Here is a 56525-nt window from a genome sequence, read left to right as displayed (position 1 = left end):
GACCGCGACCATTGCAACAAGACGCAACAGGAAGCTTGAAGAGAGAAGCGGGGATTCCTCAACGCCGTGGGGATCATGCGCAAGATGGCTCATGGCTGCTTTCGGATGTCGGACCGCCGCAGGAAAAACAGGAGCCGTCGGTGCCTATGATAATTATCGGGGATAATCTGTCCGGCAGGGTTAATGAAGACTTAAGACGATAGGCGAGAGCCAATAAATGAACCGCCCCCGGGGACAGCGGGAGCGGATCTGAGACACCGGTCAGGACGGGGATGCGGTGGACTGACCGGAGCCTGTCGATTGTCGCCAGTCTGCCCGCCGACGCAATGCCTACTTGACGCTGCCGACAGCCATTGCGCGTCCGTCCTGCAGTTTCACCCAGCGGGTCGGGTCTTCAGCCGACTGACGCTTGAGGAACGTGTATTCTGTATCGGCCCACAACATTACCTTGTTACGCATATTATCGAGAACGAAGTCGCCACGATCCGTGCGGACGGTCAGAACGGCATGACCTTCGCCGCTGGGCTGAAGGACAACGGTCATCAGGAGGTCCGAGGGCGAGATACCTGCGTCAATGAGCATCTTGCGCTTCAGGAGCGCGTAGTCTTCGCAGTCACCGACGGTGCGCGGATAGGCCCAGCGCTCTTCGACTCCATAGATTTCCTTGTCGGTCATCGGGGTTATTGACGAGTTGACCTGATAGTTGACCTTGAGGATCGTCTTCCAGCGTTCTTCCGTTAGAAGAAGTTCGCCCTCATCACCAGCGGCGTTCACACAATCGCCGGGTAGTTCCTTGCAGAACTGGTAGGCACCGATCGGCGGACTCGCGTTTCCAACGACGGTCATGTTGAGGGACGATGCCTGTCCCAAGCCCATCATCGCCATCAGCATCGCGCCAGCTGCCAGACTGCCTTTGATAAAAGTTGTTATCGTCATCGTCATGTCCCCGTTGTGAGGAGAACGTGACACAGACGTTTTTATCCGACGCAAAATTACGTAGTCAAATTAACGGCTTAGTTGATTCAAAGACGCGTAGAATTCGGCTAAAAACAAAATCGAATGCGCATAAAATTTGAAGTACCTTCGCGCTAAATTCGATTAAAATTGTTGCTTTCCGGGAAAGACGTGAGCGCCTTGAATGACGCGTTTTGGCGCAGAAAGTTAAACGTCGCGCCGTATGGGGGTGATTTGTTATTGCTTCCCTAACCATGTGGGACGTTGCAATCCGAGCCGATCGACATGCAGCGGCGCGAAATACGGGTCTAAGCAGGGCCAGTTGCTGCTGGCATCGGGATACGTCGCCGAAAATTATTTCTTGAGAACATCTCGAAAGCGGTCGGTTGCATCAATGATGGCCCGTGCCATTCCAGTACTGCTGGGGGAGTGTGCCGCATTTTCAACGATGACCAATTCGCTGTCTGGCCACGCGACAGACAGTTCCCAAGCAGTCTTGAGCGGCGCTTCGAGGTCCAATCGCCCCTGAACGAGTATGCCGGGGATGCCCTTCAGCCTGGCGGCATTCCGTAAGAGTGCACCATCTTCTAGCCATGCCTGGTGGCGGAAGTAGTGAACGACGATCCGGGCGCGGGCAAGGAGATATCGAGGTTCCCGCCATCGTCGCGGCAGGCCGTCCCGATTTGCGAGGAGAATGGAGGCGGCCTCCCAGTCATGCCAATCGCGAGCGGCACGCAGAGTTACTTCCACATGGGGACCGCTGAGCCGGCGATGGTAGCCCTCGAGGATACCGGCACCACGAAGACCGGGAGGAAGGGCGTTATTCAGACGGTCCCACTCTTCGGGGAAAAGCTGCGCCATTCCGCTGGTCAACCAGTCGATTTCCGATGGACGGCTAGTGGTCACACCAGCAGCACGATGGCGGCGACGTACTCAGGATGAGTTTGGGCGTAGGCAAGGGCGAGCGTCGATCCCCAAGACACCCCAAAAACCACCCATTGCGTCACCCGCAGGTGACGTCGGAGGGCCTCCATGTCGTCCACAAGATGCCAAGTTGTGTTGGTGGCGAGATCGGTCCACGCAGCTGCGGCATGCGGCAGGCTCCGGCCGCAGTTTCGCTGATCGAAAACAATGATCCGGTAGACTGAGGGGTCGAAATAGCGACGCGCCGATGTCGATGAGCCGGAACCCGGGCCACCGTGAAGATAGACTACCGGAAGCCCAGTCGGATTGCCGCAGACCTCCCAATAGAGCCGGTGGCCATCACCGACGTCGAGAAGGCCGTGCTCCTGGGGTTCGATTTCAGGATAAAGCGACATTCTGGACCACCCATTTCAGGCGGCCTCATGCAATAGCTCCGTGAGGGAGGCATGACAACGATCAGAGAAATTCGCGGAGTGTTTCGCGCGACTGCAGGGAGAGGAACTCGATCGCAACACCTTCGACGAAATGCCGTACAACACGACCGCGCATATTGCCGAGGCGAAGCGGTGTGCCTATCGGCGGGCGTACTTCGACATCGACCGCAGCGCCTGAAAGCGACAGGTCCATGATTCGGCAGGTGTAGCGCGCGCCATCTTCGAGCGTGATCTCGGTCTTGATCTCGCGTGGCGTCAGCCGATCGTGGCGACGGTCCTCCGGCAGTCCAAGTTCGTGCTTGTTCGCAAGCCACGTCAATTGGGCGGCCAGTTTCTCGCGCTTGCGCTCGGTGGCGTGGATGGACATTGTGAAGCCACGCCCGTCGATGGCCTGGACATAGCCTTCGACGCGCCCCAGGTGATCGATATAGGCCACGACACGCTCATTGGCGCGTGGGCGCCCCTGGCAAGCCACGTACATATCACCCGGCGACATGTCGATGACGAGGCATTCAAATTCCTCGTAGTTGGCCAGCATTAGCCGGCCCTGCATATTGATGGGGACGCGTTGGAAGGCACCTTGTTCGAGGCGAGGCGCAGTCCGTTGCGTCTGAGCTTGCTGGAACGCGTGCATCAAATGGCTTCTTCATAAAATACTACCTAGTGATGTTTAACCGCAATCCATTAACAGAAGGTTGTTCCGCCTTGCGATCCATGCAACCGATCAACCGTGCCGGAACGGAACATTGGTACCAGCCACATCTTCTAACGCGTGGGACATCATGCGCCGCATAGTGTCGGAGATAGAGGGCGAGCGCTCTGCGGCGAAGTGACTGTCATCGATTTCGCCGTCCGTGGCGTCCGGCTGCCTGCCGAGTTGCTCGTGCAACAGGCGGCTGCGGTCGAGTGCGAGAAACTCAAGCGGAACCACTTCGAGCCAACTCGCCGCCGCCACCGGTGCGATGGCACCAAGGAGCTTGTCGCAACCTACCCCCTCGGACCGGAGCGGCAGGAGGATGATTTCGAAGGATGCACGATGGCCAGCCGTGCTGTAGCCGGTGACATTGAGCAGCGCCGGGATTGCGTGCTCCATTACCCCGGCCGCGGTCTTCTCGATATCGTCATCGCCGTGCGCCCACAGCTCACGCAGAGACGCAGAGCCCAGGTCTCGGCCAAAAAGATCGCAAATCCGAGTACCGGCAAGACGGAACGCGATGCGGCCACTTTCATTCATTTCGAGCAGGAAAAGGCTCGACAGGATATGTCGAACATCGCTCGGCACGATCTGCGATCTCGACGGCGCAAAGTCCTGACCGCGGATTCGGTTCCAGTATTCGAATAGCGCTATTGTAGTTTTGAGACGCATGCGGCACCGATTTGCTTCATTTCGGATCAAGACGTGGCCTTCATGACCACCTTCACCTTCTCCCTGCGTATTTCATGCCAGATCAGCGCAGTTAAGGTTAACAAAGGGTTCCGGTTGAGCGGCCGGATGTGCCATGCCAGTATCCCGTCATCGCTTCCACTTCGGAAGTCAGCACAAATTGCTCGGGCACGGGGTTTCCTCGGGAGCGCTCGGGAAGCCGTCCGGTTCCGATCGGACGGCTTTTTTTTTGGTTCCTCGTCCTGTATGGCTGTGGCCCAAATCACTCGAGGACGAAGATGGAAGACCATCCGGTCGCACCGCATACAGCCGAGGCTCCCCCGGCACGGCCACCGCGGTCGCCGGTTTTCAACCTTCCGAGACCGGTGCTGGCCGCCCTTGCACTGCTCGGGCTGATCTATGCTGTTCAAGCTCTATTGCTGTCGAGCGACGCGCTCGACTGGCTGTTCTTCAACTTCGGCTTCATCCCGCTGCGCTACGTGACGCCACTTTCACAGCAGGGACCGCAGCTCTTTTGGACGCCGGTGAGCTATTCGCTGCTTCATGGCAGCATCGAGCATATCGTGTTCAACGGGCTTTGGCTGATGGCTTTCGGCACGCCGGTCGCCCGCCGGATTGGAACGGCGCGCTTCGTAGTCTTCTGGGTGCTGTCGGCTGTGGCGTCCGCTGCACTCCACGCGGTCTTGAACTGGAGCAACGCCACGCTCCTGATCGGTGCTTCCGGCGTAGTATCGGGGCTCATGGGCGCAGCGTGCCGCTTCGCGTTTCCGCCGGAACGGCAACCTCTTCGACCCGCGCATCTCAATGCTCGGCTGTCAATTCCGGAGGCGTTCCGCAGCCGGACCGTCGTCATGTTCATGCTCTTCTGGTTCGTCGGCAATCTTCTGATTGCCTTCGGCATTCCGATGATCGGCGACAGCTCGCAGGCGGTCGCCTGGGACGCCCATATCGGCGGCTTCGTCTTCGGATTCATCCTATTCGCCTTCTTCGACCGGCAACCGAAGCCTGTGGCTCCAGAAACATCAGACATGTTGCAATCTTGAGCGTTGGAGTGCACCATTCGAACTGATCCGTGATGGGAGGAGAGACCGCCACGGATGCCTGTGATCAGACGGATCTTTCGCTTTCGACATAGGAGGTTCAAATGTCCAACTCAGTCAAAGCCATACTTGATGCCAAGGGCAGGGATGTGGTGACCGCCGGGCCGAATACGACCGTTTCCGAAGCCGCCGCGATTCTCAGCAAGAAAAAGATCGGCGCGATTGTCATTGTCGGGATGGAAAACAAGATTTCCGGGATTTTCACTGAGCGCGATGTCGTCAATGCCATCGCCAAGTCGGGTGCGGCCTGCCTCGATCAGCCGGTCGCTTCACTGATGACGGCGAAAGTCTATCGCTGCCACGAGGATTCCACCGTCAACGAGTTGATGGGGCTGATGACCAGCCGGCGGTTCCGACATGTTCCTGTTGAAACCAGCGGCAAACTTGTTGGCATCATCTCGATCGGTGACGTCGTCAAGACGCGTATCGCGGAAGTCGAATTGGAAGCTGAACAGATCAAGGCATATATCGCGGGCTGATATCGTCGCCGGCAACAGTCAGTACGAGCCGGCGAAAAGTTCCTGCATCCGTTTAAGTTCGGGAAGTCGGGCCCTGGCTTCCTCATAGCCGCGTTCGATTGCTTCGCCGGCGCGGTGAAACTCCGAGAGACCGATATCGCCGAGCCGGGGCTGCAACGAAATATCCGGCGGATCGCCAGCCAGACGCGCACGCGCGATCCTGTCCTGGATAATGTTGAACGCCTGCACCATCACACCGGTCATGCCCATCTTGGCATATGGCACTTCCTCGCGTTTTTGAACCTCGGAGGGTGTGAGGCTCGCATTATGTCTTACAACGGCGGACCGGCCGTAGAGATCGTAGTTCAGGTTTACAGCGACGACGAGCGGCTGCTCGTAGGCACGGCAAACGGAGACGGGAACCGGATTGACCAATGCGCCATCGACGAGCGTGCGCTGATTGCTGCGAATTGGTTCGAAAATGCCGGGGAGCGCGTAGGAAGCGCGTAACGCTGTGATCAGCGAGCCGCTTGCGATCCAGACCTCGTGGCCGGTATTGACCTCGGCCGAGACCGCCACGAACGGCCGGTCGAGATCCTCGACGTTCAGGCCCTCCAGATGCTCCTGCATCCGTTTCGTCAATCGCATGCCGCCAAACAGGCCGCTTCCACCGATGGTGAGGTCCAGCAGGCTTGCAATGCGCCGCATCGTCAGCGAGCGGGCAAAGCTCTCGAGTTCATCGAGTTTGCCTGCGAGATAGCATCCGCCGACAAGTGCGCCGATAGACGTCCCGGCAATCATGCCGATCTCGATGCCGCCTTCGTCGAGCGCGCGCAACACACCGATGTGCGCCCAGCCACGCGCAGCACCACCGCCCAGCGCAAGCGCGAGCTTGGTTTTCTTCGGAGTAGGCGTGGGGACGGGAGGAGCGATCATGTCCGGCGATTTCGTGGTGCCCGCGTCGGAGTTGCCGGCCTCGGAGTTTTGGCGATTCAGGCCCCAGTTCAACATGGCTCGCCTCCCTCCTGGAAGATACTCGGATGACTATATTAGTGTCCCAGCTTTCTTTCCAACTGGTATATAGACGTAGTGTTTGTCTCAATAAGTGGCAGTTGCCCGACTTTAGCGCTCTTTTCCGTAGATTTCATCCGGATCGAACTGCCGTTCGTCGTCGACGATATCAAGCATGGGCTTTCCGTCGACGAGGTCGATGGTTCGGTAGAAGCAGGAGCGGCGACCGGTGTGGCAGGTCGCGTCGTGACCCGCCACTTCAACTTTCAGCCAGATGGCATCCTGGTCGCAGTCCGTACGGATTTCCTTGACCATCTGCGTGTTGCCTGACGTTTCACCCTTGATCCAGAGTTTGCCCCGAGAGCGGCTGAAATAGTGCGCCTTCCGGGTCTGAATGGTCAGCGCCAGAGCCTGCGCGTTCATGTGGGCGACCATCAGCAACTCGCCGTCGTTTGCGTCCGTCACGATGGCGGTAATCAGGCCGCGGTCGTCAAACCGCGGCGTAAAATCACCTGCATCCTCAAGCTCAGATTTATCGTCGGACGGCGCATTGAAGGCAATTGTCATTGGCGCGGCTTTCTCAAGCGAAGCCGAGGTCAGCGGCTCCGAACCATGGTCATAAAGCGGGCTTGATCAGCCGGCTCAGTTTTAAATGTGCCGGTGAAGGTTGTCGTCAATGTGGTCGAACCTTGCTTCTGAACACCGCGCATCGCCATGCACATATGTTCGGCCTCAATCATGACCGCCACGCCACGCGGACCGAGCGTATCGCCGATAGCCTTGGCTATTTGGGCGGTCATGGATTCCTGCGTCTGCAGTCGGCGGCCGTAGATTTCGACAACCCGGGCAATCTTCGAAAGACCGAGCACCTTGCCGTCGGGCATGTACGCGACATGCGCCTTGCCGATGATCGGCACCATGTGATGTTCGCAATGCGAAAAGAACGGAATATCCCTGACAAGCACCATGTCATCATAGCCGGCGACCTCTTCAAAGGTTCGGCCAAGTACATCTTCGGGATCCATATCGTAGCCGGCGAAGAGCTCGCGGTAGGATTTGGCCACGCGCGCCGGCGTATCGAGCAGGCCTTCGCGGGACGGATCGTCACCGGCCCAGCGAAGCAGTGTGCGCACGGCATCCTCAGCCTCTTTCTGGCTAGGGCGACCAGAATCGGGATCGAGAGCGGTCTGCGGAAAATTCTTTACGATGGCGTCCATATGCAACTGTCTCCTGATCCGCACTGCGGACCGTCTGTCGGACTAGCCACTGGCAATCCCATTTCAGGGAATTCATGCACCTTTGGCAGGCTCCGGGGCTTTCGGGGCTTTCTTTTGAGGGCCCTTCCGGCACGGTTTCCCAATCAAACTTACACGAGGCCATTGCATTTCGATGGCCCTCGAACGACATACATATAGGAAAGCGGCATCTTTATGTAAGTCTCCTGGCGCGACACGCTGTGTTTTTGTTTATGCTACAGTGACGCCGGAACAGCCGATCCGCATGGAATTATGGAGCGGAATCCACGATGGACGACATCTACAACACCAAAATCTTAGAGTTTGCAGGCAATATTCCGCTGATCGGCAGTTTGTCGGACGCCGATGCGAGCGCTCAGGCGCACTCGAAACTCTGCGGCTCCAAGGTGAGAATCTGGTTGAGCATGGATGATAACACGGTCAGGGCTTTCGCTCATGACGTCAAGGCGTGTGCCCTTGGCCAGGCATCTTCCTCCATCATGGCGCGTCATATCATCGGCGCAACCTCGGAAGAGTTGCGTCAAGCTCGCGAAGATATGCTCTCGATGCTGAAAGCGGACGGCGAGGGGCCACAAGGCCGCTTCGAAGACATGCGCTATTTGCGCCCCGTCAAGGACTACAAGGCACGGCACGCGTCAACGATGCTCACGTTCGACGCGGTGGTCGATGCGATTGGCCAGATCGAAGCCAAGCGCATCGAGACCGTTGGGGCTTGAGCGGCGCGGGCGATGTGTCAATTCTGCACCGTACGCCAGGGCGATGACGAGGAGGAGGGCGGTGCCGCCGCAGCTCCTCGAAAGCCGCCATATCCAAGTTCGCGCAACTACGCGGGACCATTCCGCAAGACGCCCGATCGGCTGTTCGGCATGGGTTTCATCCGGCTCTATCAGCTGACGCTGTCCGGCTTCATAGGCAATTCCTGCCGGCACATTCCGACCTGCTCGGAATACGGCTACGAGGCCATCGCCCGCCATGGCCTGTGGGCGGGCGGCTGGATGACTGTTTTTCGGGTCGGTCGCTGCGGTCCGGGTGGCACGAGCGGTCTCGATCCGGTGCCTGAACGGCTGAATGACCGGCTTCGCTGGTGGACGCCGTGGCGCTATTTCGCGCTCGGGCGCAAGGCCAACTGACGGCATGGCGGCCTATGTAGCACTTCTGCACAGCATCGTCCTTGCGCCCGGCCGGCGCGTCGTGATGTCCGACCTTCGGGACATGGCCGAGAAGGTCGGCTATCGCAACCCGCGAACGTTGGTGTCGACCGGAAATATTGTTTTCGACACAGCCGACGCGCCTCTAGGCGAGATCGAAGCGAAACTCGAATCGGCGTTCAGGTCAACGTTTGGAAAGCCGGTGGACATAATCGTTCGCAGGGGCACGGATTGGCTGAACCTTGCCGCGGCAAACCCTTTTCGGGATGGCGAAGGTAGCCAGGTGATCCTGCGCGTCATGCGCCGGCCACTAGATCCTTCGGCCCTCGATACGCTCAAGACCTACGCCGCGCCCAACCAGCGTCTTGCCATCACTCACGGTGATCTGTGGATCGATTTTGCCGGCAAACCGAGCGAGTGGAAGCTGCTCTCGGCGCTGACGACGAAACGCATGGGCGTCGGCACGTTGCGCAACTGGAACACCGTGCGCGGCCTTGCCGAAATGATCGGCTGACGCGGCTTTTTCTTTACTAGAAGGCCAAATCTGGCTATCAGGCCACGGCGTATTCGTGCGGACGAAACGCATCATTGCAACCACCCGCATTCGTTGGCGGGACTGGACAAGGAGAATATCGATGTCCCAATCCGTTTCCCTGACATTTCCCGATGGTTCCGTGCGCAGCTACGATGCTGGCGCAACCGGCAAGGATGTCGCCGAATCCATTTCCAAGTCGCTTGCCAAGAAGGCCGTTGCCATTGCGATCGACGGCACCGTGCGCGACCTTTCCGATCCGGTGACGGACGGCAAAATCGAGATCATTACCCGCAACGACGGCCGCGCGCTGGAGCTTATCCGGCACGATGCGGCACACGTCATGGCGGAAGCCGTGCAGGAATTGTGGCCTGGCACACAGGTGACCATCGGCCCGGTCATCGAGAACGGCTTCTACTACGACTTCGCCAAGAACGAGCCGTTCACGCCCGAAGACCTGCCGAAGATCGAGAAGCGGATGAAGGAAATCATCCAACGCAATGCGCCCTTCACCAAGCAGGTCTGGTCGCGCGAGAAGGCCAAGGAGGTGTTCGCCGCAAAGGGCGAGCAGTACAAGGTCGAGCTCGTCGATGCTATTCCTGCCGGCCAGGACCTGAAGATCTATTATCAGGGCGACTGGTTCGACCTCTGCCGCGGGCCGCACATGGCCTCCACCGGCCAGATCGGCAGCGCTTTCAAGCTGATGAAGGTGGCGGGCGCTTACTGGCGCGGCGACAGCAACAATCCGATGCTGACACGCATCTACGGCACGGCCTTTGCCGAGCAGTCGGAACTCGATAACTACCTGCATATTCTCGCCGAAGCCGAAAAGCGGGACCACCGCCGCCTTGGGCGCGAAATGGACCTGTTCCACTTCCAGGAAGAGGGGCCGGGTGTCGTCTTCTGGCATGGCAAGGGTTGGCGGATGTTCCAGACGCTGACTGCCTACATGCGTCGCCGCCTCGATGGCGACTACCAGGAAGTGAACGCGCCGCAGGTGCTCGACAAGTCGCTCTGGGAGACCTCCGGCCACTGGGGCTGGTACCGCGACAACATGTTCAAGGTGACGGTTGCCGGCGACGACACCGACGACGACCGCGTCTTCGCACTGAAGCCGATGAACTGCCCGGGTCACATCCAGATCTTCAAGCACGGCCTGAAGTCCTACCGCGAACTGCCGATCCGGCTTGCCGAATTCGGCAACGTGCACCGCTACGAACCGTCGGGCGCGCTGCACGGGCTGATGCGCGTGCGTGGCTTCACGCAGGACGATGCGCATATCTTCTGCACCGACGAGCAGATGGCTGCCGAATGCCTGAAGATCAACGACCTGATCCTGTCGGTCTACGAAGACTTCGGCTTCGAGGAAATCGTCGTCAAGCTCTCGACCCGCCCTGACAAGCGCGTCGGTTCGGATGCCCTCTGGGATCGCGCAGAAAGCGTGATGATGGATGTGCTGAAAACGATCGAAGAGCAGTCTGGCGGACGCATCAAGACCGGCATCCTGCCGGGCGAGGGCGCGTTCTACGGACCCAAGTTCGAGTATACGCTGAAGGACGCCATCGGCCGCGAATGGCAGTGCGGCACGACGCAGGTCGACTTCAACCTGCCCGAGCGATTCGGAGCCTTCTACATCGACAGCAATTCGGAAAAGACGCAGCCGGTGATGATTCACCGCGCCATCTGCGGCTCGATGGAACGCTTCCTCGGCATCCTGATCGAGAACTTCTCGGGCCATATGCCGCTGTGGGTCTCGCCGCAACAGATTGTGGTCGCGACGATCACCTCGGAGGCGGATGGCTACGGCGCCGAAGTTGCCGAGGCGCTGCGCGATGCTGGCCTCAATGTCGAGACCGACTTCCGTAACGAGAAGATCAACTACAAGGTCCGCGAACATTCCGTTACGAAAGTTCCCGTCATCATCGTCTGCGGCAAGAAGGAAGCTGAGGAACGCACGGTGAATATCCGTCGTCTCGGCAGCCAGGAGCAGACGTCGATGTCGCTTGATGAGGCAATCGCGAGCCTGTCGCTGGAGGCAACGCCGCCGGATATCCGCCGCAAGGCCGAAGCCAGGAAGGCGAGGGCTGCTTAATTCGACGTGCACGACGACCTGACGGTGTCGTTTTGGATGCCGTCAGGAGCCTTTGCTTCAGTGACCGCTATCGGTGACTGAAGCGCTGGCCTGATCCCAGAAACTCGATTCCGGCGCTTGCTGTCCACGATCGCACAGACACTCAAGTGTCCGCTGTCCCGGCTCGGCAGGCAATACTTTCGACGATACCGGCAGAGCGGCAAGGAAGGCTTGAGACGGACGATCAGTCCGAATCCTCACCGCTGTTCGCGGCACCCTCAAGCTGGTCGTAGGACGGCAAGGCGCCAGACCCAGACACGGGCTGATCCGGCGATGCGGAGCCGGAGGGAAGCTGGACGGTCGTGGCCGCAGCCACCGGCTCGGCGGGCTGCACGTCCTTCATGAGCACCTCAATGTCGACATTCTTGCCGGCCGCGACTTTGAAATCTCGCTGATAAATCTTGTCCTTGTTACGGGCCACAGCCGAATATTCCCCTTCGGCAAGAACCATCGTCGGGAATGCACTGACGCTTTCGCCTACGCTGTCGCCGGCAGCGGTCAGAATGGACCAAGCCGTGTCGGCAATTGCCTCGCCACCTGTGTCGGATACCAGCTTGAAGGTGATCTGTGCGGCCTTGTGCTGGATGGTGGCTTCCGTCAGTTTGCCTGCTTCGACCTGGATGTCGGCCCGGATCGAGGCGTTCACCTCTCCATATTCAGAGACGATGTGATAGGTGCCTGCATTGAGCCGAACGACGGTATTCGGCGGAACGTCGGCCATGACGAGGCCACGCTCACCGTCCTCGCGCACATCAGCGGAATAGATCGAGAAGCTGAGTTGATCCGGGCGAATGCGAACATCGGTACCGGACACCGCATTGAGCAAAAGGCCTCCAGCCTCAAGCACCAGGGTCTGCCTGTCGACCAGACCTTCTTCGGGAACTGTCAATTTTCTTGTGATGCCGGCACGGCCAAAGGAGACGTTGACAAAATAATCACCAGCCGCGAGTTGGAAGTCTGCGGAGCCGCCTTGCGACGACGCGACCAGAGGCAGCTTTCCGTCGGCGCCGGCAACGGGGTTGAAAACGTACCAGGAGAGACCCTCCTCAACCGGATCGCCGTTGCCCGTCAGTTTCGCCTCAAGTGCAACATCGTGAAGCTTGGAGCCTACAGGCGCAGTACCTGGCGCAATGAAGGCATTGAGCTTGGGCATCTTCGTCGTTGTGTCGAGCTGTTTGAATTCCTTGAAGGCGTCTTGCGCCTGGGCGCCCAGAGGCGACAAGGCAACGAGGACGACGGCAAGGCTCATGCGTACATAAGGCAAAATGCCAACCATGTGCTTAGCGAACCAATTGACATCTGAAATCACAGAGGCCACTTCAAGACCAATGCCATGGCAAATTCAAGACCCATCGCCTGCGCCATCATGAAAATGGAAGTCTCTCCCGCATGAAATCCGATATCAAGCTCATCGACTATTTAAGCGTTCGCCGTTCAATTCCCGCATTCCAAATGTGCGAGCCAGGACCGGACAAGTCCGAGATCGAAGAAATACTACGACTGGCCTCGCGTGTTCCGGACCACGGAAAGCTCGCGCCATGGCGCTTCATCGTCTACCGCGGAGAGGAGCGCATCCGGATCGGCGAGGGGCTTTTGAAGCTGGCGCTGGAGCTAAAGCCGGAACTCTCCGATGAAATGATCCAAGTCGAGCGCGCGCGCTTCACCCGTGCGCCAACCGTTGTCGCGGTCGTCAGCAAAGCCGGACCGCACATCAAGATTCCCGAATGGGAGCAGCTGATGTCTGCCGGTGCAGTTTGCCTCAACATCATTTTCGCCGCGAATGCCCACGGCTGGGTCGCCAACTGGCTGACCGAATGGTTCGCCTACGACGAGCGTGCCTATCCGTTGCTCGGTGTCCAGAAGGGCGAGAAGGTGGCAGGCTTCATACATATGGGCTCGACGACAGTCCCGCCGATCGAACGACCGCGTCCGGAACTCACCGAGACCGTTACATGGGTCGGAGGCGACAACTGATGTTCTATACGACCGACACGAACCGGCACGGGCTCGCCCATGATCCTTTCAAGGCTATCGTGTCGCCGCGTCCGATCGGCTGGATCGGCAGCAGGGGAAGCGACGGCTCGATCAATCTGGCGCCATACTCCTTCTTTAACGCTGTCTCCGATCGACCGAAGCTGGTCATGTTCTCCTCGGCCGGCCGTAAGCACAGCCAGCGCAACGCTTACGAAACCGGCGAATTCACCTGCAATTTCGTCAGCCGCCACCTTGTCGACAAGATGAACACGTCGTCGGCCATGGTACCGTACGGAGTGGACGAATTTGCGCTCTCTGGGTTGACGGCGAAGAAGGGGGAACTGGTGGATGCGCCTTACGTCTCAGAAGCCTTCGCCGTCCTCGAATGCAAGGTAACCGAAATCCTCGAACCCAGGTCACTGACCGGTGAAGCTTCCGAGAACATCGTTGTCTTCGGGCAAGTGGTCGGGATCCACATAGATGAGTCCGTCGTCCGCGACGGGCGCCTGGATATGGGCATGGCGCGGCCTGTCGCGCGTATGGGCTACATGGACTACAGCGAGGGAAGCGAAGTCTTCGAGATGTTGCGCCCTCGGCTATGAGGCCCGCCATAGCCGGACCATAAGCATTAATAAACGTAGTGAACCAATCTTAAACTTTTCCCACTTACCGTGATTGCAACGATTTGAATGCGAGCGAGTCGCGTTCGGGCATGGGGCACACGGGTGATCGTAGAAGCATTTCTTCGTTGGGCGGAGACCGCCAAGGCCGGAGACCGGGCACGTGCGGCCAACGCTCTGGGCAGAGCCTATTTGCAGTCCGCCATGACGGCTGATGAGCGCACCGCTGCCGGGAAGGCCATGACTTACCTGCTCGATGACCCGTCACCGAAGGTACGGCTGGCGTTAGCCGAGGCGGTAGCTTGGTCGCCGGATGCGCCCCGCGCACTGGTTCTTTCGTTGGCTTCGGATCAGCCGGAGATTGCCTGTCACGCGGTAACCTGCTCGCCGCTGCTGTCTGATGCCGACCTGGTAGACCTGGCTGCCCGGGGGGGTGTCACCCGCATTTTGATTGCGGCGCGTCCATCGGTTTCTCGATCCGTCGCAGCAGCAATTGCCGAGATCGGCGATGAAGATGACATCCTCTGCCTTTTGGAGAACGAGGCAGCCGCGATTGCTCCGGCTTCCCTCAAAAGAATCGCCGAGCGGCTGGGCGACAGCAGCGATATCCGCAACTTGCTGCTCAATCGCTCCGATCTCCCTGCCGACGCTCGGCAATTGCTGGCAGAACATGTCAGCAACGTTCTCCTCGCACTGCCACTGGCCCGCGCAGCGATTGGTGCGGCTCGCCTTCAGCGTATCTGCAGAGAGGCAAACGAGTCGGCAATTGTTTCGATCGCGGGCGATATTGCTCCGTGCGAAGTTCCCGATCTGGTCGAACACCTACGGGTGAGTGGGCGCCTGACGGCGTCTTTTCTCATGCACGCACTCTGCTCCGGCAAAGTGGAATTCTTCGCAGGCGCCATTGTTAATCTGACGGGTTGCCACGAACAGCGAGTCCGTTCCATCCTCGCAACAGGACGCATGCATGCGGTGCGCGCGCTCTATGAGTCGGCCGGCCTCGCACGGGAAATCAGCACAGTCTTCGTCGAGGCGACGCTTCTGTGGCGAGAGGTTTCGAAGAAGACCTCAGGCACGATGCTCGGCGATGTCTGCAGCAGGCTCCTGGACAAATTTCATCGCGACGGCACGGCGCGCGGCGCTGCGCAGGAGCTTCTGGATATGGTTGAAAAGTTGCAGATTGCGGAACTGAGGCAGTCCGCCCGCAGCTATGCGCATTCGGCTTCGCTCGCTGCAGCGTAGCGGTTATTTGCTTCTGGCACAGCAGCGCCACCAAGCAAAAGACTGTTCCGCAAATATCGGGACGCGGAGATCGAACCGTTCCGCAAACCCGCTCAGCCTTCGGCCACCCGCGGAGCGGGCGGGACCTGTTCGTCAATCATCACCTGTGGACCGGTTTCGCCTTGATCGGCGGTGCGGACCTCGTGCATCCATTCGCGCCAGATGGCAACGATGAGTGCCATCAGCACCGGACCGATAAACAGTCCAAGGAACCCCATGGTTTTGACGCCACCTATCAGGCCGAAGAAAGTCGGCAGGAATGGTAGTTTGATTGGGCCACCGACGAGTTTGGGGCGCAGGGTCTTGTCGACGATGAACAGTTCGACCGTTCCCCAGACGAACAGAGCGACGCCCGCGAAATGCGAGCCGCTGGCAAGGAGATAGATCGACACCAGCGTGAACGAGAGTGGTGCGCCTCCAGGAATCAGGGCCATGACGCCGGTCAAGACGCCTAGAGTTACCGGCGAAGGGACGCCCGCAACCCAATAGGCGACGCCCAGCACAATGCCTTCGCCCAGCGCGATCAGGGTCATGCCCATGACGGTCGAGCTGATAGTTGCCGGCACGACACGCGAAATCCGTTCCCAGCGGTTGGGTAAAATGCGCTCGCCGAGCATGTCGATCTGCTGCGAGAAGGATGCGCCGTCACGATATACGAAGAACAGCGCAATCAGCATGAACAGCAGCGTCAGCAGCAGGTGGAAGGCGCCGCCTCCTGCGGCAAGCACAGCCCGATATATGTTGCCGAGGTTCGCACCACTCACCGCCTGGATAACTTCCCCCATGGCACCGGGGCTGCCGATATATCTTGTCCAGAGTTCATCGAGATAAGGGCCGGCGAAGGGCAATGCGACGATCCACTGTGGCGTCGGGGCTCCAGCCCGATTGGCGTGGATGAGCCAGGCAACCCACTCGCGTACTTCGCCGGTCGTGTAAGTCACGGCAAATACGATCGGAATGACGAGGAACATAATGATCAGGATAATCGCGATGGTGGCGGCAACGGTAGTATTGCCTCCAACCCGTGAGAGCAGTCGACGGTAAAGCGGCCAGCTGGCGAAACCGATAACAAGCGCGGCAAGTACGGGAACGACGAAGCCATAGAAGAAATAGACGCCGGCTGCGACAACAAGGATCAGAAGCCACCGCGCAGCAGAGATCGACGGGATCAGTGGCGTGCGGGCAGGCGCGGACGGGCCGAGCCACCGCGACTCTCGCTGGACACTGTTGTTGTTTGGAAGGCTCACGTCGTCTTTTTCCCCTTATTCTGTGCCTATGGATATGGGCTATGCGGCACTCCGGCGCAAGCACCGAGGCGGATTTATGCCGGATGGCTTGATGGCTGCCGCCTATCGTTTTCCACAGGATGCTCCATAGCTGCAGTTTCCTCAAACAGTGTGACAAAAAACTCTCGGCAATCTTCCCTGACGCCGCGTTGAAACCATACTGTGGATCCACGGCTTATGCGCGATCACGGCGATGCTTCGGCGTGAGCTTGGGGGAGAAACAGACGATGACGATATTTTCCGCTGAAGTGTCCTGGCAGCGCGGGAACAGCGGCTTTGCCGATGGACGCTATAGTCGCGCGCATAATTGGACCTTTGATGGCGGCGCGGTCGTTCCCGCATCCGCATCGCCACACAACGTCCCGCTGCCTTGTGCCGTCGAGGAAAACGTGGACCCGGAAGAGGCTTATGTCGCCGCGCTTTCCAGCTGCCACATGCTCTTCTATCTGTGGCTGGCATCAAAGAAGCGCCTCGTGGTCGATAGCTATATCGATGCAGCAATCGGCGTTATGGAGAAGGTCGATGGCAGGATGATCATCAGCCGCGTCGAACTTCGGCCGCGTGTCGTTTATGCCGGTGGGATGCCAGACCGCGCGGCGGAAGTGAGGATGCACCGCGAGGCGCATGAACTCTGCTTCCTTGCCAACTCCGTGAAAACGATCATCGAGGTCCGCTTCGACTGACCATCAAATATCAAGGTTTTCAGCGAAGGCGGCGCGATCCTGAATGAAGCGGAAGCGCGCCTCCGGCTTCGTTCCCATGAGATCGTCGACAGCTGTTCGCGTGCCCTCGAAGTCAACTTCATCAATCAGGACGCGCAGGAGCGTACGCTTGCGCGGATCCATCGTGGTTTCCTTGAGCTGCGCCGGCAGCATTTCGCCAAGACCTTTGAAGCGGCTGATCTCGACCTTGGCTTTGCTCTTGAACTCGGTTTCCATCAACTCCTGTCGATGAACGTCGTCGCGGGCATAGGCCGATTTGGCGCCCTGCGTGATCTTGTAGAGCGGCGGAACTGCGAGGAACAGATGTCCACCGCGCACGAGTTCTGGCATCTCCTGATAGAAAAAGGTGATCAGCAGGGAAGCAATGTGGGCGCCGTCGACGTCAGCATCGGTCATGACGATGATACGTTCGTAGCGAAGGTCTTCCTCGCGATATTTCGAGCGTGTGCCGCAGCCGAGTGCCTGAACGAGGTCTGAGAGCTGCTGGTTGGCGCCGAGCTTTTCGCGACCGGCGCTGGCGACGTTGAGTATCTTGCCGCGCAGCGGAAGAATTGCTTGATTGGAGCGGTTGCGCGCCTGCTTTGCGGAACCACCGGCTGAGTCACCTTCGACGATGAAGAGTTCGGCGCCGGCGGCCGTGTTCTGCGCGCAGTCGGCGAGCTTGCCCGGCAGGCGCAACTTGCGCACTGCGGTCTTGCGGTTGACTTCCTTTTCCTTGCGGCGGCGCAGACGCTCTTCGGCGCGCTCGATCACCCAGTCGAGCAGCTTTGCTGTCTCATTGGGATTGTCGGCTAGGTAGTGGTCGAAAGGATCGCGCAGCGCGTTCTCGACGATGCGCTGTGCTTCCACGGTCGCCAGCTTGTCCTTCGTCTGGCCGACGAACTCGGGCTCTCGGATGAAGACCGACAGCATGCCGACCGCAGAGATCATCACGTCATCGGTGGTGATCTGCGCAGCGCGTTTATTCTGCGTCAGCTCCCCGTAGGCTTTCAGGCCCTTGGTGAGCGCGATGCGAAGGCCCGCCTCGTGCGTGCCGCCTTCGGGCGTAGGGATGGTGTTGCAATAGGAATGAACCTGTGGATCGCCGCCATACCAGGTGATTGCCCATTCGAGCGAACCGTGGCCACTGGTCTTCTCCGTCTTGCCAGCGAAGATCTCGCGGGTGACGGTGAATTCCTTGCCCATCGTCGCCTGGAGATAGTCTCGCAGGCCACCAGGGAAATGGAAGACGGCCTTGTCGGGCACGTCGGAACCGGGCGGCAGTACGCCATCCTCGCAGCTCCAGCGAATCTCGACGCCGCCGAAAAGGTAGGCCTTCGAGCGGGCCATCCGGAACACGCGTCCGGCGTCGAACCTGGCGTGGTCGCCGAAGATCTGCGGATCGGGGTGGAAACGGACGCGCGTACCGCGGCGATTGTGGACGTCGCCCAGCTCTTCTAGTTCTCCCTGCGGCAGGCCGCGGGAGAAGCGCTGACGGTAGAGCTTGCGATTGCGTGCAACCTCGACCTCCAGCACGTCCGACAACGCGTTGACGACCGAGACCCCGACGCCGTGCAGACCGCCGGATGTCTCGTAGGCCTTGCCGTCGAATTTGCCGCCGGCGTGGAGCTTGGTCATGATGACTTCGAGTGTCGATTTGCCCGGCACCTGCGGATGGTTCTCAACCGGAATGCCGCGGCCGTTGTCGCTGACAGTAAGAAATCCCTCGCGATCAAGATAGACCTCGATGAAATTGGCGTGGCCCGCCACCGCTTCGTCCATCGAGTTGTCGATGACTTCGGCAAACAGGTGATGAAGCGCCTTCTCATCTGTGCCGCCGATATACATGCCGGGGCGCATGCGCACCGGCTCGAGGCCTTCCAGAACGCGGATTGACGACGCCCCGTAGTCTTCAGAGGTCGAGCTAGACGGCGCGGGTCGCGACATCGCAGCCGGGCTCGGCGCGGCCGGGACTGCCGTTGCCGGCTTTGCAGCGGGCTCAGTCGCCTTGGGTGCCTCCTCTTGCTTCTGTGTCGAGGGCAATCCGGAAAAGAGGTCGTTGCTGTCGTCCATGGGGCTGTTCAGATCTTCATCCTGTCGCGGGCAGGCCGCTTGCGCTCGAGCCTGACCCAAAATCACCGCATTTCATGTCACGCTTGCGAATCAGACAGAGTTTGCCAGAAAGCACCTCGATACGCGACGCCGCCTTGTCACGCGGACTTTCTCAGGAAATGATTTGCGTTGGCGGACCCGGAATGGCAAGCGGCCAAAGGCATCAGGGAACCATGCGCATGCGAATGTCCACAAGTCATTACGGTCTTTGCGCCGCAATTGCGGTCTTTTTCATGGTGGATACAGCCCAGAGCTGGGCCGCCGGCGCGTTGCCGCCTTACAAGGACGAACTGTTTTCCACACAAAATGTGCTGGAGACCGGCCAAGATGGTGCCTTCGAGATCATCGAGTATGACGAGATGCGCGACATCAACGGCCGCGACCAAATCCCGCAAAAGCGCGCCCAGCGAAATTATGTGTCGCTGGGCGTCCGCAAGGTTCAGGCCGACGAAGCTCTGTCGCTGGACGGCCGAAAGCTTGATGTCACCAGGACGGGACCTTCCACGGGAGCTCGATTTACTGTCATCTTCATCCATGGACGCGACGGTGATCGGCGCCTGGGCGCCAACGACTATACCTTCGGCGGAAACTTTAACCGCCTTAAAAACCTGGTTGCGGGCAATGGCGGTGTCTACTACTCGCCAACAATCAAGACCCTTGACAGCGACAGCGTCGCCGTCGTTGCCGGCCTGATCCGCCATGCGAGCAGGCAATCCTCCGGCAATCCCGTGATCCTCGCCTGTGCGTCCATGGGCAGCCAGATCTGCTGGGGTATCAGCCGTGATCCCGCCAGCGTTGAACGCCTGGGGGGCATGGTCATCATGAGCGGCGTGACCGATCCGGACTTCGCCAAAAGCGCGTTCTACAAGGCGAAGCTTCCACTTTGGTTCGCGCACGGAAGCCGCGATCCGGTTTACCCGGCAGCCGACCAGCAGGCGCTTTTCGAGAAATTGTCCAAGGCGAAGTACCCGACGCATTTCACGCTTTATCAAACTGGCAACCACGGAACGCCGATCCGGATGATCGACTGGCGCAAGGCGCTAAACTGGATCCTCGCCTCCTGACCTTCCGAGACGGAAGGAGCATCTTCATCGGCGAGCTTAAACATTCAGTAGTGCAGAGATCCGACATCAGACTTTAGGCAACACAACCTCCAAATTTTAAGCATTTGCGCGACAAGTCGCCGTTATTTCCCTTGCGTAGGGGTCGAAAACCTTTCCTTCCCCGTATGCTTTTGCTAAGGCCGCTGGATACAGAAAATTGGGAAGGCTGGCATGACCCCTGACGTACGCCCGCTCGTTGCGGGAAACTGGAAAATGAATGGCACTCGTGCCTCGCTTGACCAGATAAAAGCGATAGCCGAAGGCGTCTCGGGTCCGCTTTCAGCAAAGGTTGAGGCGCTGATTTGCCCGCCGGCAACATTGCTCTACGTCGCCACAGCTCTTTGCACGGATAGTGCTTTGGCGATCGGCGCACAGGATTGCCACCAGAATCCTTCCGGCGCTCACACCGGTGATATTTCCGCCGAGATGATCGCCGATTGTTTCGGGACCCACGTCATCGTTGGACACTCCGAACGCCGGACCGACCATGCCGAGACGGACCATTTGGTCCGCGCCAAGGCGGAGGCGGCTTCCGCGGCCGACCTCACAGCCATCGTCTGCATCGGCGAAACCGCGGACGAACGCCGGGCGGGCCAGACGCTCGATATCATCAAGCGGCAGCTCTCGGCCTCCGTGCCGGAAAGTGCGACGCCTGAAAATACGGTGATTGCCTACGAGCCGGTCTGGGCTATCGGCACAGGCTTGACGCCGACCGTACAGGATGTCGAGAAGGCCCACGCCTTCATGCGTTCGGAACTTGTCGCTCGCTTCGGCGAGAACGGCAAGAAGATCCGCATTCTCTACGGCGGATCAGTCAAGCCGAGCAACGCGAGAGAGCTGATGGGCGTCGCCAATGTCGACGGTGCATTGATCGGCGGTGCGAGCTTGAATGCGACCGATTTCCTCGCCATCTACGGCGCATACGAAGCGCTGCTTGCTTAGAGCCGTGTATATTCCAGACTGAAGGGCTTGGAATAGCGGACCACCTCATGTAAAGAGCGCCAGAATTTTACTTTATGCCCGCTTCGCGTGGCAGGACTGGACCCATGCAGACCGTATTGATTGTCATTCATCTCATGATCGTGCTGGCGCTTGTCGGCGTCGTGCTAATCCAGCGCTCGGAAGGCGGCGGTCTCGGCATCGGCGGCGGCTCGGGCTTCATGTCCGCCCGCGGCACGGCCAATGCGCTTACCCGCACGACCGCGATCCTTGCGACGCTGTTCTTCATCACCTCGCTCGGCCTTGGCATCCTCAACCGCTATGAAAGCCGTCCGACGGATATCCTGAACCGCATTCCGGCAACGAGCGGCCAGGGCAAGGGCATTCTCGATTCGCTCGGCGGCCAGAACGGCGCAGCCGCTCCGGCAGCACCGGCCCAGCCAGGCAACGGCGTCCCGACAGGCGGCGAGGCCGCTCCTGCTCCCGCAGCACCGGCTGCAACGCCCTCGACCCCGCCAGCTGCTCCGGCCACTCAGACTGCTCCGGCTGCACCGCAGGCGACCACACCAGCTGCTCCGTCCCAATCGCCCGCGACCGTGCCTAGCGGACAGTAAGCGGCAGCAGACATACACCGCCGGCAGGCTCTCGGGTCTGCCGGTTTTCTTTTGTTCAGATTTCGCGCTGGCGCCAAAAATTCAGGAAATGAATTTTTGGGCTGGTGGAATCGTTTTTGAAAAGGTATCCGGTGACTCCCATGGCGCGATACGTATTCATCACTGGCGGCGTGGTTTCCTCTCTCGGTAAAGGAATTGCGGCCGCAGCTCTCGGAGCGTTGCTGCAGGCCCGTGGTTATCGGGTGCGGCTCCGCAAGCTCGACCCTTATCTGAACGTGGATCCGGGCACCATGAGCCCGACCCAGCACGGCGAGGTCTTTGTGACCGACGATGGTGCAGAGACCGACCTCGATCTTGGCCACTACGAGCGCTTCACTGGGCGCTCGGCGACCAAGACCGACAACATCACCACTGGCCGCATCTACAAGAACATCATCGACAAGGAACGCCGCGGCGACTATCTCGGCGCCACCGTTCAGGTCATTCCGCACGTCACCAACGAGATCAAGGATTTCGTCACTGAAGGCAATGACGACTATGACTTCGTCATCTGCGAGATCGGCGGTACGGTCGGCGACATCGAGGCGATGCCGTTCATGGAAGCGATCCGGCAGGTCAAGAACGATCTGCCGCGTGGTACGGCGATCTTCGTTCACCTGACGCTGATGCCTTACATTCCGGCTGCCGGCGAACTGAAGACCAAGCCGACGCAGCATTCCGTCAAGGAACTGCAGGCGCTCGGAATTCATCCCGATATCCTGCTTGTTCGGGCCGACCGGGAAATTCCAGAAGCCGAACGCCGCAAGCTTTCGTTGTTCTGCAACGTTCGTCCGTCCGCCGTCATCCAGGCGCTCGACGTTGCCAATATCTACGACGTGCCGATCGCCTATCACAAGGAAGGCCTCGACAACGAAGTCCTCGCTGCCTTCGGCATCGAGCCAGCTCCCAAGCCCCGTCTGGATGCGTGGGACGATGTGTGCAATCGCATCCGCACGCCGGAGGGCGAAGTTACGATCGCAATCGTCGGCAAGTACACCGGTCTCAAGGATGCGTACAAGTCGCTGATCGAGGCACTGCATCACGGCGGCATCGCCAATCGCGTCAAGGTCAATCTCGAATGGATCGAATCGGAGGTCTTCGAAAAGGAAGACCCGGCGCCGTACCTTGAAAAGGTGCACGGCATCCTCGTTCCAGGCGGCTTCGGCGAGCGCGGTTCGGAAGGCAAGATCCATGCGGCGCGTTTTGCGCGTGAGCGCAAGGTGCCGTATTTCGGCATCTGCTTCGGTATGCAGATGGCAGTCATCGAGGCTGCCCGCAATCTGGCTGGAGTCGAGCAGGCATCGTCGACGGAGTTCGGCCCGACCAAGGAGCCGGTTGTCGGCCTGATGACCGAGTGGATCAAAGGCAACGAACTGCAGAAGCGCAACGCGGCGGGCGATCTCGGTGGCACCATGCGCCTCGGCGCCTACAAGGCTTCGCTGAAGAAGGGCACAAAGATCTCCGACATCTACGGATCGACGGATATCTCCGAGCGCCATCGCCACCGCTATGAAGTCAATATCGACTACAAGGACAAGCTCGAAAACTGCGGCCTTGTCTTCTCCGGTATGTCGCCCGATGGCGTTCTGCCTGAGACTGTCGAATATCCGGATCATCCCTGGTTCATCGGTGTCCAGTACCATCCGGAACTGAAGAGCCGACCGCTCGACCCGCATCCGCTGTTTGCAAGCTTCATCGAAGCGGCGACGGAGCAGAGCCGACTGGTCTAACCCGTACCGGCTTCGGATCTTGCAATGAGTTACCCCCGCAGCCGAGCGTTGCGGGTTTTTATTGCCACCGGAACCCTTCAGCGTGGCTGTCGTCGACCGACCTCGAATGCTGTGCGCTTCGGTATGCCCCCACGGAAGTAGGCCGCCGCAACGCTGTCGTTGAGAGCCCGATCTCCTGCAACCGCGATTCAGCCTACGGCCTTGCGCTTTTGCATACCGGGCCTGCGGCGGATTGCCGTTGACGTTTTGGCATACTTGCTGCAGCAATCAGCGTATGGTGGCTGTTTCGTGAGCGAAAAACAGCGTCCAGATCGGTATCATCAGTCGGGAGCAGATATGGTTATGGTGACCAAGAGGCTTATCGCCCTTTCGGTGGGTATCGCTGCGGCATACTTTTCAGTCGCTGACACGGCCGTCGCTCAATCCGGCGGCTGCCTTTTGCAGCGTATCGCTGGAACAACGCGTCAGGTGATGCGCTGCGCCGACGGCGTAACGATCACAGCGGAAGGCGGCGCGCGATTCAACATCGTGGATAGCAATCGTGACGGGCGCCCTGATGCTGTTTCGTTGCGCAACAGGGCGGTGCTTGTCGATGTCGATCGGACGCGACGCACCGAGGGCTTTCGCGTTGTTACTCCGCAGGCCATCGCCGCGGTGCGCGGCACGCGTTGGGCTGTCGACGTCAAGAACGGCACGACGTCCGTCTTCGTCGTGCGCGGGCGGGTTGCCGTCGGTCGCACCGCATCACGGCCTACCGTGGTCCTGTCGGTCGGTGAGGGCGTCGATGTGGTGCAGGGTAGTAGCGAGCCATTGACGGTGCGCCGTTGGCCGCCCGCGCGCGCAGCGGCGCTGCTTGCCCGTCTCGGCCAGTAGCCCCGGATGACGACCAGACAGTTTGTCATCACTGTGGCGCTGCTTCTGTCCGCTGCATGGGGCGGATTTCTCGGTTATCTCAATCTGGACAGCAATACCGGCTTCCTGGAGCGCATCGAGGCGTCGTTCACGGATCTTAGAAGCACGGTCATCGGCACCAGAGAGCCGCCGCCCGTTGTCAGCATCGTGGCCATCGATGACCGGACGGCTGTCGAAAACGGTTATCCGCTGAGCCGTGCATCCCTTGCTCGCCTGGTGGCCGCGGTCAATGCCTTAAGACCGAAGGTCGTGGCCCTCGACCTCCTGCTGGTCGATCCCGGACCGGAGGAGGGCGATGCGGCGCTCGTGGCGGCGTTGCAGCAGGTTCCAAGTGTGATTGCCGCAGCAGGCGTGTTTCCCGAGAGCATGGAAACCGCCTCGAGCGACGGCGACGATCCGTTGGCGGCAATCCCCATCGCCAGCGAGATGCTCCTGCCGCTCCGTCGCTTTTCCGACGTCGCCGCGACGGGCGTGGTCAATGTTACAACCGACGAGACCGGCATCCCACGGTTCATTCCGCTGATTTCCCGCGGGTCTGATCGGGTGGACGCATCGCTGCCGCTTCGCGCTGCGTCGTTGGCACTTGGCATCAACCCGGCGTTCGAGCCGGATGAGGTGACCCTCGGGGACCGCCACCTGCCAACGGATAACGGACAGCGGCTTCCGCTGACCTTCTATGGTCCACGCGGCACCATCCCGACATTCAGCGCCGCGGATGTACTTCATGGAAAGCTGCCCCCCGAAGCCATCAAAGACGGAATAGTCGTGATCGGCTCTACCGTAACCGGAGGCGGCGACGTCTTTCCGACGCCCTTCGATCCCGTATTACCCGGCGTGGAGGTCATGTCGACAGCAATCGCCCATCTGATTGCGGGCGACGGGATCATCAGGGATCGCAATGTCCGATTGGTAGACGCGCTGGTCGCCGTCGTGCTGCCTCTCCTTCTTGTCGGCCTTCTGGCATGGCGGCGGAGTGCCATCGGCTACGCAATCATCGCCGCCGTGACGCTCGTATGGGCCGCCCTGAATGTTGCGGCCTTTGCCCATGGCTATTGGTTCAGCGCGGCCCTCCCCATAGCAGCAGCCCTGCCGTCTGTGCTTCTCTTCGGTGCGACCGAACTCTGGATCGATCGACGCAAGGCGTCGCATTTCGCAGCCCAGAGCGATCTGCTCCAACGCATCGAAGCACCGGGCCTCGGGGAGTGGTTGGCCCGTGACCCCGATTTCCTGGCGGAACCCGTTCGGCAGGATGCGGCGGTTGTATTCATCGACCTCTCCGGTTTTACGGGACTGAGCGAGGCAATCGGCGCAACCGATATCCGGGAAGTACTCAGCGGTTTTTTCGAACTGGTCGACGAAGAAGCCCGGTTCCACGGCGGTGCAATCACCAGCTTCATGGGCGACGGGGCGATGATTCTTTTTGGCCTCCCGAAGCCGGCCGCCGACGATGCTGCGCGTGCCGCCGCCTGTGCAGTCCGGCTGTGCGAACGCATGCGACCCTGGATCGCGGACCAGGCTGGACTGAACGGTCGAGAGATCGGCTTCAAGATCGGTGCGCACTGCGGCCCGATTGTCGCTTCGCGTCTTGGCACCGGAAGTCGCCAACAAATCACCGCAACCGGCGATACAGTCAACGTTGCCAGCAGATTGATGGAGGTCGCGGCTGCACAGGGAGCCGAACTCGCGCTGAGCTCGGCTCTGGTCAACGCGGCTGGTCCGGAAAGTAGTCCTCTGCAGTCCGGTCATTTGGAAGGTCCGTTGGAAACGCCGATCCGTGGCAGGACGGAAAGCGTCGCCGTCTGGCTGTGGCACGGACATCCGCTTTGACATTTGCCGCCTGACCAAGTAGGAACGGCACAACATTTCAGCCGGCAGGTTCCGGCCACGGCGCAACATGCGCGTGCAAATTCCGAAAGACAGACAAGATGACAGATCTCAACGGCGTCGTACCGGCGATCGCCAAGGCGTTGGCAAAGCGCGGTTATTCCGAGCTGACCCCGGTTCAAAAATCGATGCTCGATCCGGCGCTCGCCGCCTCGGACGCGCTCGTTTCGGCTCAGACCGGCTCCGGCAAGACCGTCGCGTTCGGCTTGGCGCTGGCACCGACGTTGCTTGAGGGCGAGGATCGTTTCCCTCCGGCCGCCGAACCGCTGGCATTGGTGATCGCGCCGACGCGCGAACTGGCGCTGCAGGTCAAACGCGAGCTGGAGTGGCTCTACGAAATGACCGGTGCAGTGATCGTCAGTTGCGTCGGCGGCATGGATATCCGCAGCGAGCGCCGTGCGCTGGAGCGCGGAGCCCACATCGTCGTCGGTACGCCGGGTCGTCTGTGCGACCACATTCGCCGCAGGGCGCTCAACATGTCGGTGCTGAAGGCCGTCGTGCTCGATGAGGCCGACGAGATGCTCGACCTCGGCTTCCGCGAAGACCTCGAGTTCATTCTCGAAGCATCGCCGGATGATCGCCGGACGCTCATGTTTTCTGCGACGGTTCCCGCGGCCATCGCCAAGCTTGCGAAAAGCTATCAACGCAACGCTGTGCGCATTGCTACCAAGGCGGAAGAGAAGCAGCACATCGACATCGAATATCGAGCGCTTGTCGTCGCCCCTAGCGATCGCGAGAACGCGATCATCAACGTGCTGCGCTACTACGAAGCAACCAACGCGATCGTCTTCTGTTCGACGCGTGCGGCCGTCAATCATCTGACGGCTCGGTTTCACAATCGCAATTTCAATGTCGTAGCCCTGTCCGGCGAGTTGACGCAGAACGAGCGCAGCCATGCGCTACAGGCGATGCGCGACGGGCGCGCCCGGGTCTGCATCGCAACGGACGTAGCGGCTCGCGGCATCGACCTGCCCGGCCTTGACCTCGTCATCCACGCTGACCTTCCGACCAATTCGGATACATTGCTTCATCGCAGCGGGAGAACAGGTCGTGCCGGCCGCAAGGGCGTCAGTGCGCTGATCGTGCCTCTCAATGCTCGGCGCAAGGCCGAGCGTCTGCTGGATAATGCCGGGATCTCGGCCTCCTGGGGCCGCCCGCCGTCTGCCGAAGAGGTCAGTTCACGCGACGAGGAACGGCTGATCGCCGATCCGATTTTCCATCAGGTTCCCGATGAGGACGAGCACGAACTCGTCAAGCGGCTGCTCGCCGCGCACGGGGCCGAGAAGCTCGCCAATGCCTTCGTCAGCCTCTACCGGTCGAACCAGTCAGCTCCGGAAGACCTGATTGAAATCTCTTTCCAGGACGATGGTAACCGCAAGCGCCGCGAAAATACCGATGGTCCGCGCGAACCCAGCCAGAAGGGGCCACGTGATGATTTCGGCGCCAGCGTCTGGTTCTCGGTTTCGGTCGGCCGCAAGCAGAACGCCGAACCGCGTTGGCTGATTCCGATGCTTTGCCGCAATGGCAACGTGACCAAGCGCGAGATCGGTGCGATCAAGATGCAGCAGGACGAGACTTTCGTGGAGATCGCCGCCGATAGCGCCGGCACGTTCCTGCAGTCGATAGGTCCGAACAAGGCCTTGGAGCGCGGCATCCGTGTTACGCAGCTTGACGGCACGCCGGATTTCAACAGGCCGGCAGCATCCAAGCCTTATGCCGGCAAGAAGAATTTCGACGACCGTCGCGATGATCGTCCGAAGGACGGCTACAAGAAAACCGACCGTCGCGATGCAGCGCCCGCGCATGGAGCCAATGACGAACGGCGCGACAGCAAGCCTTGGACAAAGAAGCCGGGTAAGCCGAAGTTCGAAGGCAAGCCGGGCAATGGCGGCCCAAAGCCGAAGTTTCCGAAAAAGAAGGGCTGACCGAGCGGTCCGCCGATAGAACGAGGCGTTCGATGACAGATGCAGCGATCCTGGCCGTGCCAGTCTTCAGCACGCTTTGCAACGAAGCCTTCAGGCTACGGCGCGCCATCTTCGTCAGCGAACAGAATGTTCCTGCCGACGAAGAGTTCGACGCCGATGACCTCGCCGCGCATCACGTCGTCGCTTTGGCCGACGGCGAGGTGCGCGGGACCTTGCGTGTCATCCATGCCGACGAGCATGTGAAGATCGGCCGCGTCGCGGTCGATGCTGCCTGCCGCGGGCACGGAATTGCCAGTGCTATGATCGACTTCGCGATGAAGAAACACCGTTCGGTGTGCGACAACCGGTTCTATTTGACAGCTCAAAGCGACAAGGTAGCGCTCTACGAACGCTTCGGCTTCACCGCGTACGGTGAAGAGTTTCCGGATGGCGGTATGCCTCATAGGGCAATGAAGAACTATTGAGCGCGAGCATCGCGGGGCAAAGGCCGTGAGACGGCAGTTCCTTGGTAGCGGTGGCGCACAGAGCGGTGAATTGCCGGTCAAGGACACGTGCGCATTCATTGTCGCCAATCTTCGACTACAACCAGCGCCGGGCCTGCCTAGCATCCTCCTATACATTGCCCATCCCGGCAGCGGTCTTTCGCGCCTCGGCGCCGGCAAGTCCAACGACCCGCCGCCGTACTGGGCCTACGGCTGGGCCGGGGGCACCGTGCTAGCACACCATATTCTCAAGCATCCGGATATCGTTCGCGGTCGGCGCGTTCTCGATCTCGGAGCAGGCTCCGGGGTGGTGGCGATATCAGCCGCGAGATGCGGCGCTGCCGGAGTGACGGCCGCAGACATCGACGAGAACGCCATTTCAGCGGTTGCGCTCAACGCAGAGGCAAACCGTGTGGCCGTCGAGACTTTGCATGACGATTTGTTGCTCGGACCGCCTCCCGCGGTTGACATCATCCTTGCCGGTGACCTCTTCTATGATCAGGCTCTTGCCGAAAGAGCGCTGCCTTTCCTCGCTGCGTGCCGCACGGTTGGTATCGACGTGCTTATCGGAGATCCGCGCAGAGCGACTTTGCCAGAGAGCCGACTGCGGCTCATCGCCGAATACATGGTTCCGGATTTCGGAAACGCTCTGGAAGGCAGAATCGTGCTCGGCGGTGTGTTCACGATCGCGGACTGATCAACAGCAGGCAGATGCCGATTGCTGCAGCTCGGTCAGAATCTCCATTGCAAGTTCAGCCTTGTCCGACGGCACGAAAATGTGGTCGTGGTGATAGGCCGCCACCATGTTGCAGGGAATGCCGTAAGCACTCAGTGCACTCGCAACTGCAGCTGTAAGACCAACGCCCTCAAGCGACGAGAAGACTTCCAGAACGATGCGACGCATCGGCATGTCACAGGCGAAACCAAAGTCAGCGGCGAGAGTTCGCGCGAGAATGAGCGAAACGCCTTCCTTCTCGCGAAACCACGCCAGTGCTCCACCACAAGCGCGGCCCGCAATGTTTTCGTCAGTGGTGGTGCAGTAGATAAATTCTCCGTCCGCGAGCATTGGGGTCATACCGGAAAGCATGGCGCCGATTTCGCGAGCGACTTGGGGCGACGTTGTCATCCGAGCCTCCCTTAATAGGCTTCAACAAGCATGGGGCAGATCGCGGCCTGCTTCAGCCGATCAGGTCCGGTCGGAGCATCATGACGGGGCAGGGGCTGCCCGCCAGCAGTTCCGGGGCCTGTGGCGGTCGCACGATCAGACAGTCGGCGTTGGCGAATGTCTTCATCATTGACGAATCCTGCTTTTCGAACGGTTCGGCTTGCAGAGTTCCCGAAAATGATGGCACCAGGCGCGCCCGAACGTAGTCCTGCCGATGATCGTTGCCACGAAGCGTCACCGCGGCCTCGACCGTCGCCGCTCGCTTGACCGGCGGCAAGGAGGCAAGTTTGCGGATTAGCGGCTCGAGGAAAAGCAGCCCGCATACGAGCGACGAAACCGGGTTTCCCGGAAGACCGAGGACATGGATGTCTCCGAATCTACCCACCATCAGCGGCTTTCCCGGGCGCATGGCGATCCGCCAGAAATCCAGTTCCATACCAGACGCCAGCAGCGTCGCCTGTACGAGGTCGTGATCGCCGACCGAAGCACCGCCGAGCGTAACGATGATATCGGCCTTTGCGTCCCTGGCACGATCGACGGCGGCGCTGATTGCAGCCTTGTCGTCGGGAACAATGCCGAGATCAAGGACTTCGGCGCCGGCCGTGCGGGAGAGGGCGGCAACACCGAATGTGCTGGAGGCAATAATCTGCGCAGGTCCAGGCACACTCCCTGGAGGGAGCAGTTCATCGCCCGTGGCAAGAAGGGCCACGCGTGGCTTGCGTAGCACGCTCATCGTCGCATGGTTCATGCCGGCAGCCACCGTCAGACGGGAGAAGTCCAGAACCGATCCCGCGCTCAGCACCATCTCGCCTTCCACGAAATCCTGACCGCGGGGGCGGACATGCTGGCTTTGACGCACAGGGAACGCCGTCCGGATGCCGCCGTCGGTTTTCGTCGCGTCTTCCTGAAGCAATACACTGTCTGCGCCCGTCGGAACCGGTGCGCCGGTAAAGATGCGAACGGTCTCGCCCTTGCCGACAACACCTTCGAAGGCGTGACCGGCCGAGGACGTGCCGATGAGCTTCAATTCGGCGCCTGGGTCTGGCGCATCCTCGCGTCGCAGCGCATACCCATCCATAGCGGAAGCATCAAAGGGTGGCTGCGTCAGCCTGGCAGACAAATCCGCAGCCAGAACACGGCCTTCAGCCTCGGATATGCCAACGATCTGCGATACCTCGACCGGCCGGGCTTTTGAAAGCAACCGCTCTTGAGCATCCACGACAGACAGCATGTTCATTCCGAATGCTCCGCCCGCCGGAAATCGCCAGATTTTCCACCTGATTTTTCCAACAGTCGGATGCCGCCGATCTCCATGCCCTTGTCCGCGGCCTTGGCCATGTCGTAAATCGTGAGGCATGCAACCGAAACGGCTGTCAGTGCTTCCATTTCGACGCCAGTCTTGCCGCTGAGCTTGGCGGTCGCCGTCACGCTAAGTCCGGGCAGGGCGTCATCCTCGGTGATCTCGACAGAAACCTTGGTCAGCATCAGCGGATGGCACAGCGGAATGAGACTACTGGTCTGTTTCGCCGCCATGATACCTGCGAGACGAGCAGTCCCGATGACGTCGCCTTTCTTCGCGTTGCCACGGCGGATCAACTCGAGGGTCGCATGCGCCATCTTCACATGGCCTTCGGCAGTGGCAATGCGCATCGTCTCGGTCTTGTCACTGACATCGACCATGTGCGCCTCGCCAGACACACCGATATGCGTGAGACCGGGTCCCGCAGTACTCATGTCATTCGGCCGCCAGTGCGGCGTCACCGAAAAGCAGCGCCCGGGTTGCGGCCGTCACATCGTCCTTGCGCATCAGGCTTTCGCCGACGAGGAACGTGTTGACGCCGGCAGCCTCCAGACGCCTGCAGTCGGCAGTGGTGAAAATGCCGCTCTCGCCAACGAGCAATCGGTCGTCCGGCACCATTTTCGAAAGCTGCTCGCTAACGGTGAGGCTCACTTCAAAAGTCCTGAGATTGCGGTTGTTGATGCCGACAAGCGGCGAGGAGAGCTTCAGCGCTCGCTCCATCTCCTCGGCATCGTGAACCTCCACGAGAACGTCCATGCCAAGCCCGAACGCTTCGTCCTGGAGGCGCTCGGCGTCGCTATCGGACAGCGAGGCCATGATCAGCAGGATGCAATCCGCACCCCAGGCGCGGGCCTCGTGCACCTGATAGGTGTCGAACATGAAATCCTTGCGCAACGCAGGCAGGTTGCATGCGGCACGTGCCGCGGTCAGGAACTCCGGCGCTCCCTGGAAGCTCGGCGTGTCGGTCAGCACGGAGAGACAGGCAGCGCCGCCGAGCTCGTAGGCCTTTGCCAGCGACGGCGGATCGAAATCCGGACGGATCAGACCCTTGGACGGGCTCGCCTTCTTGATCTCGGCTATCAGGCCATACTGGCCGGCATCACGCTTGGCGACCAGTGCATGGTAAAAGCCGCGTGGCGCAGACTGATCGGCCTGCATCGCCTTCAGATCGGACAGCGACACCTTAGCCTTGGCAGCAGCGATCTCTTCGAGCTTGTACAGTTCGATTTTCTTCAGGATATCGGTCATGGCTTCATCCTAGTCGATATCGTTCGAAACGGCGATGAGTTTGTCCAGAGCAGCAGCGGTCGCGCCGCTATCGAGCGATTCGGTCGCAAGTTTCATTCCGTCGCGGAGTACCTCGGCCTTGCCCGATATCACCAGCGAGGCTGCCGCGTTGGCGAGTGCGATGTCCCGGTAAGCGTTCCTGGCGCCGCTCAAGACCTTTCGAAGAGCAGCCGCGTTCACCACGCCGTCACCGCCCTTGATGGCTTCGAGCTGGCACGGTTCGACGCCGAAATCCGCGGGTGACAGCTCGAAGGTGCGGATCTTGCCGTTTTCCAGGGCCGCAACACTCGTCGTACCCGTCGTCGTGATTTCGTCGAGGCCGTTGCCATGAACAACCCAGACGCTCTCAGACCCCAGATCGCGCATGACTTCGGCGATCGGAACAACCCACTGCGGCGCATATACGCCCAGCAACTGGTAGCGGACGCCGGCGGGATTGGAGAGAGGGCCGAGAAGGTTGAAGATCGTGCGCGTGCCAAGCTCGACACGTGATGGGCCAACATGGCGCATGGCAGAGTGATGCTGCTGCGCAAACATGAACCCGACGCCGGCCTCGCGAATGCACCGGGAGATTATCGCTGGGCTTACGTCCAGCTTGACGCCCAAGGCGGCAAGACTGTCAGCTGCGCCGGATTTCGAACTCAGCGCCCGATTGCCGTGCTTCGCCACCGGCACGCCTGCTCCCGCGACGATCAGTGCCGCGAGGGTCGATATATTGTAGGTACCACTGGCGTCTCCGCCAGTGCCAACAATATCGATCGCATCGGCAGGCGCTTCGACGGTCAGCATCTTGGCACGCATGGTCGTCACGGCGCCAACGATCTCATCGACGGTTTCGCCGCGAACCCGCAACGCCATGAGGAAGCCGCCGATCTGAGAAGGGGTGGCCTGGCCCGACATCAGAATGTCGAAAGCTTCGCGGGCCTCCTCGCGGGTCAGCGGCTCGCGGCTCGCGGCTTTCGCCAGAAGCGGCTTCAGATCGGTCATGCGTTTTCGCTCCCTTAGCGGACGGCCGCCTGTTCGGCGAGCGGCTGGTTGATGGAGGCGCCATACTGCGTCTGCAGGAGGTTGACCATCTGATCGAGAATATCATCCCCAGCGGCATTGGCCATCGCGGTGATCTGCTGATCCTGGTTGTTCAGGACATCGCCGGTCGGCTCGGTGTTTACTTCGGTGACCTTCAGCAGGATCTGCGTCGTCGGATCCCCGCCGACAGCATTCGCGACGGTGTCGATGGGGCCGGAGAAAGCGGCCGTTACACCAGCTCGGCCAAGAACCACGTCCTCGGTTCCACGCGTGATGCCGGTCTTGTTTTCGACCGTGATACCAAGAGGTGCGGCGAGATCGGCGAGGGACGCCCCCTTCTTTGCCTGCTGCTTGAGTTCCTCGGCCTTCTTTGCCAGCTCCACCTTCTGCTGCTCAGCCGTCCAGTCGGCGACGGCCTTGTCATGAACTTCGGTGAGCGGGCGATCGCGCTCAGGCGTTACCTCACGAACGTCGAACCAAAGATAGCCGTCCGTGCCTATCGAAAGCGAAGGAGAGTCGGCGCCAGCGTCTGTCCGGAAGGCCGCAGCAAGGACCTGGTGCTTTGCCGGAATGTCCTTGATCTCGTTGCCGCTTTTGTCGATTCCCGTCGAGTCGACAGCGTCGATCAAAACGGCCTTGAGCTTCAACTGCGCCGCGATCTGTTCGAGCGTCGAGCCGGAGCTGCGCAGATCCTCGATCTGGTCGTGAATGTTGATGAGTTCCTGGGAGGCATTGGCGATGGCCAATTGCTTGCGGATCTCCTCCTTGACTTCGTCGAGACCCTTGGCGCTCTCAGGCTTGATATTGCTGATGCGCAGGATTACCGGTCCAAACGTACCATCAACGACCGGCGTCGTGCCGCCATTTCTGGAGACGGCGAACGCAGCGTCTGCGACGGACTGATCCGGAACCTTGTCTTTAGAGAACTCTCCGAGCAAAACGTCGCTTGCCGTCTTGCCCTGATCCGTGACCAGCTGATCGAAGGTCGTGCCAGTCTTCAGCGCCGTAGCGGCGGCATTTGCGAGATCCTTGCTCTGGAAAGTGAGCTGTTCGATCGTACGCGTTTCCGGCGTGCGATAGGTATCCTTGCGCTTGTCGAAGTCTTCGCGGATTTGCTCGTCCGTCACGGAGGCAACGTCGGCGATATCATCCGGCTGGAGCTTCAGATAGGCAATCTTGCGATATTCAGGCGCGCGATAGCGGGGCTTTGCGCCTTCGAACCACTTGGCCAGCACGTCTTCGGCCGGCGCCTTGATCGGCTCGATGTTCGCATTGGTCAACAACAGATAGTCAATTCCACGGGTTTCTTCGCGGTAGAGCTTAAGCGCATCGACCAGCGTCTTGGGGGCTGTAAAGCCATTCGACACGGCATCAACGATCTGGCTGCGTACGGCGACCTTGCTGCGCTCCTTGATATAATCGTCCTCGCGGATGCCGGCATTGCGCAGCCGTGAGGTGAAGAGCGTGCGGTCGAACTGGCCGTTTACGGCCTTGAACGCCGGATCGTCACCAATCAGCTGCGCGAGGCGGTCTTGCGACAGGCCGAGTTTCATGTCCTCTGCAAGCTGATCGAGTGCAGCCCCGGCAACCAGTTGCGATAATACCTGTTGTTCGACACCGAACGCGCGCGCCTGGTCTGGTGTCAGACGCATACCGACTTGCTGGCTGACATTGGCGACCTGCCGCTGATAGGCCAGCCGGAACTCGTTGACGTCAACCTGCTGATCGCCGACACTCACCACTGTGGTGCTGTTGGTGCCCGTCATCAGTGAATGGGACACGCCCCATATGCCAAATGAGGCAACAAGGAGCAGCATGAGGAGCTTGGCAGCCCAGGTCCGGGAAGCTCTTCGCAGAAGATCGAACATCGAAACGCAAACCTCGCATTATATATTCGCCCGTTCGCGGGCAAAGCATTTGACGTTCCTTAGAACAAAGCCGGCAGGAAATGAAGGCTTATCGCAGGAAAACCTTGGCACGATACCGGCAGGTGTTCCGAGAGTCCCGAATGCAACAAAAAAACCGCCGTTTCGGAACCTTTGGCACGGCTAGTTCGTTCAACAGCATCCAGAAAAAGAGGAGCAAAACATGGCCGATTTGAAAACCGCCTCCACCCAGTCCGCAACCGCGCGCGTGAAGGCGGACATCGCAGCAGACGATCTTTCCGCGCAGGTCGCAGCCTTGCGAGAGGATTTGGCGAGATTGTCCGAAAGCGTGGTCGCTTTGGGACAAGGTGCCAAGACCGCTGTTGCCGATGAAGCATCGGTCGTGACGGAACGCGTCCGCGACAAGGTACGGGAGGAACCGATCTTCGCGCTCGCGGTTACCGCGGGTGTTGCCTATCTTTTCGGATTGATGAGCCGCCGATAAAAAAACGGACAGTACATGACGAGGCCGGGCGCGGTGGCTCTCGGCTTTTCACGTTAAAAGGCGATTGATCGGGTCCCCGCTGTCTCTTGGCAAGCCAGACAACATCTGGAGAGGTCGACTTATCGCAGCCTGCCAAACCCGTCGCGTAAGCACAACCTGCGGACGTTTTATTAAAAAAAACTCGACGCTGTGTGGAGTAGGGATTGAGCGCTGACTTGACATAGTCGGACACGAAATAGACCGGCACGTCATTGAGCCAGCAAAAGCATCATGTCCAGCTTGCCCACTTGGTCCTCCGATTTGGAGATCGGTGCGCCTGATGCTCGCGATCAGAAAATGCGCAGACCCTCCTCGGGAAGGGTCTCATGCATACCAATTGCTATACGTTAATGTATGACAGTAATGTAAATACCATACCAATTTCTGTCACCTTTTGTGCCGGCTTTGTGTCTGCGAGACCTTCCCGACCAGCGGTTGATGCTCTTGCTCGTATGTTTTCGAGCGTGATTGCGTGTATTCATCACGCCTCCATCCGGCAGAGTGTCGTCAAAAAACCTCAACACAAACGAAAGTTCTGCATTCCTTCAGCATTTGCTTGCTCAACCTGCAATCTATGTCATGGTGGCTTCCTGCACATGAGGGGTACCCAGTCATGATTAATCTCCAATCAGTCCACAATGACACTGCCCATGATCAACGCCTGCTCGACTGCCGTGCGGACGTCGAGCCCGCACTTCATCAGATCATTCGGGAGGCACAGCTTAAGGGATGGGCGCCTGCGGAGGTGGCTATGGCAATTGCCGATGCTGCGGATGACTACATACTGTTGCTCGCCAACAAGAAGGCGACGGCTCATTGAGCAAAAACAGGGGACAATGAGTGATGAGATTCGACCTCCCCAGGATGCTGCGTTCCCGTCAGGTCGTCGCCCGGTTTTCGAACCCACCGAATCTATGATCCTGTGGTGAGAGCGTCGGGGTTCGAACCCGAGACCTACTGATTAAAAGTCAGTTGCTCTACCAGCTGAGCTACGCTCTCCCTGTTGCCGGAAACTCTGCCCGGCTGGAAGTTGGCGGAACATATGCAGGCGACCGATTGCGGTCAACCGAAAAAACATCGTTTCCTGCGAACCAGGCACATTTCTTGCGCCGATAGTCCACTGAAAACTCAAGCTTCCCGGCGGGGGACACTTGTTGCCGCTTTGGAACGTCAATGCTTGCCCTCTGATTTAGCGACCGCGCTCCATGTGTTGCTCGCGGTAGGTTACCTGCAGCGATATTTTCGACGCTGAGTCTCGTTGGCTTCACATGTCGTCTGGCTCGACCGATAAAAAGAAAAGCGCCACTAGGCGCTTGTCAAAGTTGGGGGATGAGAGATTGCGGAAGTAACGAGAACTTCTTCGGGACGGCTGACAATCTCATGTCCCAAATGCGCCACAGGACAAAATGTTCCACAAAAATATCGAACTGAATCAAGTATTTCTAAGGACCACATACAGCACTTCACAAACGCAAACTGCGCACTAGCTACCCTTTCATGGACAGGGAGATTTGCCATGACAAGCCTGATTGAGAATGCTTCAGCAACCCGAAAAGTTTTGCGTGGGCGTCCGTACAGCCTAAACGAATTCACCCGCAGATATCGGCTGGATGAAGGCGAGGCTAAGCGCCTCTATGAGAAGTTCGGACCATCTGCAACCGAACTTGATCTGCTAATGGCCGCTAAACGTCGGCCGCCCGTTTTGGCCGATTTTGACGCGTGACCGACTTTGATGCCATTCGAATCAGGTCTGGCGATATGTTCCTGAGCGCTGCGTGCTGGAACAAGGTGCGTGGCGGGTGCACACAGCGCGGAAGTCCAACATGCAGCTTTCGCACTGTTGTAATATGGCAATTCCTATCACCCGTTCCGCGACGCAGCGTCGGCCGGGATTGCGGCTTGCTCTGATGTCGCGATCGCACCGGTTGAGGGATTCGGTGCAGAAACCAATACGTGGAGCATGCGCTCGATCCCGAGCCCAGTATTGTCGTCTGCTTCCATTACCAATATTTCATTTCGGTTATGGTCCATTTTATGCCAATTCCGCCCTCTGCTAAGCGCCGGTTCAGGTTCGATATGCATCCTGGTTCAGTGGTGGCCGAATTGGCGGAAAATTGAGTGGGCCGGATGAACGACGTTATGAAGAAAAATGAAGCGAAAGCGGCGCCAGTCGGAAATCCCGATCTAGCCGCCATTCTCGCAGCGTCGAGAAAAACGACCAGAGGTCGCTGGCGTGGTCGCTTATTGGTGTTGCTCCTGCTGGCGCTGGCAGGTGGCTCGGCCGCGTATTTCTATTCAGGCCGAAGCGGCAGCCAGTATAGCTATACGACGCTGCCAGCCAAACGCGGGGATCTGACCGTGCTGGTTACGGCGACTGGTTCGGTTCAGCCGACCGAACAGGTGGACATTTCCAGCGAACTTTCTGGCACCGTGCGCGACGTGAACGTCGACTACAACAGCAATGTCAAATCGGGCGAGGTTCTGGCTGTACTCGACACCAACAAGCTGGAGGCGGACGTCAAGAATTCCCGGGCGAAATTAGCGTCGGCCGAGGCGAATGTCGTCAAGGCGACCGCCGACCTCGGATCGGCACAGAGTTCGTTCGAGCGCTTGCGCAATCTGGTCCAGAGCAATGTCTCCACTCAGCAGAGCCTTGAAGATGCCCGTTACAAATACGATTCCGCCGTGGCGGCAAAGCAGGTCAATGAAGCTGCCGTTCTCTCGGCCGAAGCCGACCTGCGCTTAGCCGAGGTCAATCTTGCTAAGGCGAAGATCGTCTCGCCGATCGACGGCGTCGTCCTGACACGGTCGGTCGATCCGGGCGCCACAGTGGCAGCGTCGCTTTCCGCTCCCGTTCTCTTCGTCATCGCCGGCGACCTGAAACAGATGGAATTGCAGGTAGACGTGGACGAAGCCGACGTTGGCCAGATCGCGGTTGGACAGAAGGCGACGTTTACGGTCGATGCTTACCCAAGTCGCACGTTCCCGGCTGAAATCAAACAGATACGCTTCGCCTCGGAAACCACCAACAATGTGGTAACCTACAAGGCGATCCTGTCGGTCACCAACGCAGACCTGCTGCTGCGTCCGGGTATGACCGCGACTGCCGATGTTACGGTCGAAGCCGTGACGGACACGCTCATGGTACCCAATGCCGCACTCCGATACTCCCCGCCCGCTGCGGAGTCGCCGCGCAATCGTGGACTTTTCGGCCTTTTGAGGCCACCACGAATGGGTCCGCGAACAGGCAGTAATCAGGGCAGTGCGCTGACCGGTGCTAGCCGGCGGATATGGGTGCTCAAAGCCAACAGACCGACACCGGTTATCGTCCAAGTCGGTTCATCTGACGGGCAATTTACCCAAGTCGTTTCCGGGGACCTTAAGGAAAACGACGCGGTGGTCACCGACGCAACGACGCAGACGAGATAGGCGGCAACAAGGTGACAGGCGCGCCACTCATCGAATTCAGGCAGGTGTCGAAGATCTACGGTCGAGGCGAGGCGGCAATCCGCGCCCTCGACGGCGTTGATCTCGCGATTCGGCAGCACGAGTTCGTAGCTATCATGGGTCCGTCAGGTTCCGGCAAGTCAACTGCCATGAACATCCTTGGCTGCCTCGACGTGCCTACAACTGGAGACTACCTGTTCGAGGGCCTTTCCACGCGGGGATTTGACCGCGGGCAGCTAACGCTGCTGCGTCGCCATATTCTCGGATTCGTGTTCCAGGGTTTCAATTTGCTACCACGCACCTCAGCCGTGGAGAATGTCGAGTTGCCGCTGGTCTATCGCGGCATGCACGCCGGCGAGCGTCGCCGAAAGGCCAAGGAGGCCCTGGGGCTCGTCGGCCTTTCCGGGCGCGAACACCACAAGACCCAGGAGCTATCCGGTGGTCAGCAGCAGCGCGTGGCGATTGCTCGGGCAATCGTTACCCAGCCCGCGCTGTTGCTCGCCGACGAACCGACCGGCAATCTCGATACCAGGACCAGCGTTGAGATCATGGACCTGATGACGCGACTGAACCGCGAGCAGGGCATCACAATCGTGATGGTCACCCACGAGCCCGACATCGCCAGCTATGCACAACGTCTGCTGCGCTTTATCGACGGGAAGCTCGAAAGGGAGGCCGAGCATAGCGGAGGGGCTGACCATGTTCGTTGAGACGCTCAAGCTTGCATTGCGTGCGATCAGCCGCAACATGCTTCGGTCGTTCCTCACGGTTCTCGGCGTCGTCATCGGCGTTGCGGCGGTCATCGCGCTGGTGACGATCGGCAACGGCACCACGGCCCAAGTCACATCGGAATTGTCGCGGCTCGGAACCAACATGCTGTTTGCACGTCCCGGTCAGTTCGGGCCCGGCCGAGCGAGTTCGGAAGCGAGGCGCTTTACCGTCAGGGATGTCGAAGCAATCCGCGATCAGGTCAGCGGCATTCGCGCGACCGCGCCACTCAACCAGACGACCGCAACGGCCATCTACGGCGGCCAGAGCCATTCGACAACGGTCATGGGCACGACGAACGACTATCTGGTCGCGCAGGATTGGGATATCGCGGTTGGGCGCGCTTTCGAGGCGGCCGAGGAGCGCGGGCGAGCGCGCTGCATTCTGGGCGAGACCGTCCGATCGCAACTCTTTGGCGCGGCCGATCCCACCGGTCAGCAGATCCGCGTCGGCAAGGTCTCCTGCAACGTGATCGGAGTGCTTGCCAAGCGCGGACAATCCGGAATGGGCAACGATCAGGACGATGTGGTCGTCATGCCCGTCAAGGTCTATCAGCGCCGTATCGGCGGCAGGGCTAATGCCAACGTGCAGATGATCGTTATTTCGGCGCGCGACGGTGTGGAAACGTCGAAGATTCAGGAGGAGGCGGAAAACCTGTTGCGAGAACGCCGCAAAATTGTGCCGGGCCGTGACGACGATTTCAGCGTCAACGATATGACCCAGATCGCCGAGGCGATGACCGGCACGACAATGTTGCTCACCAGTCTTCTCGGGGCCGTGGCGGCCATCAGCCTGCTGGTGGGCGGTATTGGCATCATGAACATCATGTTGGTGTCCGTGACCGAGCGCACGCGAGAAATCGGCATCAGGCTGGCGATCGGGGCGCTGGAGAGGCAGGTCCTGATGCAGTTTCTGGTCGAAGCGGTCGCTCTGTCGGTGTTCGGCGGTATTGCCGGCATCCTGCTTGGCCTAGGGCTGGGCTTCGGGGCGACGAGCCTGTTGAACGTTCCGTTCGTCGTCAGTCCGATGATGATCGGTGTGGCATTTGTCTTTTCGGCCGCGATCGGCATGATCTTCGGCTATTTCCCGGCGCGGCGAGCCGCACAGCTCAGTCCCATCGAGGCGCTGCGCCACGAATGAAGGCCGGGACATGCCCGGCCTTTTCGATCGTCGGTGCCGGTGCCTGCTATCCGATCTTCGGCAGTTCCGGACGGTTTTCCAGAGCCTTCTCGATGACGCCGACGACGCGCTCGCGCTCGGTGCCTGATAGCGGCAGGCGAGGGGAACGGACACGATCGTTCGACTGGATGGCATAGACCTCGGCGAGCTTGATGTTCTGAACCAGGAAGGTCGAGACATCGAGATCGAGGAGGGGGCGGAACCAGCGATAGATCGCACGAGCCTCATCGAGGCGACCGGCTGCGACGAGCTTGTAGATTGCCACCGTCTCTTTCGGGAAGGCGACGACCAGACCGGCGACCCATCCGTGCGCACCCATAAGCAGGCTCTCCAGGGCGAGATTGTCGACACCGGTGAAGACGTCGAAGCGATCGCCGAAGGTGTTGAAGACATCCGTGATGCGACGGATATCGTCGGTCGATTCCTTCATGGCGACGATGAGATCGTTCTTTGCCAGTTCTTCGAACATCGAAATCGAGACATCGACACCGTAAGCAATCGGATTGTTGTAGACCATGACAGGCAGACCGCCCGCAGCAGCAACAGTCTGAACATGTGTCAGCGTCTCTTCCGGGCTGGACTTGTAAGGCACACCCGGCAAAATCATGAAGCCGGCAGCGCCAGCCTTTGCCGCGGCCTTGGCGGCGGCTGCGCCGCGCCTCGTCGAACTCTCGCAGATCGTCATCAGGACGGGTTTGGAGCCGGCGGCGGAACGCGCAATTCTGAGGATTTCAAGCTTCTCGTCCGGCTCGAGCGTCATGTTCTCGCCGAGCGAGCCACAAACAATGATACCGTCCACACCCGCATCAATCTGCAGGCCGAAGCAGCGCTCCATCTCGGCAATGTCGAGATCGCCGCTGTCAGTGAATTTGGTCGTTACTGCCGGAAATACGCCGCGCCACATGATTGCCTCCTTGGCTGTGATATATCAGCACAGCTTGCCATCGAGCCCTCGCCATGTCAATGTGTGATATATCAGAACAGACAATGGATTCGCGATGGAGAATTCACAAAGCCATCTTGCCTATCTGGCGCTGGAGCATGCCATCGTTACGCTGGCGCTACGGCCTGGCGCACTGGTAACGGAGCGCCAACTGATCGACCTGGCGGGGCATGGACGCACGCCGGTGCGCGAGGCTATCCAGAAGCTCGCCTGGCAGGGCCTGATCATGGTGAAACCGCGCGTGGGCCTACAGGTCGCCGAGATCAAGCCGTCCGACCACGGGAATGTCATGCAGGTTCGTCGGGAGCTTGAGCCGATCGCGGCGGCGCTCGCCGCTGAACATGCCAATGATGGTCAGCGCAAGCAGTTGATGGTATGTGCGCGATCAATGGGCGAATGTGCCATCAATGGCGATCTGGCGGCATTCTTCGCTGCAGACAAGGCGTTCGACGAGATCCTCGAAGAGGTGTGTCCCAACGCTTTCATCACCTCGGCGCTGGCGCCTGTCCAGACACATGCGCGGCGCCTGTGGTACTCAACAGCCAATCCCAACCGCATGGATCGATCGATCGCGTTGCACGTTGCAGTCATTGACAGCATACACCAGGGTAGGGTCGGTGGCGCCCGCGAGGCGATGACAGCGCTGATCGACTATCTTAGCCAGAAATGAAGACGGCCCCGTCTCCGGAGCCGTAATAACGACGGCGGCAAACGCTGCCTAGCCGACAAAAGCGCGTTCGATGACGAATTCAGCAGGCTTGCTGTTGGCGCCTTCATGGAGACCTGCCTGTTCGAGCAGTTCCTTCGTATCCTTCAGCATGGGCGAAGAACCGCAAATCATTCCGCGGTCGATCGCCGGATCGAGCGGAGGCACACCAAGATCTGAAAAGAACTTGCCCGACGAGATAAGATCGGTAATGCGGCCGCGGTGGTCGAAGTCTTCCCTGGTGACGGTCGCATAGTGACGCAGTTTGTCGCCAACGACTTCCTGCAGAAGCTCGTCATTCCTGATCTCGTCCACAAGGTCAAAGCCGTACTTCAATTCCGCAACGTCGCGGGTCGTGTGGGTGAGGATCACTTCCTCGAACTTCTCATAGGTTTCCGGATCGCGGATCAGGCTTGCAAAGGGCGCGATCCCCGTGCCGGTCGAGAACATATAAAGTCGACTGCCGGGCGTGAGAGCATCGAGGACCAGCGTGCCTGTCGGCTTTTTGCGCATCAGAACCTGATCGCCGGGCTTGATCGCCTGCAGATGCGAGGTTAGCGGGCCATCCGGAACCTTGATCGAAAAGAACTCGAGTTCCTCGGCCCAGGCTGGGCTTGCGATCGAATAGGCGCGGAAGACGGGCTTGCCTTCGACCATCAATCCGATCATCGCGAATTCGCCGGAGCGGAAGCGGAAACCCTGCGGACGCGTCATCGTGAATCGGAACAGGCGGTCCGTATAATGCGTGACGTTCAGAACAGTCTCGGCATAGACGCCGGCTGGAATCGGGGAGGCAAATTCTTCGGTCTTGGCAGGGGCGTTCATTTCGGTATCGGATCCCGTATTCGTCGGATGATCTTCTGGATGCGAGCGAGATATTACAAATAGGCGCTCAGTTAAAGGTATTCCATTCTTTCTGGCGCGATCTACGCGAAATATGCGTGACGTTGTCAGGATTCGATCGGGCCGCTAGCACCGGTCGCTTTTACGCTGGCGAACCGAAGCAAAGGATGCATATTAGGCGAAAAACGCGCCGGCCGGGCGCGGGTGCCATAGGCTGCTCGGGGAAACATGAAGATTTTCAATTACAAGCGCGTGCCCTATGCGGAAATGCGCGCCTTTTCCGTCCATATACTAACGGCTTCCGGCTCCTTCCTGGCATTCCTCGGCGTGGTTGCCGCAGCCGAGCATCGCTTTATCGATATGTTCTGGTGGTTAGGGCTGGCATTGCTGGTGGATGGCATAGATGGACCGATCGCCCGCAAAGTGAAGGTTAAGGAGGTTCTGCCGAACTGGTCGGGCGACACGCTGGACAATATCATAGACTACGTCACTTATGTGCTCCTGCCGGCGTTTGCCTTGTACCAGAGTGGAATGATCGGTGAACCCTGGTCGTTCGTCGCCGCGGGCATGATCGTGGTTTCCAGCGCCATCTACTACGCCGACATGGGCATGAAGACCGATGAGTACTTCTTTTCAGGATTTCCGGTCGTGTGGAACATGATCGTGTTCACGCTGTTCGTCATCGACGCCAGCGCGGTCACTGCGCTGACAGTCGTGATCGTTTCCGTCGTCCTTACGTTTCTGCCGATCAACTTTCTGCATCCGGTCCGCGTCCAGCGGCTGCGGCCACTCAATCTGGGTATTTTCCTGCTGTGGTCGGCGCTTGGCATGTATTCACTCCTGATGCACTTCGAAACGCCTCAATGGGCGCTTGTCCTCTTTGTCTCGAGCGGTATCTACCTCTACTGCGTCGGCGCAGTGCTGCAGTTTCTCCCGGTGCTCGGGCGTCAGGACTAGGAAGCAGAAAATGGCGAAAACGCAGGCGGTGACGTTTACCAAGACGGGCGGTCCAGAGGTTCTGGACTATGTTGAAATCGACCTGCCGCCGCCCTCCACCGGACAGGTGCAAATCCGGCATGCCGCGATAGGCCTCAACTTCATCGATGTCTATTTTCGGACCGGGCTGTACAAGGCACCGCATCTACCCTTCGTGACCGGCAAGGAAGCTGCCGGAACAGTCGTCGCGGTCGGGCCGGAGGTGACGGAGTTTGGGGTTGGCGACCGGGTTGCCTATGCCAGCGCGGATGGCGCCTATAGTGTCGAGCGTAACATAGAGACGAAGCATCTTGTAAAGGTGCCGGACGGTATTCCCCTGGAAACGGCTGCCTCGATGATGCTGAAGGGAATGACGGCGCAATATCTGCTGAACAGGACCTTCAAGGTTGGACACGACACCACGATCCTGTTTCATGCGGCAGCCGGCGGCGTAGGTCTGATTGCAGGACAGTGGGCCAAGGCTTTGGGCGCCCAGGTTATCGGCACAGCCGGATCGGACGACAAGGCCCGCATGGCGCTCGATCATGGCTACGACCATGTCATCAACTACAACAGCGATAATTTTGTCGAGCGCGTGCATGAGATCACGGGCGGAGCGGGCGTCGACGTTGTCTACGATTCCATTGGCCGGGATACTTTCCCGCAATCGCTGGATTGCCTGAAACGGCTTGGAATGTTCGTCGCATTCGGCCAGTCCTCCGGTCCGATCGAAGACTTCACCCTGGCGATCCTTGCGCAGAAGGGCTCACTGTTCGCGACGCGCCCCACGCTCTACAGCTATATCGCAACCCCGAAAGAGCTAACGGATTGTGCAAACGCGTTATTTGATGTTGTTTTAAGCAACAAAGTGCGTATCAATATCAATCAGACGTATCCGTTACGTGAGGTTGGGCGGGCTCACACGGATCTGGAAGCCAGAAAAACTACCGGAACTACGCTGCTGATACCATAATGATCCTGAACGGACAGGTCGGCGGTGGGAAATGAGGGGAACGTGTCGTCATCGAATGTGCCGGCTTCCGGTGCGTTATTGTCGGTTCAGAAACTGACGAAGCTCTTTGGCAGCTTTGCCGCCTGCAACCAAATAGACCTCGATATCGCCCCAGGCGAGATCCATGCTCTTCTCGGCGAGAACGGCGCCGGCAAGTCGACGTTGGTCAAGATGCTTTTCGGCGTTCTGGCACCGACGGATGGACATATCGTATGGGAAGGGCGGCCTGTTTCGATCGACTCGCCCGGGAACGCCCGCAAGCTTGGCATCGGTATGGTCTTTCAGCATTTCTCGCTGTTCGAGGCCTTGACTGTTGCCGAAAATATCGCGCTTTCCCTGGACGACAGCATTCCTATCGGCAGGATTGCAGAGGAGGCGAGGGCGTTGTCGCGCGCCTATGGCCTGCCGCTTGATCCACATGCCCACGTCGCGGACCTCTCGGTCGGTGAACGTCAACGTATCGAGATCGTGCGCGCACTTCTGCAAAACCCAAAACTCATCATCCTCGACGAGCCCACCTCGGTCCTGACACCGCAGGAGGCCGACCGGCTCTTCGAGACCCTGTTCAAGCTGAAGTCGGAAGGCCGTTCCGTTCTCTACATCAGCCATCGCCTTGAGGAAGTGCAGCGCATCTGTGATCGCGCCACCGTTCTCCGGCATGGTCAGGTGACCGGCGCATGCGACCCGCGCCAGCAGACGCCGGCATCGCTTGCCCGGATGATGGTGGGCAACGACGTGGCCACCGTCACGCATCCAGACCGTGGCAGCAAAGGCGATGTCCAACTGGCAGTTTCCAACCTCTCGGTCGCCCCCCGGACGCCGTTCGCCATGCCGCTCCAGGATGTTTCGCTGGCGGTGCGCTCCGGCGAGATCTTGGCGATCGCCGGGGTTGCCGGAAACGGCCAAGGCGAGTTGTTCGACGCGCTATCGGGGGAGTATCCGGTTTCGGCTTCGGGTGCGGTCACCATTCGCAACAAGCCCGTTGGAACCCAGGGGATTACGGCTCGACGCCTGCTCGGCGCTGGCTTCGTCCCGGAAGAGCGCCATGGCCACGCCGCGGTTTCAGCGATGAAGCTGTCCGACAATCTGGTCCTGGCGCGCAGCCAGTCCGACCGCAGGGCATTCCTCGCTGGTGGCTTTCTCAAGGTCATTCGCCGTAGCGCGGTGAGGAACGCCGCCAGGCGCATTTCCGAGGCGATGGATGTGCGCAAGAGCGGCGACGATCCTGCCGCAGGCTCGCTCTCGGGCGGCAACCTGCAAAAATTCATCGTGGGCCGCGAACTCGATCGCCAGCCCGCGGTTCTGGTCGTCAACCAGCCGACCTGGGGGGTTGATGCAGGGGCGGCCAGCCGCATCCGTCAGGCACTGGTCGACCTTGCGCGCAACGGCTCCGCCGTGGTGGTCATCAGCCAGGATCTCGATGAGATTTTCGAGGTCGCAACGGAAATCGCGGTTATCTCCGAGGGGCGTCTGTCGCAGCCCTTTGCTGCCGGTGAGCTAACGCGCGAAAAGATAGGTCTCTTGATGGGCGGGCTGCACGAAAGCAAGACAGCATCGGAAACGCCCGATGCGTATTGAACTCGAAAAACGCCCGCAGGCGTCCAAACTCTACGGTCTCGCATCGCCTCTTCTGGCGCTTGTACTGACACTTACCGCCGGGGCCGTCATGTTTGCGATCCTGGGCAAGAATCCGGTCGATGCGCTCGATGCATTCTTTCTCGAACCTCTGCTCGAGGTCTGGTCACTGCACGAGCTCGCCGTCAAAGCGGCGCCGCTGATCATGATCGCCGTCGGGCTGGCGGTCTGCTATCGCTCCAACAACTGGAACATCGGCGCCGAGGGGCAGTTTACCATTGGCGCCATCACCGGCTCGGCACTACCGATCCTGTTCACCGGTTGGCACTCGCCGATGGTGCTGCCGCTGATGCTGATCATGGGGGCGATCGGCGGGGCGCTCTTTGCGGCTATCCCGGCGCTGCTCAAGGCGCACTTCAACACCAACGAAATCCTGACGAGCCTGATGCTCGTCTATATTGCACAGCTCTTCCTCGATTGGCTGATTCGTGGCGCCTGGCGCAACCCGGAGGGCCTCAATTTTCCCGAAAGCGTGCCGTTCCCGCCGGAGGCGACGTTGCCGCCAATATGGGAGGAATCCGGCCGCGCGCACTGGGCGTTCGTCTTTGCCATCTTCGCCGCCATCCTCGTCTGGTTCATGCTGAAATACACTTTGCGTGGCTTCGAGATTGTGGTGCTCGGTCAATCCGAGCGGGCAGGGCGCTTCGCCGGCTTCTCGTCGAAGAAGATGATCTGGTTCAGCTTTATGTTTTCCGGTGCGCTGGCAGGCTTGGCCGGGATTTCCGAGGTATCGGGTTCCATTGGGCACCTTCAACCGGCAATCTCGCCCGGCTATGGCTTCACGGCGATCATTGTCGCATTTCTCGGCCGTCTCAATCCACTCGGCATCATTGCTTCGGGTCTGGTACTGGCGTTAACCTATCTTGGCGGTGAGGCGGCGCAGTTGTCGATCGGCGTGTCCGACAAGGTCACCCGTGTCTTCCAGGGCCTTCTGCTTTTCTTCGTCCTCTCTTGCGACACCCTGATCTACTACAAGATCCGCGTGGTCTGGTCTCGGGTGCGGGGAGGCGTGGCATGAGCATCTTCGAAGCAATTCTTCTGACCGTCATCACCGCGTCGACCCCACTTGTGATCGCTGCACTTGGCGAACTCGTTACAGAGAGGTCCGGGGTGCTCAATCTCGGTGTCGAGGGGATGATGATCATGGGCGCTGTCGCAGCCTTCGCCGGCGCACAGGTTACCGGTTCGCCCTATGTCGGCTTGCTTGCGGGGATCGGTGCGGGCGCGCTCTTTTCCCTTCTGTTCGGCTTTTTGACCTTGACGCTTGTCGCCAATCAGGTGGCGACCGGTCTGGCTCTGACGATTCTGGGCCTCGGGGTCTCGGGAATGCTAGGTGAGGGGTATGTGGGCGTCCCTGGCGTGCGGCTCGCTCCCATCGTTGTTCCGTATCTTTCGAACATACCGCTCATAGGTTCCGCCCTGTTCAGGCAGGATCTGACCTTCTATCTATCCCTGGCGCTCCTTTTCGGCGTCAGCTGGTTCCTGTTCAGAAGCCGAACCGGCCTCAAGCTGCGCGCTATAGGCGACAGCCATGGTTCGGCGCACGCGCTCGGCATCAGCGTCATCCGCACTCGCTATCTAGCAGTGATGTTTGGCGGGGCATGCGCCGGACTGGCCGGCGCACAGCTCTCGCTCGTCTACACGCCGCAGTGGGTGGAGAACATGTCATCCGGTCGAGGCTGGATAACCCTGGCGCTTGTGGTCTTCGCGTCGTGGCGGCCATGGCGCGTTTTCGCCGGCGGCTATCTGTTCGGCGCAGTCACCATCCTGCAACTGCATGCGCAGGCATTTGGTGTCGGCATTCCGGCACAGTTCCTGTCGATGCTGCCCTACGCCGCCACTATTGTGGTTCTGGTCATCATTTCTCATAATCGCCGCACGACGTTGATCAATACGCCTGCGTCGCTGGGAAAGCCTTTCGTCCCGGAGCGTTGAACAAGAAAAGCTGCAAAGCGCTCCGCAAACTTCAAACCAACAGGGGTTATCATGAAAAGACTAGCACTTGCATTTGCCGCATCGGCAGCTGCCATCCTCAGCGTCGGCTCGACCGCGCAGGCCGCTGACAAGACCAAGATCTGCTTCGTCTATGTCGGCTCGCACACCGACGGCGGCTATTCGCAGGCTCACGATCTCGGCCGCCAGCAGATCCAGAAGGAATTCGGCGACAAAATCGACACGCCCTATCTCGAAAACGTTCCCGAAGGCCCAGATGCCGAGCGCGCCATCGAGCGCCTTGCGCGTTCGGGCTGCAAGCTGATCTTCACGACGTCTTTCGGCTTTATGGACGCAACGGTCAAGGTTGCTGCGAAGTTCCCGAACGTGAAGTTCGAACACGGTACCGGCTACAAGTCCGGCCCGAACCTCGCGACCTATAACTCGCGCTTCTATGAAGGCCGCTACATCCTCGGCCAGATCGCGGCCAAGACCTCGAAGAATCACGGCGCCGCCTACATCGCATCTTTCCCGATCCCGGAAGTCGTCATGGGCATCAACGCCTTCGAACAGGGTGCCAAGTCGATCGATCCGGACTTTAAGCTGAAGGTCATCTGGGTGAACACCTGGTTCGACCCTGGCAAGGAAGCTGATGCCGCAAAGGCCATGGTCGACCAGGGCGTCGACGTGCTGACGCAGCACACCGACACGACCGCGCCAATGCAGGTCGCTGAAGAGCGGGGCATCCATGCGTTCGGCCAGGCTTCTGACATGATTGCAGCCGGTCCAAAGGCGCAGCTGACAGCGATCGTTGATACGTGGGGCACCTACTACTCCAAGCGCGTGCATGCACTTCTCGACGGCACCTGGAAGTCCGAGCAGAGCTGGGACGGCCTGAAAGACGGCATCCTCAAGATGGCCGACTACACCAACATGCCTGACGACGTGAAAAAGATGGCCCAGGAAACTGAGGCCAAGATCAAGTCGGGCGAGGTGCACCCGTTCACCGGACCGATCAACAAGCAGGATGGCACACCGTGGTTGAAGGCTGGTGAAAAGGCTGACGACAAGACGCTTCTCGGCATGAACTTCTACGTCGAAGGCGTCGACGATAAGCTGCCGAAGTGATTGCAGCACATCTCAATTCGCAGTTGCGAAAGGGCGCCCGCTTCGGGCGCCCTTTTTGCTGCACTGCATACCACAAAGTGCATTTACAAAAGTAATACTATATGATTTTTTCACCTTGTGCCGCCTGGAGGCGGCGTTGGGAGGAAATCATGAAATTGAAGACTGCACTCTTGAGTGCCACCATTCTTGCTGCCTGCACGTTTGGTTCAGCGTCGGCGGCCGAACTCGTTGTCGGCTTTTCCCAGATCGGTTCGGAATCCGGCTGGCGCGCTGCCGAAACGACTGTCACCAAGGAAGAGGCCAAAAAGCGTGGCGTTGACTTGAAATTTGCGGACGCACAACAGAAGCAGGAAAACCAGATCAAGGCGATCCGCTCGTTTATTGCACAGGGCGTCAATGCCATTTTCCTTGCCCCCGTGGTTGAAACGGGTTGGGACTCGGTGCTGAAGGAAGCCAAGGAGTCCGAGATCCCGGTTATCCTGTTGGACCGTACGATCAAGGCTCCAGAGGATCTCTATCTGACCGCTGTGACATCCGACCAGGTTCATGAAGGCAAGGTTGCCGGTGACTGGCTGGTAAAGACCATTGGCGACAAGAATTGCAGCATCGTCGAGCTTCAGGGCACGACCGGCTCGTCGCCGGCGATCGCCCGCAAGAAGGGCTTCGAAGAGGCCATTGCCGGCAAGTCGAACTTCAAGATCGTCCGCAGCCAGACCGGCGACTTTACCCGTACCAAGGGTAAGGAAGTCATGGAAAGCTTCCTGAAAGCGGAGAACGGCGGCAAGAACATCTGCGCTCTCTACGCACACAACGACGACATGGCTGTCGGCGGCATCCAGGCAATCAAGGAAGCTGGCCTGAAGCCAGGCACGGATATTCTCGTCGTCTCGATCGACGCCGTTCCGGACATCTTCAAGGCGATGGAAGCGGGCGAAGCCAATGCGACCGTTGAACTGACGCCGAACATGGCCGGACCTGCATTTGATGTGCTCGATGCATATCTAAAGGACAAGAAGGCTCCGCCGAAATGGATCCAGACGGAATCGAAGCTCTACACGCAGGCGGACGACCCGAAGAAGGTCTACGAAGCCAAGAAGGGCCTCGGCTACTGATTTGACGCTAGAACCGCACCGGCCCATCATGGGCCGGTGCGGGAACTGCCGGCTCGGGCGGGACTTCATGTCCGGCGACGAGGCGGCATGATCGGTCAATATCAGGAAATATTGCTTTCATGATTCACGATTTCGAGAACGTTCTCGCAGCCTCCGGCGTGTCGAAATTCTTCCCCGGCGCGGTTGCGCTCGACAAGGTTGATTTCACCCTTCGCAAGGGCGAAGTGCATGCGCTGCTTGGTGAAAACGGCGCTGGCAAGTCGACGCTTATCAAGTGCATGACCGGCGCCTATCGCCGCGACGAGGGGATACTGTTGCTGGATGGCGCCGCGATCGATCCCGCCGACACGCTCGCGGCTCAGAAGTTGGGAATCGGGACAGTGTATCAGGAGGTCAACCTCCTGCCGAATTTGAGCGTCGCCGAGAATCTTTTCATCGGCCGCCAGCCCAAGCGGTTCGGGATGATCGACGTCCGCAAAATGAACCAGCAGGCTCGCGAACTGCTCCGGCAATATGGCATGGACATCGATGTCACTGCACAGCTCGATCGCTTTTCGGTCGCTGTTCAGCAGGTCGTGGCCATTGCGCGAGCCGTTGACCTTTCGGGCAAGGTTCTCATTCTTGATGAGCCGACGGCAAGCCTGGACACTCAGGAAGTGGCCATGCTTTTCCGCATCATTCGTGACTTGAAGAAGCGCGGATTAGGAATTGTGTTTATTACTCATTTTCTAGAGCAGGTATATGAGATCAGCGACCGCATCACCGTTCTGCGAAATGGCAGACTGGTGGGAACGCGAGCAAGTTCCGATTTGCCGAGACAAGGGCTCATCTCGATGATGCTCGGCCATGAACTGGCGAGTGCCGAAGCGTCGGCGGGGCAGCGTTTGCCGAGTTCAGGAGCAGTGAAATATCGCTTCCACGGTTACGGCAAGCGCGGCAAGGTGAAGCCTTTTGATCTCGAGGTCCGCGTCGGAGAGGTCGTGGGCGTCGCTGGTCTGCTCGGCTCGGGCCGAACCGAAACGGCCGAACTGCTATTCGGGATCGAGCACGCCGACAGCGGCTCGGCAGAGATTGACGGCAAACCGGTGACCTTGTCGAGCCCGCGCGCAGCCATCCGCAACGGTTTCGGATTCTGCCCCGAGGACCGCAAGACTGACGGTATCATCGGCGATCTCTCCATTCGCGAGAACATCGCGCTTGCGCTGCAAGCCCGCAGGGGCTGGGCGCGACCGCTCTCCCGTGGCGAGCAGAACGCTTTGGCGGACAAGTACATCGCGGCACTCGACATCCGGACGACGGATAGGGAAAAGCCAATCCGGCTCCTGTCAGGCGGCAACCAACAGAAGGCAATTCTCGCGCGCTGGCTGGCAACCAATCCCGATTTTTTAATCCTGGACGAACCGACGCGCGGCATCGATGTCGGCGCCCATGCGGAAATCATCCACCTGATCGAAGATCTGTGTGCAAAAGGTATGTCGTTGATCGTGATCTCTTCGGAACTGGAAGAACTTATCGCCTACAGCTCACGCGTTCTCGTGCTTCGTGATCGCGAGCACATTGCTGAGCTCGCCGGCGAAAACGTGAGTGCAACTCACATCGTCAATGCGATCGCTGCGGCGCAAAAGAAAACGGAGGATGCATGAAATCCTCGCTGAATGCTTTGGTGATCCGGCTGGCTCCGCAACTCATTGCCCTTGCTGTAATTCTTCTTTTGAATTTCATCATGTTCCCGCAGTTCTTTAATGTGATCATCCAGAACGGGCGGTTCTATGGCAGCTTGATCGACGTGTTGAACCGCGGTGCGCCGGTGGCGCTGCTGGCTATCGGCATGACGCTTGTCATTGCCACGAAGGGAATCGACCTGTCGGTCGGTGCCGTCGTAGCGATTTGTGGGGCCGTGGCTGCATCGTCCATCGTCTCCGGCCATTCGCTCGCCGTGACACTTCTGACGACCATCGGCGTCGGAGTGTTGTGCGGAATCTGGAACGGCTTCCTGGTCGCCGTCCTCAATATCCAGCCAATCATCGCGACTCTTGTCCTCATGGTGGCCGGGCGCGGCATCGCGCAATTGATTACCGAAGGCGTGATCATGACCTTCAACGACGACGGCCTGATATTTTTCGGAAGCGGTTCTTTTGCCTTCATGCCAATGCCGGTCGTCATCTCCGTTGTCATGGGGGCCCTTGTCATCCTGCTCGTCAGGCGCACTGCGCTTGGCATGCTGATCGAAGCCACCGGCATCAACCGCAGAGCGAGTACGCTCTCTGGCGTAAGGACCCCGGTGCTACTGATGGCGGTCTATGTTCTCAGCGGCCTCTGTGCGTCGATTGCGGGCATTATCGTTGCTGCCGACATCAAGGGAGCCGATGCGAACAATGCCGGTCTCTGGCTGGAGCTTGATGCCATCCTTGCCGTGGTGGTGGGCGGCAATTCGTTGCTTGGGGGGCGTTTCAGCATCCTCGGCTCCCTGATCGGCGCCGTAATCATTCAGGCGATCAACACCGGCATCCTGCTCTCGGGCTTCCCGCCGGAATTCAACCTGATCATCAAGGCTGTGATCGTCATCGTCATCCTTGTCATCCAGTCGCCAGCAGTACAGTCGGCATCCGTCTTCCTGCGTAGACGATCGAGCGCTGTCAAGGGAGCACAGCCGCAATGAACTCGAAATACCTGCCGCTGCTGGCAACCATCGTGATCTTCATCCTGTCCTATGCCGTCTGCGCGCTGCAGTATCCGAACATCCTGTCCACGCGCGTGGTTGGGAACCTGCTTACCGACAATGCGTTTCTCGGCATCGCCGCAGTCGGCATGACGTTCGTGATCATCTCCGGCGGCATCGACCTGTCTATCGGGTCGGTGATTGCTTTCACCGGTGTGTTTCTGGCAGTCATTCTGCAGAACACGACGATCCATCCGCTGGTGGCCTTCGCCCTCGTACTGGTCATCACGACGGCCTTCGGTGGTATCATGGGCGCCATCATCCACTACTTGGAAATGCCGGCTTTCATCGTAACCCTTGCCGGCATGTTCCTGGCCCGGGGTATGGCGTTCGTGATGTCAATCGACAGCATACCGATCAATCATGACTACTACAGCACGCTTGCCGGCCTGTATTACAGGATGCCGGGTGGCGGGCGACTGACGCTAGTCGGCATCGTCATGCTCGTTGTTTTCGCCGCGGGCATCTTCCTGGCGCATCGAACCCGCTTCGGCACCAATGTCTATGCCCTTGGCGGCGGCGCTCAGACCGCTCAGTTGATGGGTGTGCCTGTCGGACGCACGACGATTCAGATCTACGCGCTGTCCGGCTTTCTTGCCGGTCTGTCCGGAATCGTTTTTTCACTATATACATCTGCCGGTTATTCGCTGGCAGCGGTCGGCGTCGAACTCGACGCCATTGCGGCAGTCGTCATTGGGGGGACGCTGCTGACCGGGGGGGCAGGATTCGTGGCAGGAACCTTCATAGGCATCCTGATACAGGGGCTCATCCAGACGTACATCACATTCGACGGAACGCTATCGAGCTGGTGGACGAAAATCTTGATCGGGCTTTTGCTTTTTGCATTCATCCTGATGCAGAAAGGTATTCTCTTCCTGTCCAGCTTGAACAAGAGGTATGCCTAGGGGGGACGTAGTCGTTGCAAAATAGATTGCTCGAAACGGGAAAAACAGGGCGCAAGTCACGCACCAGTCATGCACAGGTGGTGGATGAGCTCGGCAGAGCGATCGTCGCAGGCACATATTCCGTGGGAAGCATTCTGCCAGGCGATGCCGAGCTTGCCCAGCGCTTCAAGGTCTCGCGAACCGTCCTTCGAGAAACGATGAAGACTCTTGCAGCGAAGGGAATGATCGTCGCCAAGGCTCGTGTCGGCACGCGCGTGACCGAAAAGAACCTCTGGAACATGTTCGACAGCGAGATCATCGCCTGGCATTTCGACAGTGGCGTCACCGAAGAGTTCCTGCTGCAGCTCTACGATATCAGGCTTGCCTTTGAACCTTTCGCGGCCGGCCTCGTTGCCGAGCGTGCGAACAGCCGTGATATCGAGCAACTGCGGGCCTTGGCGATGGACATGGCGGCTTCCGATCACACGACCGACAGCCTTGCTCTTGCCGACCTGCACTTCCATCTCGCGGTTGCCGATTCTTCCCACAATCCGTTTATGCGAACCTTGGGAAGTCTTATCGAAGCTGCGCTCGTCGGCATGTTCAGGATCAGCACACCACCATCGCAGAATGGCTTCTCCAACATCGCCGAAACGCACATGCATATTGTCGATGCGATCGTCGCCGGGGATGTTGCGGGTGCCCGCAAAGCGATGGAAGCTGTCATCATCGACGGTCGCGATCACGTGCGAGAAGCCTATGCGGCGATGACCAAAGCCTCTGCCTAGCCTTCTTTTGATCTTTGTCGCTCGGTGGTGTTGCTGCTATGAGGCAGCGAAGAGCTGCCTTTAAACGGATTCTCGGAGCAGATCATGGAACGCACTTGTCTTGCCGTCATTCTCGCTGCAGGTGACAGCACGCGGATGAAATCGTCGAAATCGAAGGTTCTGCACGCAGTTGCGAACCGCCCGATGATCGCCCATGTCGTCGATGCTGTTGCGAAGACCAATATTTCGTCCGTTGCCCTCGTCGTCGGCCGTGATGCTGAGGACGTGGCCAAGGCCGCGAAAACCAGCGGGGTCGAGATCGAGACCTATCTCCAGAAGGAGCGGCTCGGCACC

At 59.4% G+C, this 56525-nt stretch carries 56 protein-coding genes, 1 tRNA gene and 1 pseudogene (2 of these 58 cut by a window edge); 38 read left to right on the top strand and 20 right to left on the bottom strand.

Annotated elements, in window-relative coordinates; translation table 11 throughout:
- The 5 genes and pseudogenes from ASC90_RS10710 to ASC90_RS10690 all read right to left on the bottom strand — a co-directional run.
- On the bottom strand, positions 1-93 hold the 5' portion of the coding sequence (locus tag ASC90_RS10710; protein ID WP_056539452.1) for a hypothetical protein. 657 nt of this gene lie to the left of the window's left edge; the window shows 93 of its 750 coding nt (coding positions 1-93); its start codon is at positions 91-93; its stop codon lies off the left edge, out of view.
- A gap of 237 nt (positions 94-330) precedes the next feature.
- Positions 331-936, bottom strand: a complete 606-nt coding sequence (locus tag ASC90_RS10705) for a transglutaminase-like cysteine peptidase (RefSeq protein ID WP_056539447.1) — start codon at positions 934-936, stop codon at positions 331-333.
- 372 nt (positions 937-1308) lie between these two features.
- Positions 1309-2273: pseudogene (gene pip, locus ASC90_RS10700) on the bottom strand (prolyl aminopeptidase).
- A gap of 61 nt (positions 2274-2334) precedes the next feature.
- Positions 2335-2946 carry a PilZ domain-containing protein gene (locus ASC90_RS10695; RefSeq protein ID WP_056539444.1) on the bottom strand — a complete coding sequence of 204 codons (612 nt, stop codon included), beginning with the start codon at positions 2944-2946 and terminating at the stop codon, positions 2335-2337.
- A 90-nt stretch (positions 2947-3036) separates the two neighbouring features.
- Positions 3037-3678 carry a PAS domain-containing protein gene (locus ASC90_RS10690; RefSeq protein ID WP_056539442.1) on the bottom strand — a complete coding sequence of 214 codons (642 nt, stop codon included), beginning with the start codon at positions 3676-3678 and terminating at the stop codon, positions 3037-3039.
- 296 nt (positions 3679-3974) lie between these two features.
- Here ASC90_RS10690 and ASC90_RS10685 point away from each other — a divergent pair, with 296 nt between their 5' ends.
- Together ASC90_RS10685 and ASC90_RS10680 are read left to right on the top strand one after the other, a co-directional pair.
- The gene (locus tag ASC90_RS10685; RefSeq protein ID WP_056539441.1) at positions 3975-4739 is read left to right on the top strand and encodes a rhomboid family intramembrane serine protease; all 765 of its coding nucleotides are present in this window, start codon (positions 3975-3977) and stop codon (positions 4737-4739) included.
- Positions 4740-4840: 101 nt separating this feature from the next.
- The gene (locus tag ASC90_RS10680; protein ID WP_056539437.1) at positions 4841-5275 is read left to right on the top strand and encodes a CBS domain-containing protein; all 435 of its coding nucleotides are present in this window, start codon (positions 4841-4843) and stop codon (positions 5273-5275) included.
- Positions 5276-5293: 18 nt separating this feature from the next.
- Here ASC90_RS10680 and ASC90_RS10675 read toward each other — a convergent pair whose 3' ends face one another.
- From ASC90_RS10675 to folE, 3 genes are all read right to left on the bottom strand, one after another.
- Positions 5294-6265, bottom strand: coding sequence for a patatin-like phospholipase family protein (locus tag ASC90_RS10675; RefSeq protein WP_056539434.1), 972 nt, complete (start codon positions 6263-6265; stop codon positions 5294-5296).
- A 111-nt stretch (positions 6266-6376) separates the two neighbouring features.
- Positions 6377-6832, bottom strand: coding sequence for a phosphoribosyl-AMP cyclohydrolase (hisI, locus tag ASC90_RS10670; protein ID WP_056539432.1), 456 nt, complete (start codon positions 6830-6832; stop codon positions 6377-6379).
- Between the two features lie 29 nt (positions 6833-6861).
- Positions 6862-7482, bottom strand: coding sequence for a GTP cyclohydrolase I FolE (folE, locus tag ASC90_RS10665; protein WP_056539429.1), 621 nt, complete (start codon positions 7480-7482; stop codon positions 6862-6864).
- Between the two features lie 308 nt (positions 7483-7790).
- Between folE and ASC90_RS10660 the strand changes: the two genes are divergently transcribed.
- The 4 genes from ASC90_RS10660 to thrS all read left to right on the top strand — a co-directional run bounded on the left by ASC90_RS10660 (position 7791) and on the right by thrS (position 11293).
- Positions 7791-8237, top strand: coding sequence for an iron-sulfur cluster assembly scaffold protein (locus tag ASC90_RS10660; RefSeq protein ID WP_056539426.1), 447 nt, complete (start codon positions 7791-7793; stop codon positions 8235-8237).
- Between the two features lie 12 nt (positions 8238-8249).
- A complete protein-coding gene (yidD, locus tag ASC90_RS10655) occupies positions 8250-8651 on the top strand; it encodes a membrane protein insertion efficiency factor YidD (protein ID WP_056539424.1) in 402 nt (133 codons plus the stop codon).
- Positions 8652-8655: 4 nt separating this feature from the next.
- The gene (locus ASC90_RS10650; protein ID WP_056539421.1) at positions 8656-9183 is read left to right on the top strand and encodes a DUF1697 domain-containing protein; all 528 of its coding nucleotides are present in this window, start codon (positions 8656-8658) and stop codon (positions 9181-9183) included.
- A gap of 121 nt (positions 9184-9304) precedes the next feature.
- Complete coding sequence (gene thrS / locus ASC90_RS10645) at positions 9305-11293, top strand: threonine--tRNA ligase (protein ID WP_056539418.1); 1989 nt, start codon at positions 9305-9307, stop codon at positions 11291-11293.
- A gap of 223 nt (positions 11294-11516) precedes the next feature.
- On the opposite strand, the gene ASC90_RS10640 is transcribed toward thrS, so the two are convergent.
- A complete protein-coding gene (locus ASC90_RS10640) occupies positions 11517-12608 on the bottom strand; it encodes a hypothetical protein (RefSeq protein ID WP_056540214.1) in 1092 nt (363 codons plus the stop codon).
- Positions 12609-12721: 113 nt separating this feature from the next.
- On the opposite strand from ASC90_RS10640, the gene ASC90_RS10635 reads away from it, so the two are divergent.
- The 3 genes from ASC90_RS10635 (at position 12722) to ASC90_RS10625 (ending at position 15168) form a co-directional block, all read left to right on the top strand.
- Positions 12722-13306 (top strand): nitroreductase, encoded by a 585-nt coding sequence (locus ASC90_RS10635; RefSeq protein WP_056539415.1) that lies wholly within the window; start codon positions 12722-12724, stop codon positions 13304-13306.
- On the top strand, positions 13306-13908 hold the full coding sequence (locus ASC90_RS10630; RefSeq protein ID WP_056539412.1) for a flavin reductase family protein: 603 nt from the start codon (positions 13306-13308) through the stop codon (positions 13906-13908). Before ASC90_RS10635 ends, ASC90_RS10630 begins: the two co-directional genes overlap by 1 nt.
- An 87-nt stretch (positions 13909-13995) precedes the next feature.
- Positions 13996-15168, top strand: coding sequence for a DUF2336 domain-containing protein (locus ASC90_RS10625; RefSeq protein WP_056539409.1), 1173 nt, complete (start codon positions 13996-13998; stop codon positions 15166-15168).
- Positions 15169-15260: 92 nt separating this feature from the next.
- Here the strand turns inward: ASC90_RS10625 and ASC90_RS10620 are convergent, their stop codons facing one another.
- On the bottom strand, positions 15261-16454 hold the full coding sequence (locus tag ASC90_RS10620) for an AI-2E family transporter (protein ID WP_056539405.1): 1194 nt from the start codon (positions 16452-16454) through the stop codon (positions 15261-15263).
- A gap of 266 nt (positions 16455-16720) precedes the next feature.
- Between ASC90_RS10620 and ASC90_RS10615 the strand changes: the two genes are divergently transcribed.
- On the top strand, positions 16721-17176 hold the full coding sequence (locus ASC90_RS10615) for an OsmC family protein (protein WP_056539402.1): 456 nt from the start codon (positions 16721-16723) through the stop codon (positions 17174-17176).
- Between the two features lie 3 nt (positions 17177-17179).
- Here the strand turns inward: ASC90_RS10615 and parE are convergent, their stop codons facing one another.
- Positions 17180-19267: a DNA topoisomerase IV subunit B gene (parE, locus tag ASC90_RS10610; RefSeq protein WP_056539399.1), complete on the bottom strand. Its 2088-nt coding sequence runs from the start codon at positions 19265-19267 to the stop codon at positions 17180-17182.
- 218 nt (positions 19268-19485) lie between these two features.
- Between parE and ASC90_RS10605 the strand changes: the two genes are divergently transcribed.
- The 9 genes from ASC90_RS10605 to ASC90_RS10565 all read left to right on the top strand — a co-directional run bounded on the left by ASC90_RS10605 (position 19486) and on the right by ASC90_RS10565 (position 29631).
- On the top strand, positions 19486-20370 hold the full coding sequence (locus ASC90_RS10605; protein WP_056540212.1) for a phospholipase: 885 nt from the start codon (positions 19486-19488) through the stop codon (positions 20368-20370).
- A gap of 210 nt (positions 20371-20580) precedes the next feature.
- On the top strand, positions 20581-21351 hold the full coding sequence (gene tpiA / locus ASC90_RS10600) for a triose-phosphate isomerase (protein ID WP_056539395.1): 771 nt from the start codon (positions 20581-20583) through the stop codon (positions 21349-21351).
- A gap of 104 nt (positions 21352-21455) precedes the next feature.
- Positions 21456-21962 carry a preprotein translocase subunit SecG gene (secG, locus tag ASC90_RS10595; protein ID WP_056539392.1) on the top strand — a complete coding sequence of 169 codons (507 nt, stop codon included), beginning with the start codon at positions 21456-21458 and terminating at the stop codon, positions 21960-21962.
- A 140-nt stretch (positions 21963-22102) separates the two neighbouring features.
- A complete protein-coding gene (locus ASC90_RS10590; protein WP_056539389.1) occupies positions 22103-23731 on the top strand; it encodes a CTP synthase in 1629 nt (542 codons plus the stop codon).
- A 336-nt stretch (positions 23732-24067) separates the two neighbouring features.
- Positions 24068-24604: a FecR domain-containing protein gene (locus tag ASC90_RS10585; RefSeq protein ID WP_056539387.1), complete on the top strand. Its 537-nt coding sequence runs from the start codon at positions 24068-24070 to the stop codon at positions 24602-24604.
- Between the two features lie 6 nt (positions 24605-24610).
- Complete coding sequence (locus ASC90_RS10580; RefSeq protein ID WP_056539384.1) at positions 24611-26470, top strand: adenylate/guanylate cyclase domain-containing protein; 1860 nt, start codon at positions 24611-24613, stop codon at positions 26468-26470.
- 98 nt (positions 26471-26568) lie between these two features.
- Positions 26569-28452, top strand: coding sequence for a DEAD/DEAH box helicase (locus tag ASC90_RS10575; RefSeq protein ID WP_056539382.1), 1884 nt, complete (start codon positions 26569-26571; stop codon positions 28450-28452).
- 32 nt (positions 28453-28484) lie between these two features.
- Positions 28485-28916, top strand: a complete 432-nt coding sequence (locus ASC90_RS10570) for a GNAT family N-acetyltransferase (RefSeq protein ID WP_056539379.1) — start codon at positions 28485-28487, stop codon at positions 28914-28916.
- A 25-nt stretch (positions 28917-28941) separates the two neighbouring features.
- A complete protein-coding gene (locus ASC90_RS10565) occupies positions 28942-29631 on the top strand; it encodes a 50S ribosomal protein L11 methyltransferase (RefSeq protein ID WP_082519869.1) in 690 nt (229 codons plus the stop codon).
- Here the strand turns inward: ASC90_RS10565 and ASC90_RS10560 are convergent, their stop codons facing one another.
- Genes ASC90_RS10560 through ASC90_RS10535 form a run of 6 tightly spaced genes read right to left on the bottom strand, consistent with a single transcriptional unit; the run spans position 29632 to position 35580 of the window.
- Complete coding sequence (locus tag ASC90_RS10560; protein WP_056539376.1) at positions 29632-30060, bottom strand: ACT domain-containing protein; 429 nt, start codon at positions 30058-30060, stop codon at positions 29632-29634.
- Positions 30061-30112: 52 nt separating this feature from the next.
- Entirely contained in the window at positions 30113-31336 is a 1224-nt protein-coding gene (gene glp / locus ASC90_RS10555; RefSeq protein ID WP_056539373.1) for a gephyrin-like molybdotransferase Glp, read from the bottom strand.
- The gene (gene moaC / locus ASC90_RS10550) at positions 31333-31833 is read right to left on the bottom strand and encodes a cyclic pyranopterin monophosphate synthase MoaC (protein WP_056539370.1); all 501 of its coding nucleotides are present in this window, start codon (positions 31831-31833) and stop codon (positions 31333-31335) included. Before moaC ends, glp begins: the two co-directional genes overlap by 4 nt.
- 1 nt (position 31834) lies before the next feature.
- Complete coding sequence (gene trpC, locus ASC90_RS10545; protein WP_056539367.1) at positions 31835-32647, bottom strand: indole-3-glycerol phosphate synthase TrpC; 813 nt, start codon at positions 32645-32647, stop codon at positions 31835-31837.
- A gap of 9 nt (positions 32648-32656) precedes the next feature.
- The gene (gene trpD, locus ASC90_RS10540) at positions 32657-33673 is read right to left on the bottom strand and encodes an anthranilate phosphoribosyltransferase (RefSeq protein ID WP_056539365.1); all 1017 of its coding nucleotides are present in this window, start codon (positions 33671-33673) and stop codon (positions 32657-32659) included.
- Positions 33674-33687: 14 nt separating this feature from the next.
- Positions 33688-35580 (bottom strand): peptidylprolyl isomerase, encoded by a 1893-nt coding sequence (locus ASC90_RS10535; RefSeq protein WP_056539362.1) that lies wholly within the window; start codon positions 35578-35580, stop codon positions 33688-33690.
- Between the two features lie 220 nt (positions 35581-35800).
- Between ASC90_RS10535 and ASC90_RS10530 the strand changes: the two genes are divergently transcribed.
- Positions 35801-36082 carry a hypothetical protein gene (locus ASC90_RS10530; protein WP_056539359.1) on the top strand — a complete coding sequence of 94 codons (282 nt, stop codon included), beginning with the start codon at positions 35801-35803 and terminating at the stop codon, positions 36080-36082.
- A gap of 652 nt (positions 36083-36734) precedes the next feature.
- Positions 36735-36941, top strand: a complete 207-nt coding sequence (locus tag ASC90_RS10525; RefSeq protein ID WP_056539356.1) for a hypothetical protein — start codon at positions 36735-36737, stop codon at positions 36939-36941.
- A 103-nt stretch (positions 36942-37044) separates the two neighbouring features.
- Here the strand turns inward: ASC90_RS10525 and ASC90_RS10520 are convergent.
- Positions 37045-37120, bottom strand: a tRNA-Lys gene (locus ASC90_RS10520).
- A gap of 517 nt (positions 37121-37637) precedes the next feature.
- On the opposite strand from ASC90_RS10520, the gene ASC90_RS10515 reads away from it, so the two are divergent.
- From ASC90_RS10515 to ASC90_RS10500, 4 genes are all read left to right on the top strand, one after another.
- Positions 37638-37844, top strand: a complete 207-nt coding sequence (locus ASC90_RS10515) for a hypothetical protein (protein WP_056539353.1) — start codon at positions 37638-37640, stop codon at positions 37842-37844.
- A 404-nt stretch (positions 37845-38248) separates the two neighbouring features.
- A complete protein-coding gene (locus ASC90_RS10510; protein ID WP_056539350.1) occupies positions 38249-39550 on the top strand; it encodes an efflux RND transporter periplasmic adaptor subunit in 1302 nt (433 codons plus the stop codon).
- 11 nt (positions 39551-39561) lie between these two features.
- The gene (locus tag ASC90_RS10505) at positions 39562-40278 is read left to right on the top strand and encodes an ABC transporter ATP-binding protein (protein WP_056539349.1); all 717 of its coding nucleotides are present in this window, start codon (positions 39562-39564) and stop codon (positions 40276-40278) included.
- A complete protein-coding gene (locus tag ASC90_RS10500; RefSeq protein WP_056539344.1) occupies positions 40268-41476 on the top strand; it encodes an ABC transporter permease in 1209 nt (402 codons plus the stop codon). The genes ASC90_RS10505 and ASC90_RS10500 overlap by 11 nt, the downstream gene beginning before the upstream one ends.
- A gap of 46 nt (positions 41477-41522) precedes the next feature.
- On the opposite strand, the gene ASC90_RS10495 is transcribed toward ASC90_RS10500, so the two are convergent.
- On the bottom strand, positions 41523-42419 hold the full coding sequence (locus ASC90_RS10495; protein ID WP_056539341.1) for a dihydrodipicolinate synthase family protein: 897 nt from the start codon (positions 42417-42419) through the stop codon (positions 41523-41525).
- A 94-nt stretch (positions 42420-42513) separates the two neighbouring features.
- Here ASC90_RS10495 and ASC90_RS10490 point away from each other — a divergent pair, with 94 nt between their 5' ends.
- Positions 42514-43128, top strand: coding sequence for a GntR family transcriptional regulator (locus tag ASC90_RS10490; RefSeq protein WP_056539340.1), 615 nt, complete (start codon positions 42514-42516; stop codon positions 43126-43128).
- Positions 43129-43176: 48 nt separating this feature from the next.
- Here ASC90_RS10490 and ASC90_RS10485 read toward each other — a convergent pair whose 3' ends face one another.
- Positions 43177-43989, bottom strand: coding sequence for a ferredoxin--NADP reductase (locus tag ASC90_RS10485; protein WP_056539337.1), 813 nt, complete (start codon positions 43987-43989; stop codon positions 43177-43179).
- Between the two features lie 246 nt (positions 43990-44235).
- Between ASC90_RS10485 and pcsA the strand changes: the two genes are divergently transcribed.
- The 12 genes from pcsA to glmU all read left to right on the top strand — a co-directional run.
- Entirely contained in the window at positions 44236-44964 is a 729-nt protein-coding gene (gene pcsA / locus ASC90_RS10480) for a phosphatidylcholine synthase (RefSeq protein WP_056539334.1), read from the top strand.
- A gap of 10 nt (positions 44965-44974) precedes the next feature.
- Complete coding sequence (locus tag ASC90_RS10475; protein ID WP_056539331.1) at positions 44975-45955, top strand: quinone oxidoreductase; 981 nt, start codon at positions 44975-44977, stop codon at positions 45953-45955.
- Positions 45956-45997: 42 nt separating this feature from the next.
- Complete coding sequence (locus tag ASC90_RS10470) at positions 45998-47572, top strand: ABC transporter ATP-binding protein (protein WP_056539328.1); 1575 nt, start codon at positions 45998-46000, stop codon at positions 47570-47572.
- Complete coding sequence (locus tag ASC90_RS10465; protein WP_056539325.1) at positions 47562-48647, top strand: ABC transporter permease; 1086 nt, start codon at positions 47562-47564, stop codon at positions 48645-48647. Before ASC90_RS10470 ends, ASC90_RS10465 begins: the two co-directional genes overlap by 11 nt.
- Complete coding sequence (locus tag ASC90_RS10460; protein ID WP_056539323.1) at positions 48644-49564, top strand: ABC transporter permease; 921 nt, start codon at positions 48644-48646, stop codon at positions 49562-49564. The genes ASC90_RS10465 and ASC90_RS10460 overlap by 4 nt, the downstream gene beginning before the upstream one ends.
- 51 nt (positions 49565-49615) lie before the next feature.
- Positions 49616-50689: a BMP family ABC transporter substrate-binding protein gene (locus tag ASC90_RS10455; RefSeq protein WP_056539320.1), complete on the top strand. Its 1074-nt coding sequence runs from the start codon at positions 49616-49618 to the stop codon at positions 50687-50689.
- 149 nt (positions 50690-50838) lie between these two features.
- Positions 50839-51801: a galactofuranose ABC transporter, galactofuranose-binding protein YtfQ gene (gene ytfQ / locus ASC90_RS10450; RefSeq protein ID WP_056539317.1), complete on the top strand. Its 963-nt coding sequence runs from the start codon at positions 50839-50841 to the stop codon at positions 51799-51801.
- Positions 51802-51920: 119 nt separating this feature from the next.
- Positions 51921-53444 (top strand): galactofuranose ABC transporter, ATP-binding protein YtfR, encoded by a 1524-nt coding sequence (ytfR, locus tag ASC90_RS10445; RefSeq protein WP_056539314.1) that lies wholly within the window; start codon positions 51921-51923, stop codon positions 53442-53444.
- On the top strand, positions 53441-54460 hold the full coding sequence (locus ASC90_RS10440; RefSeq protein ID WP_056539311.1) for an ABC transporter permease: 1020 nt from the start codon (positions 53441-53443) through the stop codon (positions 54458-54460). Before ytfR ends, ASC90_RS10440 begins: the two co-directional genes overlap by 4 nt.
- Positions 54457-55425 (top strand): galactofuranose ABC transporter, permease protein YjfF, encoded by a 969-nt coding sequence (yjfF, locus tag ASC90_RS10435; RefSeq protein ID WP_056539307.1) that lies wholly within the window; start codon positions 54457-54459, stop codon positions 55423-55425. The genes ASC90_RS10440 and yjfF overlap by 4 nt, the downstream gene beginning before the upstream one ends.
- A 14-nt stretch (positions 55426-55439) precedes the next feature.
- Positions 55440-56192 carry a FadR/GntR family transcriptional regulator gene (locus tag ASC90_RS10430; protein WP_056539305.1) on the top strand — a complete coding sequence of 251 codons (753 nt, stop codon included), beginning with the start codon at positions 55440-55442 and terminating at the stop codon, positions 56190-56192.
- Positions 56193-56276: 84 nt separating this feature from the next.
- Positions 56277-56525 carry the 5' end (the start) of a bifunctional UDP-N-acetylglucosamine diphosphorylase/glucosamine-1-phosphate N-acetyltransferase GlmU gene (gene glmU, locus ASC90_RS10425; protein ID WP_056539301.1) on the top strand. 1113 nt of this gene lie beyond the right edge of the window, so the window shows 249 of its 1362 coding nt (coding positions 1-249); it begins with the start codon at positions 56277-56279; its stop codon lies off the right edge, out of view.

Origin of the sequence: Rhizobium sp. Root1220 (assembly GCF_001426265.1) — a bacterium.
Taxonomy (GTDB): Bacteria; Pseudomonadota; Alphaproteobacteria; order Rhizobiales; family Rhizobiaceae; genus Rhizobium.
Note: the sequence above shows the minus strand (reverse complement) of the source record. Positions and strands in the feature narration are given on the sequence as shown.

Bases quoted from the DNA above. Each gene is read 5' to 3' on its own strand.
- ASC90_RS10705 (WP_056539447.1), bottom strand. From the start codon at position 936: ATGACGATAACAACTTTTATCAAAGGCAGTCTGGCAGCTGGCGCGATG.
- ASC90_RS10695 (WP_056539444.1), bottom strand. From the start codon at position 2,946: ATGCACGCGTTCCAGCAAGCTCAGACGCAACGGACTGCGCCTCGCCTC.
- ASC90_RS10690 (WP_056539442.1), bottom strand. From the start codon at position 3,678: ATGCGTCTCAAAACTACAATAGCGCTATTCGAATACTGGAACCGAATC.
- ASC90_RS10685 (WP_056539441.1), top strand. From the start codon at position 3,975: ATGGAAGACCATCCGGTCGCACCGCATACAGCCGAGGCTCCCCCGGCA.
- ASC90_RS10680 (WP_056539437.1), top strand. From the start codon at position 4,841: ATGTCCAACTCAGTCAAAGCCATACTTGATGCCAAGGGCAGGGATGTG.
- ASC90_RS10675 (WP_056539434.1), bottom strand. From the start codon at position 6,265: ATGTTGAACTGGGGCCTGAATCGCCAAAACTCCGAGGCCGGCAACTCC.
- hisI (WP_056539432.1), bottom strand. From the start codon at position 6,832: ATGACAATTGCCTTCAATGCGCCGTCCGACGATAAATCTGAGCTTGAG.
- folE (WP_056539429.1), bottom strand. From the start codon at position 7,482: ATGGACGCCATCGTAAAGAATTTTCCGCAGACCGCTCTCGATCCCGAT.
- ASC90_RS10660 (WP_056539426.1), top strand. From the start codon at position 7,791: ATGGACGACATCTACAACACCAAAATCTTAGAGTTTGCAGGCAATATT.
- yidD (WP_056539424.1), top strand. From the start codon at position 8,250: ATGTGTCAATTCTGCACCGTACGCCAGGGCGATGACGAGGAGGAGGGC.
- ASC90_RS10650 (WP_056539421.1), top strand. From the start codon at position 8,656: ATGGCGGCCTATGTAGCACTTCTGCACAGCATCGTCCTTGCGCCCGGC.
- thrS (WP_056539418.1), top strand. From the start codon at position 9,305: ATGTCCCAATCCGTTTCCCTGACATTTCCCGATGGTTCCGTGCGCAGC.
- ASC90_RS10640 (WP_056540214.1), bottom strand. From the start codon at position 12,608: ATGGTTGGCATTTTGCCTTATGTACGCATGAGCCTTGCCGTCGTCCTC.
- ASC90_RS10635 (WP_056539415.1), top strand. From the start codon at position 12,722: ATGAAATCCGATATCAAGCTCATCGACTATTTAAGCGTTCGCCGTTCA.
- ASC90_RS10630 (WP_056539412.1), top strand. From the start codon at position 13,306: ATGTTCTATACGACCGACACGAACCGGCACGGGCTCGCCCATGATCCT.
- ASC90_RS10625 (WP_056539409.1), top strand. From the start codon at position 13,996: ATGCGAGCGAGTCGCGTTCGGGCATGGGGCACACGGGTGATCGTAGAA.
- ASC90_RS10615 (WP_056539402.1), top strand. From the start codon at position 16,721: ATGACGATATTTTCCGCTGAAGTGTCCTGGCAGCGCGGGAACAGCGGC.
- parE (WP_056539399.1), bottom strand. From the start codon at position 19,267: ATGGACGACAGCAACGACCTCTTTTCCGGATTGCCCTCGACACAGAAG.
- ASC90_RS10605 (WP_056540212.1), top strand. From the start codon at position 19,486: ATGCGAATGTCCACAAGTCATTACGGTCTTTGCGCCGCAATTGCGGTC.
- tpiA (WP_056539395.1), top strand. From the start codon at position 20,581: ATGACCCCTGACGTACGCCCGCTCGTTGCGGGAAACTGGAAAATGAAT.
- secG (WP_056539392.1), top strand. From the start codon at position 21,456: ATGCAGACCGTATTGATTGTCATTCATCTCATGATCGTGCTGGCGCTT.
- ASC90_RS10590 (WP_056539389.1), top strand. From the start codon at position 22,103: ATGGCGCGATACGTATTCATCACTGGCGGCGTGGTTTCCTCTCTCGGT.
- ASC90_RS10585 (WP_056539387.1), top strand. From the start codon at position 24,068: ATGGTTATGGTGACCAAGAGGCTTATCGCCCTTTCGGTGGGTATCGCT.
- ASC90_RS10580 (WP_056539384.1), top strand. From the start codon at position 24,611: ATGACGACCAGACAGTTTGTCATCACTGTGGCGCTGCTTCTGTCCGCT.
- ASC90_RS10575 (WP_056539382.1), top strand. From the start codon at position 26,569: ATGACAGATCTCAACGGCGTCGTACCGGCGATCGCCAAGGCGTTGGCA.
- ASC90_RS10570 (WP_056539379.1), top strand. From the start codon at position 28,485: ATGACAGATGCAGCGATCCTGGCCGTGCCAGTCTTCAGCACGCTTTGC.
- ASC90_RS10560 (WP_056539376.1), bottom strand. From the start codon at position 30,060: ATGACAACGTCGCCCCAAGTCGCTCGCGAAATCGGCGCCATGCTTTCC.
- glp (WP_056539373.1), bottom strand. From the start codon at position 31,336: ATGAACATGCTGTCTGTCGTGGATGCTCAAGAGCGGTTGCTTTCAAAA.
- moaC (WP_056539370.1), bottom strand. From the start codon at position 31,833: ATGAGTACTGCGGGACCCGGTCTCACGCATATCGGTGTGTCTGGCGAG.
- trpC (WP_056539367.1), bottom strand. From the start codon at position 32,647: ATGACCGATATCCTGAAGAAAATCGAACTGTACAAGCTCGAAGAGATC.
- trpD (WP_056539365.1), bottom strand. From the start codon at position 33,673: ATGACCGATCTGAAGCCGCTTCTGGCGAAAGCCGCGAGCCGCGAGCCG.
- ASC90_RS10535 (WP_056539362.1), bottom strand. From the start codon at position 35,580: ATGTTCGATCTTCTGCGAAGAGCTTCCCGGACCTGGGCTGCCAAGCTC.
- ASC90_RS10530 (WP_056539359.1), top strand. From the start codon at position 35,801: ATGGCCGATTTGAAAACCGCCTCCACCCAGTCCGCAACCGCGCGCGTG.
- ASC90_RS10525 (WP_056539356.1), top strand. From the start codon at position 36,735: ATGATTAATCTCCAATCAGTCCACAATGACACTGCCCATGATCAACGC.
- ASC90_RS10515 (WP_056539353.1), top strand. From the start codon at position 37,638: ATGACAAGCCTGATTGAGAATGCTTCAGCAACCCGAAAAGTTTTGCGT.
- ASC90_RS10510 (WP_056539350.1), top strand. From the start codon at position 38,249: ATGAACGACGTTATGAAGAAAAATGAAGCGAAAGCGGCGCCAGTCGGA.
- ASC90_RS10500 (WP_056539344.1), top strand. From the start codon at position 40,268: ATGTTCGTTGAGACGCTCAAGCTTGCATTGCGTGCGATCAGCCGCAAC.
- ASC90_RS10495 (WP_056539341.1), bottom strand. From the start codon at position 42,419: ATGTGGCGCGGCGTATTTCCGGCAGTAACGACCAAATTCACTGACAGC.
- ASC90_RS10490 (WP_056539340.1), top strand. From the start codon at position 42,514: ATGGAGAATTCACAAAGCCATCTTGCCTATCTGGCGCTGGAGCATGCC.
- ASC90_RS10485 (WP_056539337.1), bottom strand. From the start codon at position 43,989: ATGAACGCCCCTGCCAAGACCGAAGAATTTGCCTCCCCGATTCCAGCC.
- pcsA (WP_056539334.1), top strand. From the start codon at position 44,236: ATGAAGATTTTCAATTACAAGCGCGTGCCCTATGCGGAAATGCGCGCC.
- ASC90_RS10475 (WP_056539331.1), top strand. From the start codon at position 44,975: ATGGCGAAAACGCAGGCGGTGACGTTTACCAAGACGGGCGGTCCAGAG.
- ASC90_RS10465 (WP_056539325.1), top strand. From the start codon at position 47,562: ATGCGTATTGAACTCGAAAAACGCCCGCAGGCGTCCAAACTCTACGGT.
- ASC90_RS10460 (WP_056539323.1), top strand. From the start codon at position 48,644: ATGAGCATCTTCGAAGCAATTCTTCTGACCGTCATCACCGCGTCGACC.
- ASC90_RS10455 (WP_056539320.1), top strand. From the start codon at position 49,616: ATGAAAAGACTAGCACTTGCATTTGCCGCATCGGCAGCTGCCATCCTC.
- ytfQ (WP_056539317.1), top strand. From the start codon at position 50,839: ATGAAATTGAAGACTGCACTCTTGAGTGCCACCATTCTTGCTGCCTGC.
- ytfR (WP_056539314.1), top strand. From the start codon at position 51,921: ATGATTCACGATTTCGAGAACGTTCTCGCAGCCTCCGGCGTGTCGAAA.
- ASC90_RS10440 (WP_056539311.1), top strand. From the start codon at position 53,441: ATGAAATCCTCGCTGAATGCTTTGGTGATCCGGCTGGCTCCGCAACTC.
- yjfF (WP_056539307.1), top strand. From the start codon at position 54,457: ATGAACTCGAAATACCTGCCGCTGCTGGCAACCATCGTGATCTTCATC.